Origin of the sequence: Vibrio sp. 10N.247.310.23 (assembly GCF_041467155.1) — a bacterium.
GTDB classification, from domain to species: Bacteria; Pseudomonadota; Gammaproteobacteria; order Enterobacterales; family Vibrionaceae; genus Vibrio; species Vibrio crassostreae_C.
Map to the genome: position 1 here is coordinate 60931 of NZ_JBFSTZ010000018.1, position 57671 is coordinate 118601.

The window sequence follows — 57671 nt, forward strand, 5'->3', positions numbered from 1 at the left end:
TGTCGCCGCTGTCGCTCGACGCCACCAGATCGATGGTCGGTTTGCTGATATCGGTGTCTAAATCATAAGTTCTAGAAATCGAACTACTAAATTCATTCCCAACCCAATCTTGTCCGGTAACAGTAGCTGTCACTGAATTATCAGCTACAAGATCACTGCCCTGAACATCTACACTCCATGTTTTATCACTTTGGACAACAGTCAGATAAGTCACACCATTTACTACGACTGATACCTGGTCACCAGTATCCGCATCTCTTCCAACAGTACCTTTAACTGAAACGGTACTTTCGCTTTCACTTTGATTGATAACATTGTCGTCAGTGATGGATTCAATAAAGATCGTTCCTCTAGCAGCTAAATCAACTAGATAGAACTCTGTCGAAGTAGCCGAGCCAACATTTCCAGCTTCATTTACGACATCTACCTTCGCGTCGACGATGTTATCGCTATCGGAGTTTAGGTCAGACCCATTGACGTCAATGCTATATTTCCCGTCGATTACTTGGCCTGTATACACAACGCCATTGATGGTCAGTGTTACTGTTCCAGAAACGTAATCCTCACCAGTAATAGAACCTGTAATCGTAACCGTCCCTTGAGCTTCAGTTGCGTTAATGACTGAGTCTTCAGTAATCGGATCAATATCTATGTTTACATTAACCGGAGTCGAGTCATAAATATGAGTAGAAGTTCCTGAGCTTGAAACACTGTTTCCTGCGCTATCGGTTGAACTAACAGAAACAGTGAACTCGGTGTCTTCTGCTAGGTCCTCACCATTAACACTTAGTTCCCAAATACCATTCTCTTTTACAACACTAGTATATGTCGCTCCATTGATGACAGCAGTTACGACGTCGTTAGGTTGTATGTCTCCACCGGTAGCAGTACCTGTAACAAAAATTGTTTGCTCTTTTTCAGTCTCAGTAACAACATCATCTGATGTAATGCTATCTACGATCACATTTCCTGATTCTGCCTGTGTATCAAGAGTGAACGTCAGCGTTGAGCTGCCTGAAGTATTACCTGCTGCGTCGGTTTGACGAACGGTGATCGTGTTGTCACCTTCCGTTGGTACTGGAGCCGTTGTCGTCCAGTTTCCGTCAACAAGGTATTCGACTGTCGCGCCATCTTCGGTGCCATCGACTGTGAAGCTGCCGTCGTTGGTTAAGAAGTCATCCGCTGCTGAGCCAGAGTCCGTATCCAGTGTCAGTGTTGGCGCATCTGGCGCTGTTGTGTCTAGAGTGAACGTCAGCTCGCTGCTGCCTGATGTATTTCCCGCTGCGTCGGTTTGACGAACGGTAATCGTGTTGTCGCCTTCCGTTGGCACGGGTGCGGTTGTCGTCCAGTTTCCGTCAACGAGGTATTCGACTGTCGCACCCTCTTCGGTGCCGCCGACTGTGAAGCTGCTGTCGTTGGTTAAGAAGTCATCCGCCGCTGAGCCAGAGTCGGTATCCAATGTCAGTGTTGGCGCATCTGGCGCTGTGGTATCAAGAGTGAACGTCAGCGTTGAGCTGCCTGAGGTATTACCCGCAGCGTCGGTTTGACGAACGGTGATCGTGTTGTCACCTTCCGTTGGTACTGGAGCCGTTGTCGTCCAGTTTCCGTCAACAAGGTATTCGACTGTCGCGCCATCTTCGGTGCCATCGACTGTGAAGCTGCCGTCGTTGGTTAAGAAGTCATCCGCTGCTGAGCCAGAGTCCGTATCCAGTGTCAGTGTTGGCGCATCTGGCGCTGTTGTGTCACCGATGGTCTCGCTGTCTGTGCCTTGGCTACCAGATTGCTCAATCGAGCGGAAAGCATCTAGCAGACTCAAGCTTTGAGTTCGAGACATGCCTAGCGCTTCAAAACCCGTAGTGATGAACTCAGTACCAGGGATTGTTTCTTCGCCATCACGCTCAATAGTTCCGCTAGTCCCTAAACTCGAGCCATTTTGACCGGCAGCTGTCGCAAACTCTTCACCGAGTTCAGCTGGGTCTTGGCCTTCTTCTAATGCAGCAAAAATATCAGCGATATCTTGGTCAAGTTCGATCTCCCCAGCTTCGGGTGAAAAACGCTTCGCTGATACTTCCGGAGTATTAGGGGCATTTAGGGATTCAAGAATGACATCCCCCGCTTGCAATGGCTGGCCGTCTTCTAGGACTTTAATTGTACCATCTACCGAAACAACAATGCGTTGACCAAGTGCCAATGCACCGCTCGCATTCAATACTGTCATGTCCATATAAACCCCTAAAACTCATTTTTCAATCAAAACGTCAAAATAGTGACATTGTATTTATAATATTAGGTAAAATATAACACCTAACACCATATAATTCATAGTTATGAATGCATATTTTAACAAGGTCGTATACACCATGATGACAATGGTCACACTCATCAATACTTAAAGCGCTCTTAAATTTGATATAAGTTATTGTGCTAACGAAAAATAATTGACATATTAATAGGTGTTCTAAGTGCATTAAAACATCACAATACGCACAGTGATCGGTTAACAAATTTACAACCATTTGCGAGCGCCAGTTGTAGCGATCGTAATTTTTTTGGCGGTTCATCTGAATTTTGTATATCATCGTGCAAAATTAAGACTCAGGTGTGACTCATTTTGGAGAGATGCAAATTGAATAGGATTCAAACGACGACCTTAGGGCTAGCTATAGCAATGACCTTTCCAGCTGCGGCACAAACTCTTGAGCAAGCCGTCGCTTTTACGTTGGAAAGCAATCCTGAAATTAAAAGTGCTTATAATGAGTACGTAAGTAAACGTTACGTTAACGATGCTTCTGGCGGTGCTTATCGTCCAAGTATAGATCTAGATGGTGGGATTGGTTATGAGCATACCGATCTAGTGACCAATACAAATTCAACAGATCTGACGCGTAAAGAAGCGACGATTACTTTGACTCAGTTAATTTGGGATGGAGCAAATACTTCCAACGATATTGATCGTACCGCGGCTGATGCAGAATCTGTTCGTTACCAATTACTCTCCAACGCCCAAGATATCGCTCTCGAGGTCACCAAAGTATACCTTGATGCAGTGAAAGCTTATGAAGTCCTCACCCTGTCTGAAAACAACCTGGCAACACACAAGGATATCTATAGAGATATTCGAAAACGTGTCGAATCTGGCATTGGCTCTACAGCAGATATGTCCCAAGTAGAAGCTCGTATTGCGAAAGCTCATGGTAACTTGCTCGCAGCACAAAATAATTTGTTTGATACGCATACTCAATTTAAACGTATTGTTGGACAGTCACCTTTGGGGTTAGTGTTTCCGCGAGCAGACACTGGAGCAATTCCTTACACCGTAGATGGCGCTCTTGCGAAAGCTTTCAACCAACATCCTGTTATTAAAATTGCACAAGCCGATGTGGACTCCGCTAAATTCCAATATAAACAGTCTAAAAGTTCAAATTATCCGACTGTTTCTTTCGAAGCCGCGCAAACCTGGCGTGATGACGCAGGTGGCAACGAAGGGAGTAGTGACGAATTTTCCGCAATGGTCCGCTTGAGATATAACTTGTATAACGGCGGCGCTGATCAAGACCGCGCTGAAAGTGCTGCTTACCAATTAAATAAGGCCAAAGATCTGCGTGAAAGTACATATCGTAATGTAGAAGAGAGCCTACGCTTGTCATGGAGCGCACTTGATTTAACCGTACAACAGAAAGAGTTCTTATCAGATCACGTAGACTCAGCATCAGATACGGTTATCTCTTACGAGAAGCAATACCGCATCGGTAAACGAACACTTCTCGATTTACTTAACACTGAAAATGAGCTCTTTGAAGCTCGTAAAGGCTATTTAGATGCCAAGTACGATGAACAATATGCTAAATACCGGGTCATGAACGCAACCGGTAATTTACTGACAGGTTTACGTGTCGATATCCCCCAAGAATGGAATGAAAAGGTAGAATATTAATGAAGCTGCTAAAAGCTGTATTTCCACTCTGTCTATTGGTTGCTTCTGCCAACATTTTAGCTGAAACAAACGATGAAGAGTTCGAGTATCGAGCGCTCCCAGAGAGCGTACAAAGTTACGATCTAGAAGACGACGACAATGATGGTGTTATCAACGCCCGTGATTTATGTGTTGATACACAGATTGGCGCTGAAATCGATAATGACGGCTGCGGCTCTTATTTCGAGTCAACGGAACAGAAAGAACTTCACATCTTATTTGCCAACAATTCAACAGAAATCAATCCTGTTTTTCTTGGCCAAATTCGTCAAATGGCCGCGTTTTTAAAGCGGTATGAAAGCACAACCATTCGTCTACAAGGCTACGCGAGTAAAGTCGGAAACGCGGCTCACAACTTAGACTTATCGAAAGAACGAGCATCAAATGTAAGGCGAGCCCTAATAAGTAATGGTATACAACCATCTAGAGTGACAATCGTTGGCTACGGGGATACCGTTTCTAATGAAGAGGGAACCAAAATCAACCATGCGCTCAATAGAAAAGTTGTCGCTTCTGTCGCCGGATTCAAAGGCAACATCAAAGAAGAATGGCATATTTTTACAAAAATTGGAAAGTAACCACTCTTAGTTATGCCTCATCTGAAACGTTATCTTTAGGTAGCGTTTCAGTACGCTTATAATTCCTTAAATAGCATATACCTAAGCCGTCTATAATGTTAATCTTGTCACGTTATCAACATAGAGAATTAATCCATGAGCAAACTAACCGCTGATACTCAAGCAAATCTAGAACTTTTCGTTTCTGAAACACAAGAAACTAAACTTGTATGGGGCCTTCGTAACGAAGAAGGTTGGCTAGCATGTGACTCAAGTGAATTCGAAAGCAGCGAAGTGATGCCATTTTGGTCTTCAAAAGAAGATGCTCAGACTCACAACGTTGAAGAGTGGGCTGATTTTGAAGTATTAGAAATCCCACTAGATATCTTTGTAGAAGACTGGCTACTGACTCTTGCTGAAGACGGCGTTCTTGTTGGTACTAACTGGAATGCAACATTAGAAGGCAAAGAACTTGAGCCTTCTGACCTAGCGAAATTATACATCTAATTTCCGATATCGGTCGCACGATTCGCGCGACCGATATACCTCTGATTAGTATCAATAAATTAGAGACCTATCTCGCATAACCACGTAGTCGCACCATTCAAAATTTGAAGCAACATCAAACTAATAATAGAATATCGTTCTTTATCTGATTGATCGTCTCTTGTGAATCACTTCGTTTTTGTTACCTTTCTACTATTCATTAGCTTTTGTTCTTATAGCCAAGTATCAACATCAGATCGTGACCACAATTCACCAGTCTATACCTCCAATCTAAGCTCTACTCCAAATGCTGATTGGAACGCGCTTTATCTCTCTACTTTAAACCACTCTCCTGAGCGCGCATTAAACATGCTGCAAACACGCTACATCGGCTCAACGGTTTATGGAGATAAGCTTTACCTTGCGTCTCTTCTGTATCAATACATGAGCCACCGAGATCAGCCGTTCTACGGAATCGCTTCAAACGACAATGACTACCAAGCGATAGAAACAGCGTTTATTTCTGCTCTGAGGAAAGACGGCAAAGGCCAATATGAACAAGCACAACAAGGCTTTCTAACACTTTTGGCGAAAATGCAATCTCGCAGTGATTTAACTGGTAAAGCCTTACTAAAGTACCAGCTATGCCGATCGCTTAACGAGCAAGCTAAATACCATCAAGCGAACTATTACTGCTCTGCCCTTCAGTCAGATTTACATGACATCGCTGACCCTGTATTACCAAAATTCGGGACTTATCGAGTCATCGCGAACAATCATCATTTCCGCAGTGACTATCAAGCTGCACTAGACACCTACCTATCACTAATAAACGTGTTTCCACAAGGGCATGATATTTCAGGGGTTTACAACGATGTGGGTAACTTGCTCAAAGAATTAAAGCAATATGAAAAATCGGCGGAGTATCTAGAGCAAGCTCTCATTCTCAGAGTAAACGCTTCAGATTTAATGAAAGCACAAGTGCATCACAGCCTTGCGGATCTCTACCTTAACCAAGAGCAAAGTGAACTAGCAATTCACCACTTTCAGACAGCAAGAACACTGCTGAGCTCAACGTCGCATAGCTACGGTATTGCACTCACAAGTCTTGGCTTAGGAAAAGCGTACACTCAAACGAAAAACTATGATGTGGCGAGAACCTACCTAATTGAGTCTCTTTCAGCTTCGAGCGAACTGAGCAATGATGTCATTCGCATCAATGCTTACTTGGCAATCAGCGATATGTTCGAAGAACAGAAATTGCCAACGGAAGCACTCAACTATGCTCAACAAGCGCTAGAATTAGCTGAACAAGTCACAAGGCATAAATACATCGCGCAGTCACTTCTTCAGCTTTCTGATATTCATCAATCACTCAGCGATTACCAACAAGCTTTCTATTTCTACCAGCGATACTCGTCAATACAAATGGAAGCTAGAGATATCGACAATCGACTCGCACTCGAAGCGCTCGGCCTGACGCACGCCAAATATGAACAAGAACTAGAAAGCTCTTTCCTGACACATCAGACGAAACTCGACCGCGTTCAAATTGAAAAAATGGAACATCAAAGATGGATGTACAACATCGTTGTTATTCTGTTGCTTTGCGCTGCAAGCTTCACGGTATTGATAAACAAAACGGTTCGCGCAAAAGCAGCAATTGATGGCTTAACGAAAGCATATAGCCGAACTGAGATAATTCGAAGAATCAAAAGAGTGAAACGCTGTAAAGGGACGGACAAACAGCATGTGCTCGTGCTGCTCGATCTAGATAAGTTTAAGAAGATTAATGATGAGCATGGGCACCCTACTGGTGATCGGGCACTGGTCCATATTAGTGATCAAATTAGAAAACACTTAGTGAATGGTGAATTGTTTGGTCGCTTAGGGGGTGAAGAATTTGTCATCATGTTAACCGATACCCCACCAGCAGAGGTACGAGAACGCGTTGAAGAGTTGCACTACGCCATTTCAAGCACTGTCTTTTTATCAGAAAGCAAAAAGTCACTTAATGTGACCGCGAGTTTTGCTTATCTAGCAACCTCAAACGCATTAAGTGACTTTGATGACTTGTATTCAGTGCTCGACCAAGCACTCTATCAAGCCAAAAGCAACGGCCGAAACTGCATTATTGATGCATATAACGAACCGATTGATTTACCTGAAATTATTTATTCTCAGCCTGTTTGCGAACCAACTCAGCCATGATGCTTTCGCGATCACCGAGGTAATCGTTAAGGCCAACTTTACGCAGTTCACATGCCGGACAATCGCCACAGCCATCACCAACAATGCCGTTGTAACAAGTCAGTGTTTTGTTTCTAACAAGTTCAAGTGCTGAGTACTGGTCTGCTAGCGCCCATGTCTCAGCCTTGTTTAACCACATTAGCGGTGTTTTGATATCAAGCTGCTTGTCCATACCTTGTACAAGTGCAGAGTTCATCGCCTTCACAAAGTCATTACGACAATCAGGGTAACCAGAAAAGTCTGTTTCACACACACCTGTAATCACGGTTTCAGCACCGATTTGGTAAGCGTAAATACCCGCTAGAGTCAGAAATAGAATATTACGACCAGGAACGAATGAATTCGGCAGCCCATTCTCTTGCAGCTCATGAGACACAGGAATATCGTCACGAGTCAAAGAGCTGATAGCCAGTTCATTCAACAGAGTCACATCCATCACTTTGTGCGCTTTCACACCAAGCTCTTTCGACAATGACTCAGCAACTTCAATCTCGAGTCTATGGCGCTGACCATAATCAAACGTAATCGCATGAACTTCATCATACTCTTTTAATGCTTGAACAAGACACGTTGTTGAGTCTTGACCACCACTGAATACTACCACTGCTTTTTTCATCTTAAATCCTTACGAGAACCTTCTACTAGCGACTTATCTTGCCCAGTAAAAATACAACCTATGCGATGCTCAAATATTTGTGAGTTTGTATTGATAAGCGCCAATTGCGCTCAATGCAGGTATCAATACAAAGCTGAGTAGCGCGGTCTTTTTGGCTGATTGGTTGCAGAGCGATAACAGTGTCGTTAGGAACTGCTGCTCGCTCCAATAAACCGTCAAGTTGTTCGATGTCTTTGCTTGTACCTACTGGATGCTTAATTTCGTTAGCACGTTGCAAGGCGCTATCTAAGATTTCCAGTTTCGCTTTCATCGCCACTTTCGGTGACACCGTAACCCAAGTGTCCGGTGTGGCTTTAACTTCTGATGTTCCGCTAGTCTCAATCTGACAGCGACAACCGTGCTGCTCAAACGCTTCAGTAAGAGGAACAAGATCATAAATGCATGGCTCACCACCAGTAATCACAATGTGCTTAGCAGTGTAACCTTGCTTGATATATTCATTCACGATTCCTTGAGCATCGATTGCTGACCAAGTAGGTGAATCTTCTGTCTTAACCATAATATAGCCAAGGCTGGTTTCCTCTTCTGGCAACGCTTCCCAGGTCTGCTTGGTATCACACCAAGAACAGCCCACTGGGCAAATTTGCAGACGAACAAAAACAGCGGGAACGCCAGTAAACACGCCCTCACCCTGAATGGTTTCAAACATTTCATTAATCTTGTACAACTTTCCCTCAGCTCAATCATTTGATGAAATTAATCAACCGCAGACCTTAAAGCACTTCCCCCTTTTGGTCAAACAAATGAGTACTGATAAATGAGTTGATCAAAGCCCTAGCCTGAACTTTCAAGTTCCCTTATCCTTTCGCCCATAGATTTCGTTAGCTTTTAATTTTTTAGTAAGGAACAACATGTACAAACTGATTGCTCTTGATATGGATGGCACACTACTCAACAGTGAAAAAGTGATTTCTCAAGAGAACAAAGACGCAATCGCCAAAGCACGAGCTGCAGGTGTGAAAGTAGTTCTCGCTTCTGGTCGCCCTTTAGAAGGCATGCAAAGCAAATTAGATGAGCTTTCGATTGACGGCGAAGATGACTTTGTACTCTTCTACAACGGCTCTATGGTTCAGAACGTATCGACAAAAGAGATCATTCACAGTGAGATCAGCAACGGTAAAGCCGCAAAAGAGATTGCAGCCCTCGCTGAACAGCTTGGTGGTTATGTCCATGCTTTCAGCAAGATCCACGGCTTAATCACACCTGAGAACAATGAGTACACTGGTATTGAAGCGCGTATTAATTGCTTAGATATAACCGAGTTCGACTTTTCTCAACTAGAAGATGACCACGAAATCATCAAAACTATGATTGTCGCTGAACCAAGCAAGCTGACTGAAATCATCGGTAAGTTGCCACAAGAGCTTAAGACTCAGTTTACTATCGTACAAAGTGCACCATTCTTCTTAGAGTTCCTAAACCCGAAATCAAACAAGGGTGTCGGTATTGAAGCGATAGCGAAACACTTAGGCATTAAAGCGGAAGAAGTCATCTGCATGGGTGATGCTGAAAACGATCACCATATGCTTGAATACGCAGGCCTTGGCATTGCAATGGAAAACGCAATGGAAGAAACCAAGAAACTGGCGGATCACATCACAGCTAGCAACGACGACCATGGTGTAGCGGTCGCGATTGAGAAGTTTATCTTCAACTCATAAACGCTCAACAGGTTCTAATAAGAATTACTTTTTGCTTGTTTCAGAAATGACAAAGGCTGTGCACTGCACAGCCTTTTTGATTTTGTGTTAGTCGAGTCGCTTACTCTCTTTTCCATGGCAGACGAAATGCCACCACACCAAACAGAATCAAGATTGGGAAACGTAACGTTTCAACAATAAATGAAGCAATACCGCTGAAAGAGACAAAGCTTCCAGCCCAGCTAATCAGCAGATTTCCCGCTAACAACATCGCCATCACTCCAAGAACGATCTTGAATGAGAACTGACCAACCAAAGGTTTCGAGTCTGTTAACGTCACTAGGCATGCAATCGTCATCAAAATCGCCACCCAGAATGAGAATGTTGGCAGTGGCCATATCACCGTCAGAACAATCGACAGTAAGCACAATGCCCACCAAACACCTTTAGAACTCAATAAGGCGCTAATATCAACATCCGGTTTCGCGTCTAATCTCACGATATGCCACGTCGTTAAAGCGCCTAATACGCCACCCATTAATACATCACTAAAAAACGCACTACCTGAATAAGACTTAAATAGCATGATCCACAGCAGGCCAGCGAGCACTACCAGAATGGCTTTTTGCTCCAAGAGGCGCTTTAGTTTCCAAAAGACTAACAAGGTTAAACTGACCCACAAGGCAGCCAACAGACTTGGAAAACTATACCCACTGCTCATCACCAGTTTCAATGTTGGCAAGTAAGCGTGTGGACGTGGAAAACCAAAACCTTGGTGCGCGATTAAAGTAAGTAGTGTCACCGAGATCAAAGTAAAGCCAAACTTCAACGCGAAGTTACGGCCAAAGTACCAAGCAATTAACGGCAATATCACAATGAAGACCCATGGCTTGGCCAACAAGTCAGTCAAAAGCACAGTATTCGCAAATACGCTTGGCATCTTATCGAACGTGTTTTGAAGTGACACAATCCAATTTAATTCAACTTGATGGACTTTGGGTGCCGCGCCCACCAGCTCAGTCACATACGTCACCGGTTGATCTGTCGCAGATAAAAACAGCTCGTTAATCTCAGACCACTGTTCTGGGTAGCGGTATTGGTGATCTTGCAATTCAGTAGGAGGAAGTAACATCGCTCGGCTGACTTCCACGCCATAATGAGGAGCAAACCAAATCGGCAGCTCAAAGCCACCTAACTCATTTCGAGCCTTGTAACTGATCACTTCAGAGTCAGAAATACAATCAAACACGACGGCACTGTCGGTATAACCTAGCACATCACCGACCGTTACCGACAAACCAGCCTCTTCCCACGTTTCACGTTGCGCCGCGACGGCTGGCGGCTCACCTGAAACAACAGTGCCTCCCGGTAGAGACAATTGACCGGTGATCAACTCATCAACCAACACGATTTGGTTATCAGCACGTACTACACACAAGGCGCCCGCGATATGATCGGGCAAAGTGTCGTTTGCCCAAGCGGAAGTAGTACTCAAAAGAGACAGTATGAAAACTAATAAATATCGAATAACCAACGAGTTTACCTAAAAAATAATAGAAGAATATTGAAGACTGCTGTTGCAGTTGAACTATTGTAATCAAAGCCACACAAAATCGCTGTCTACGTTTTGTGCAAAGCCTTCCTCATCCATTGAATGTGAGGTGTGAACCCCATTTTTTGATAGAAGTCCTTGGCAGGCGAGTTAAAGTCCCAAACTTCTACAAAGACTTGTTCAACCCCATAATCATCAAAAGTACTTTCAACTTTGTTAAACAACTTTTCAGCAATCGATTCTTTTCGATAATCAGGCAAGACAAACAGTTCATCGACACTTCCCATCGGCACTGGTTTGCTGACCGTTGAGATAAGCTCACAAAAATGCCCAGAGATAAAGCCAACAATGAGCTCTCCTTTTAATGCCACATAAACCAAACATTCAGGGTCATCCAAGTATCGTGCAATGCTTTTTTCCTGCTCAATCTCTTCTGCCGTTTTAAAGTGCTCTGGGCTAGCAAGGTGGTGGTGATGGTGGAGATCGAACATTAACTCGTTAAGTTGTTCTAAATCCGCGTGCTTTGCGGCCCTTAAGGTGACATTCATGACTATTGCGCTTCTCAAACCAAATTAATATCTAAACTGAGTCTAGTTTACTTGGCGTGAGTATCTATACAAGTTATTGAATTAATTCATTGTTTGAAGTGTGTATTTTAGATACAAAAACGGCCACATTACGTGGCCATTCTGTTTGAATGATTTTGAATTAAACGAATATCGAAGCTATGGTTTTTGCTGTAGCTTTAGCTTTAGCTTTATGCACCGTTATCTTCTTTCTCTTCTTTGAGATCAGCAAGCTGTTGTTCCAGTTCAATAAGCTTAATTTCCGCCTCTACTTCCGCAACTCGCTTTTCTGCATCAGTGCGATTGTCTTGCGCTAGACCATCAGCAGTAACTTGAGTTCGTTGTGCGTTTCTTGCATCGTCCGTATCTTTCATTGAACCCGCAACACCACCGGTCACACCACCTAATGCAGCGCCCTTAACGGCTAAACTCGCATCTCCAGTTAGAGCGCCGGCTGTTGCTCCTAATAAAGCACCACCTACCGCACCACGATTACGTGCGGCATTCTCATTTTCGTTATCCATTGCTGGCGATGCGCAACCAGAAAGAGTCACAATCAGTGTCGCTAAAAGAAAAGGTTTAGTGAATTTCATAGGAGTCTCGCTTAGTTCTTCGTTTTGAGTAGAACCATCTTAAGCAGAGCCGTTAATAAGATAAATAAAGCCACGTTTAGACGATACATCATGTTCAGCTATGTATTATTCAGCCATCGCATAACTGATTAATGATATATAGCTTTGAGCTCGCTTTATCCTCACCAACAAAAAAGGCGACCAATAAGGTCGCCTCAATCGCGCTTTCTCTATAATTCTTGCCTTTCACATATCTCTTAGCCTTTAGACCAAAAGTTTTGCACGTTTTCTGCGCTAGGTGGTGGCCTAACACCGCAATCTCGATAATGATTTTTATCGCCGATCCCCAGTATCTTGCCATTTTCGTCATCAATCATAGCCGCAACTTTAACACCGTCTCCCACATGGCGAGTTAACACGACAATTTCACCAGCTCTTTCAGACCTTACTGCGCCTAAGATTTGATATTCGTAGCGGCCTTTCCTTGAATTAACGATCATCTTCGAGTTAATAGGGTCGGCTTCATATCCCACACCAATATCAAAAACCGCTTGATAGAGATCGACGCCAGTCTTTGATACACATTTAAATACCTTGGAATGACTCAAAGGTTCTAACAACGCTCTACTCGCTTCATCCTTTGAAATACTGGCACTAGCAGCACCACTGACCAATAAAGCAATCAACAAAAAGTAAGCTCGCATAAAAAGACCTCAATATGTGGGATTCATAATGAGGTCATAGTAAACGCAATGGATAAGCGGATGAATAAAGTAGCGTTTAGGTAAACCATCACGCCGGATTATGTATAAATCAACAAGCCGAAGGTGAGATTACCTAAACTGCGACGTCTATTTGCCGAGCTTTTCAGCAATTTCAGTTAAGCTGGTAGGGTCGTCAATAGTTGAAGGCACCACATATTGTTCACCTTCTGCGATCTGCCGGATCGTTCTACGTAAGATCTTACCTGAGCGTGTCTTAGGTAACCTCTCAACAACCAAGGCTTGCTTAAAACAAGCTACCGCGCCGATCTCATTACGAACCTTGCCAACCAATTCCCTTTGCAACTCAATGCCATCGACTTTTACGCCATCTTTTAACACAACTAGACCTAAAGGAAGTTGTCCTTTCAAGTCATCGTGAATCCCGACTACCGCACATTCTGCAATGGCTGGGTGACCACCCACGATCTCTTCCATTTCTCCAGTCGACAGACGGTGTCCCGCTACGTTTATCACATCGTCGATACGACCCATAATAAATAGATACCCATCTTCATCGAGATAGCCACCGTCCCCAGAAACATAATAGCCTGGGAATTGGCTCAGATAGCCAGATTCAAATCGATCATGATTACGCCAAACCGTTGGCAGACAACCGGGTGGTAGTGGACGTTTGAGTGCAACAAAGCCTTGCTGATTAGGCTGTGCCGTTTCACCCAATTCATTAAGAATCTCGACTTGGTAACCGGGCATAGGCTTAGTTGAAGAACCTGCTTTCACTGGCAAAGATTCCAGCCCTGTCGGATTGGCAGAAATAGCCCAACCCGTTTCGGTTTGCCACCAGTGGTCAATAACCGGTTTATTGGTATGAGACTCAACCCAATCCAATGTTGGCGGGTCCAAACGCTCTCCCGCCATAAAAATCGACTTGAGCGATGATAAGTCATACTTGGTGAGTAACTCGCCTTCAGGATCTTCTTTCTTGATAGCTCTAAATGCCGTTGGCGCAGAAAATAACACATCGACGTTGTACTCTTCACACACACGCCAGAATGCCCCCGGATCTGGCGTTCTAACTGGCTTTCCTTCAAACAAGATGGTTGTGCAACCATGAATCAATGGCGCATACACAATATAGGAATGCCCCACTACCCAGCCGACATCAGAAGCCGCCCAAAACACACCATCTTGCGGCATATCGTAGATAGTGCTCATCGAGTATTTCATCGCGACCGCATGACCACCATTATCGCGCACCACGCCTTTTGGCTTACCCGTCGTCCCTGATGTATACAAGATATATAGTGGGTCAGTCGCTAGAACAGGCACACATACGTGAGGCAAAGCATCCTCAACAGCTTGCTGCCAAAGTACATCGCGTTCGTTGTTCAACTCGGCTAGAGACTGCTCTCTTTGGAATACCACCACTTTCTCAGGCTTCCAGCGGCTGTCCATGATCGCGCGATCGACCATAGGCTTATATGGCAAGACTTTGTTTATCTCGACACCGCAGGAGGCAGTAATCAACACCTTGGGCTCGGCATCTTCAATTCGAACGGCAAGCTCATGAGGAGCAAAACCACCAAACACCACCGAATGCACCGCGCCTAGCCGTGCACAGGCCAACATTGCCATCGCCGCTTCAGGAATCATTGGCATGTAGATCACCACACGATCACCTTTGGTAACGCCTTGCGTGGCTAACATACCAGCGACTTTAGCCACTTGGTTACGCAATTGATTGTAAGTGTACGAGGATTGAGTTCCTGTAACTGGAGAGTCGTAAATCAGTACGGTATTGTCACCTCGCCCATTTTCACAATGATAATCCAGCGCGAGCCAGCAGGTGTTCATCACCCCATCAGGAAACCAACGCTCAATTCCGTTATCGTCAGTTTGTAATATCGTTTTTGGTGGTTCAAACCAATCTATCGCTTGTGATTGTGTTTCCCAAAACGAATTTGGGTCTTCCCTCGCCCATTGATACTCGGTGATGTAATCTGTTTTTCTAGTCATTCGATTCGTAGCAGACATAGTGCCTCCTCCATGATTTATCCATTAGTCCAAGCGACTAGCTTTTAACAGTTTCACTTGGGTGCACTCTTTTCTCAGCGTTGTATTCGTGAACATTTAACCGTTCACGACAATCGCTTTACTTGGGAAAAGGCACACGAATGGCACCTTCCATGATCACTCGGGCACTACGACTCATAATCGCCCTCTCAATTCTCCACCCACTTTCGCCTTGTATCGCTTTAGCACCCACTTTTAAGGTTCCTGATGGATGACCAAAAGTCACAAAATCTCGGGAACCCTCACCGACTGCCAAGTTAACTAACGTACCCGGAACACTGGCCGCTGAAGCAATGGCGACCGCAGCCGTACCCATCATAGCGTGATGAAGTTGCCCCATAGACAAAGCACGCACAAGAAGGTCAGTATCTTCAACAGCAACCGATTTACCACTTGAGGCTTGGTACGCTTGAGGCTTAGCAACAAACGCAACTTTAGGTGTATGTTGGCGTGATTCTGCTTGCTCTAGGGAATCGATAAGGCGCATCGCGACTGCACCATGTGCTCGAATGGATTCAAACAGAGCCAAGGCTTTGGTATCACTGTTAATATCCGATTGAAGCTCTGTGCCTTGATAGCCCACAGCTTCAGCATCAACAAAAATGGTTGGTATCCCTGCATCGATATATGTCGCTTTGATGCAACCCAGATCTGGAACATCTAAAAAATCGACAACATTCCCTGTTGGGAACATAGAGCCACTCGCATCGGCGGGGTCTAGGAAATCAACTTGGATCTCAGCGGCGGGGAAAGTCACACCGTCGAGTTCAAAATCACCTAACTCTTGAACTTCGCCACCAGCGATAGGTACATGAACAATAATGGTTTTCTCTATGTTCACTTGCCATACTCGCACCTCGACCACACCGTTTTCTGGAATACGATTCGAGTCGACTAGGCCACTATGAATAGCAAATGGGCCCACTGCAGCAGACAGATTGCCGCAGTTACCACTCCAGTCCACAAACGGCTTATCAATGGCAACTTGGCCGAATAGGTAGTCAACATCGTGATCGGCTTTACTACTTTTCGAAACAATCACGGTTTTACTGGTACTGGATGTTGCACCACCCATACCATCGGTTTGTTTGCCATAAGGATCTGGACTACCAATCACGCGCAGAAGTAATGCGTCTCGAGCTTCTCCGGCAACTTGCGCAGCTTCAGGTAAGTCACTTAAGTTGAAAAAAACGCCTTTGCTTGTTCCGCCCCGCATGTAGGTAGCAGGTACTTTTATCTGTTTGATGTTCATAACTAGCTCCTACTGTGAAAGAAAGTCTTTAGCGAAACGTTGCAATACGCCACCAGCGCTGTACACATTCACTTCGTCTGCCGTGTCTAGTCGGCAGGTCACAGGAACATCCAGCTTGTCACCGTTTTTACGAGTGATGACTAGAGCCAAATCAGACCCTGCTTCAATGTCGCCGTACACGTCGTAAAGCTCGGTGCCGTCCAGTTCTAAGGTATTGCGATTGGTTCCCGCTTTAAACTGCAAAGGCAACACACCCATTCCAACTAAGTTGGTTCTGTGGATTCGTTCAAAGCCTTCGGCAACAATCACTTCAACACCCGCCAAGCGCACCCCTTTGGCTGCCCAGTCACGTGATGAACCTTGTCCATAATCGGCACCCGCCACGACAATCAAAGGCTGTTTACGGTTCATGTAGGTTTCTATCGCTTCCCACATTCGCGTAACTTGACCTTCTGGTTCAACTCTTGCTAGTGAACCTTGCACAACTTCTCCAGTGTCCTTAACCATTTCGTTATACAGCTTAGGGTTGGCGAATGTTGCTCGTTGCGCGGTTAAGTGATCGCCTCGATGGGTCGCGTAAGAGTTAAAGTCCTCTTCCGGCACTTCCATTTTGGTGAGATATTCCCCCGCAGCGCTCGAAGCGAGAATCGCATTTGAAGGGGATAAGTGATCTGTAGTGATATTGTCACCCAGAATCGCTAAAGGTCTCATACCAGATAGGCTTCGTTCCCCCGCAAGAGCCCCTTCCCAATAAGGTGGTCTTCGGATATAGGTACTTTGAGGTCGCCAGTCATAAAGCGGTTCAGTAGTCACCTGCTCCTCGTCTGGCTGGAACATTTTTACGTAGATTTGTTGGAATTGCTGAGGCTTAACATGCTCACCGACAACAGCATCGATCTCTGCATCACTCGGCCATAAATCGCTTAAGTAGATTGGCTTACCATAGTTGTCAGTGCCTAAGCTGTCTTTCTCGATATCAAAGCGAATCGTACCCGCCAAGGCATAAGCAACCACTAATGGCGGTGAGGCTAAAAACGCTTGTTTGGCATAGGGATGGATTCGACCATCGAAATTTCGATTCCCTGACAACACAGCGGTTGAGTACAGGTCGCGGTCGATGATCTCTTGTTGGATTGTAGGATCCAATGCCCCACTCATTCCGTTACAGGTAGTACATGCATAGCCGACGATACCGAAACCTAATTGTTCCAGCTCAGGAAGCAAACCCGCCGACTCGAGATAGAGCTTGGCAACTTTAGAACCTGGCGCAAATGATGTTTTCACCCACGGCTTGCGAACTAATCCAAGCTGATTGGCTTTCTTAGCAACCAATGCCGCGGCGACCACGTTTCTTGGGTTACTGGTGTTAGTACAAGAAGTAATTGCTGCAATGATTACGGCACCATCGGGCATCTGATCATCGCTGTACTGCTTAGCATGCTGCTCTTTCCAAGATGCTTGACTGATACCTTGTTCAGCCAGCTCTCTGGTTGGCAAACGGCGATGAGGATTTGAAGGCCCCGCAAGGTTACGCTCAACCTTCGATAAATCAAACTCAAGTACACGCTCATATTGAGCAGAATCGAGATCGTCAGCCCATAGCCCAGTTTGCTTGGCGTAGCGTTCAACTAGTTCAACCTGCTCAGGCTCTCGACCAGTGAGTTTCAGGTATTGAATAGTCTGCTCATCGATATAGAACATACCCGCTGTCGCACCATATTCTGGCGTCATGTTAGATATCGTTGCGCGGTCACCAATAGTCAGAGCACGAGCCCCTTCACCGAAGAATTCCAAATAGCTTGAGACCACTCTCTCATTGCGAAGGAACTCAGTAATCGCAAGCACAATATCCGTTGCGGTGATCCCTTCTTGTCGTTGACCCGTTAGTTTAACGCCGACAATATCAGGCAAACGCATCATTGACGGACGACCGAGCATCACTGTCTCAGCTTCCAAGCCGCCCACACCAATCGCAATAACGCCCAGAGCATCGACATGAGGAGTATGGCTGTCTGTGCCGACACAGGTATCAGGAAACGCGACGCCTTCTTTAGATTGAATAACTGGAGACATTTTCTCCAAGTTAATCTGGTGCATGATCCCGTTACCCGCAGGGATCACACTCACGTTTTTAAACGCGGTTTTACACCATTCAATAAAATGAAAACGGTCTTCGTTTCTGCGCTCCTCAATCGCGCGGTTTTTATCAAAGGCTTGGCTATCAAAACCTGCGTGTTCCACTGCCAAAGAGTGGTCAACAATCAGCTGGGTTTCGACCACAGGATTCACCTTGGCAGGGTCTCCGCCTTGGTCGGCAATCGCATCTCTTAATCCCGCTAAATCAACCAAAGCGGTTTGACCAAGAATATCATGACACACCACGCGAGCAGGATACCAAGGGAAATCTAGGTCGCTCTTACGGTCAATGATCTGTTTTAAGCTGTCTTCAAGGGTTTCAGGATCACAGCGTCTTACTAATTGCTCTGCCAATACTCTCGAAGTATAAGGCAAGGTTTTGTAAGCACCTGGGGATATTGCTTCTACCGCTTCGCAAGCATCGAAATATTCTAAACCCGTTCCCGGTAGAACCTTTCGATACTTGTTTTCATCAAGATCTTGGTTGCTTTTAAGTTTTACATCAGACATACATCCACCATTATCTGTTAAATTCTATTCGTTGGTTCTCGAGGCCTTATCACATGAAGATAAAAGTCACCTCGAGATATAAGTCGGCTCGATATAGAGGACTAACGTAAATGGATTGGCAGCCAGTCTTGATGCTCTGGCCCAGTGTAGTCTGCGCTTGGGCGAATGATGCGATTGTTTTCTCTTTGTTCGAACACATGCGCCGTCCAACCTGTAAGGCGGCTCATCACAAAGATCGGAGTAAACAATTTGGTTGGGATGTCCATGAAGTGATATGCCGATGCATGGAAGAAGTCAGCATTACAGAACAAGCCTTTCTCGCGCTTCATAACCGCTTCAACACGTTCTGAAACGGCGTAAAGCTGTTTATCACCGACCTCTTGAGCTAGCTCTTTTGACCAACGCTTGATTAGAGCATTTCGTGGGTCGCTTTCACGATAAATGGCATGACCGAAGCCCATGATTTTGTCTTTGTTAGCAAGCATCTGCATGATGTTAGTTTCTGCTTCATCAGCGGATTTCCAATCTTGGATCATTTCCATTGCCGCTTCATTCGCACCGCCATGTAAAGGACCTCTTAGTGTGCCAATTGCTGCTGTAACGCACGAATGAATATCTGACAGTGTTGATGCACAGACACGGGCAGCAAAAGTAGATGCGTTAAACTCATGCTCTGCGTAAAGCGTTAGTGAACAGTGCATTACCTGCTTATGCAGTTCACTCGGCGCTTTATCTGTTAGCATTTTCAAGAAGTAGCCACCCAGACAGGCTTCACTTTGATCTTCAGTATCAATTCGCACGCCATCATGGCTAAAGCGGTACCAATAACAAATAATGGCAGGGAAAAGCGCGAGCATTCGTTCAGTCGCAGGCAGTTGCTCGGAGAAGTCAGACTCTTGCTCTAGATTACCTAGCATTGAACAGCCCGTTCTCATCACATCCATTGGATGAGCGTCTGCTGGGATAAGCTCTAGTGCTGCTTTCAAAGGTTGAGGCAAGCCGCGCAGACCAACCAACAATATTTTATAATCATCGAGCTCTTTTTCAGTGGGTAAGTGACCCCTTAGTAGCAGATGCGCCACTTCTTCGAACTGAGCATGATTAGCAAGGTCGGTAATATCGTAACCACGATAAGTTAAACCCGTTCCTGACTGGCCTACGGTACATAGCGCGGTGGTTCCCGCACTTTGGCCACGTAGACCAGCACCACCGATTGCAGGTGCGCTAGCTGGTTTGATTTCGGGTTTTTCGCTTTGTTGTTGGTTTTCTGTTGAAGCCTTTTCGACAGCTGCTTTATCACTCAAAGATACAGACATGGTGAACTCCTTTTCTGTGTTAGCCGTCTGCACTCTTTGGTGCTGCCTGTTTATATGTCCGATGATCTTTATGATCGGTACTGGATTTGGCGACTAACCATTTCACGTTATTGGATTAAGTTGATTTTTGATTAATTGAAACTGGTTTACCCTTCGCTTGAAAACAACTGATCAAGCTTGTTCTCGTAGTCGTGGTAATTAAGGTGTTCGTAAAGCTCCTTACGGGTTTGCATTGAATCCAACAGAGCTTCTTGATTGCCTTCAACTAGCAAGTGCTTGTAAACATTCTCCGCCGCTTTGTTCATCGCACGGAACGCACTCAATGGATAAAGCACCATGTCGACACTTGATTGGGCTAACTCGTTACAGCTGTAGAGTGGTGTTTGGCCAAATTCAGTGATGTTCGCAAGAATAGGCACGTGCTTGCCCGTTGCTGATTTCAGCGCTGCCGAGAACTTCACGTATTGATCGAGTTGATTCATCGCCTCAGGGAAGATCATGTCTGCGCCCGCTTCAACACACGCAATCGCTCGTTCAATCGCACTATCAATACCTTCAACCGCCAATGCATCCGTACGCGCCATAATCACAAAGCTCTCATCGGTTCTAGCATCTGTTGCCGCTTTGACTCTATCGACCATCTCTTGCTGGCTCACAATCGCTTTATTTGGTCGATGACCACAGCGTTTCTGGGCCACTTGATCTTCCATATGAATTGCAGCTGCGCCTGCCTTCTCCATAGCGCGAATGGTACGTGCAATATTAAATGCGCCACCAAAACCCGTATCGATATCCACCAGCAAAGGCAAATCACACGCATTGGTAATACGTTCAACATCCACCAACACATCGTTCAATGTGGTGATACCTAAATCAGGCAAACCGTAAGACGCATTGGCGATGCCTCCACCAGATAGGTAAATAGCTTGATGCCCCAAGTTCTTTGCCATCATCGCGCAGTACGGATTGACCGTGCCGACGATCTGCAATGGGTCGTTGTCTTGCACAGCTTGTCGGAACTTAGCTCCTGCTGATAACTTCATAATGACGCTCCCTGTTAATTGTTTATTTCTAGCTAACCTTTAAGACTTACGGCTTTTGGTTATCGCCAGCTCTGACCCGCTGACAGATACCAGTCGCCAGTTAATCAAGATCTTTGGATTGAATTTGTTGCTCTATAAGTAATCGGCTTCCCGAGATGTGTCTTCGCATTAGCATTTCTGCTAGCTCTTCATCACGGTTGCGAATCGCTTGTAGGATGTATTTGTGTTCATCGAGCGCCTCTTTGGGCCGAGACTGAGCCCTAGGCGATTGATAGCGGTACATGCGTAATAGGTGATAAAGCTCGTCACACAACAGAGAGATCAATTTGCTGTTACGACTCGCTTTGATAATGCGGTAATGAAAATCGAAATCCCCATGTTGATGGAAGTAAGATGAACCTTCGACTTCATCGATATGTTTAGAATGTGTCGACAATAAGCCTTCAAGCCCGATAAGCTCTTCTTGTGTGATATGTCTTGCTGCTAAGCGAGCCGCCATGCCTTCCAATGCCTCTCGCACCGCGTACAACTCGAGTAGTTTGTCTGCCGAAAAAGTAATAACTCGAGCCCCTACATGAGGAATGCGTTCAATCAAGCCAAGCCCTTCAACACGCATTATCGCTTCACGTAATGGGCCTCGGCTTACCTCAAAGCGTTTAGCCAGTTCAGGCTCCGAGATCTTACTGCCCGGTGCTAATTCACCGTTAACAATCGCCTCAACGAGGTACTCAGTGAGGTTTTCTGATTTAGTGTTCTCTTTATCGTTCACACGTGTCTTCGTGTTTGCATTTAAGCTGAGATCTTTTATCGCAGTATTCATATTCACGCTGCTCACTTCTGATTGCCGACCCTAACTGTCAACAATTTCATAACATGAACATAAAATACACGATTGAATTGTCGACAATCAAGCCAATTGTCGACAATTTAGACTAAGGTAGTATTTTTCATAGACGATTAAAACTAATCCAAAAGGACACTACAAACAACTCAACCATCTGTTATTTATCGATTTAATCAGAGTAAGAGTCACTAACCCCCTATCTACCCTAAAATCATTTGAAATCGATATGTCGACAACTTATAACCGAAACTTGTCAAAAGCAGCCCCCTTCGTATCTATCCACCAGCTCACCGATAAACAGATATAAAAAAGGCGCACTCATGTGCGCCTTTCATTCATAGACCCCGTTCTAACAAGCCACCTTTACTCAAGCAATCTGACGAGTAACATCTAGGTATTTGCTGATATCAACGAAATCAATTTGTTCCGGCTTCAGATACTCTTCTGCATAACGCAGGTGAGTGCCGCTGGTTAAGAACAATCTAAACAGTTCGATATCGAGATGCTCGTCCAACGCCATTTTGTACATGATGTCGACAGCAACACTGATTGGCTTCGCCTTCTTATAAGGCCTATCCGCAGCAGTTAACGCCTCAAAAATATCGGAGATCACCAGAATACGTTCTGGGATTGAAAGGTCATCACCAGTCAGCTTCCTTGGATACCCTGTACCTTTAAGTGTTTCATGGTGAGTTGAAGCGTAGCGAGGAACACGACTTAGCTCTTTCGGGAATGGCAGGTTCTCAAGCATCTTAATCGTGCCAAGCATGTGCTCGTTTATCTTAAATCTATCTTCAGCAGTCAATGTACCGCGTGCAATACTCAGATTGTAGACTTCGCCTAGGTTGTATAAGTGCTCAGGCACATCCATTTTAATTTGATGTTTCGGGTCAAATTCTAACGGCCTATCTCTTTTCACTATGTGCTCTGGCTTATCACTCAAAAGTGGTTCTGTGGCTGGTAAACTTGAACTCGGCTCTCGATTCATTGCCTCTATCGGTGATAGACCAAGTTGATCATCAAAGTTACGCGTCCAAGTCGTTTCAGCTATCAAGCGAATACGAGCAACTTTGTCATCACTCATGAATTCACCACCAACATTAGACGTCGCGATAAACTCAAAATCATCTTGTAGCTTCTGTTGCGCTTCAGCCAACTCTGTTTGGATTTGTTCGCTCGCTAGCTTGCCTTCAAGCTGTTTCGTTAATGCTATTATTTCAGCATCACGCCACAATACCTCAAATCGAGTTCTCACCTCGTGAATTCGGTTGTAGTTGGCCTCAAGCTTCGTACCTTTATCGACGATGTGTTCCGGCGTTGTTATTTTTCCGCAGTCATGCAACCAAGCCGCAATTCTAAACTCACGGCGCTCATCATCATTTTTAAACTCAAAATTTTTAAAATGATCAGATTGTGATTTCTCAGCCACGTCAGCTAGCATCAAACCTAGCTCTGGTACACGGTTACAGTGCCCAGCCGTATAAGGGGACTTGTCATCGATAGCTTGGGCGATAAGCTTGATAAACGACTCTACAAACGCCTCTTGCCTCTGTTCATGTCGTTTAAGCTCCATTGCCATTTCTTTTACAGCAACAGATAACTCCCACACTTCTTTAATACGAGTATTAAGCACAGCTACGTTGTCATAGTCACGCAACTTAACCTTGTGAGTCTCTTTCTCTAATTGGCGAATAGGACGTACTATCGGTGTACCAAAGACCCAAGCCACAGGCAAGGTTAAACTCATCAGTAAAATCGTTACACCAACAGAGGTTGCTAGACGCTTATTGACTGTACTGAAGACTTCAGATTCGGGAATCAATACCGCAAAATACTCAGAGTAGTGTTCGCCCGTGTCTATTTTCTTTAAATAGAGATGCTTGATCTCGCCATTCAACTCTACCCTTACCATACTGCCTTCAACCGTTGCTTCCTTAGTCAAATCATAAAGTTCAGTATAAGGAACCGTCGTATTCGTATTAAAGCCGGTATCATGCAGCCACTTTTTCGCTAAGGCATCAAGTTGTTCACCACTTAACTTACTGATAGCTTGATCAATGATTGGGAGCAATTGTTTATGCTTGCTCTGCAGCACCAAATGGAATTGGTTTGAGTAGTTCTGTTTTAGATCTTCTAGAGTCCCATTGACAACAAGGCCTGGCTGGAAAAACCTATCTAATGCAAACGAGAGTACGGGTTCTGCTTCTAAGAAAGCAAAGTTCTCTTCGCTTTCAATTGAATTAAATGCAGACTCTAGGTTTTCAAATTCAACTAAATCAATGTTCGGAAAATCCTCTCTCAACTTAGGAATAATTGACCACCCAGATAAAATGGCAACTTTTTTACCCTCAAGCTCGGCATAATTAGTGACAACCTTCGCGCCGACCCTTGTCACGATAGAAAATGGCAATTCATAAATTGGAGTCGTGTATAGGCCATCTATGCCATTATTTTTATAATGTTGAACCGATTGCAGGCCATCAATACTTCCTTCTTGAAACTTACTGACAAGTTCGCCCCAAGAGAAACCATTAACAAATTCAAACCTGATCCCTGTCATCTCACCAATCATTTTAAGAAGGTCTATCGCATAGCCGTTTGGTTTTCCCGCCACTGAAAAGTCCATCGGCCCCCAATCATTTTGATTAGACACTAACAGCGGAGGGGTATCGTTAATCAAGGCTTGCTGCTCAGACGATAGCATCAATGTTGATACATCAAACTCCGATTCCTGATTGTTAACCTTGAGGTTAGACGCAATAATATTACCCGATTTCGAATATAAGAAAGACTCAACCTTACTGTCTTCTGCTAAGCCAAGCGCCGTACCTGATAGTTTGCTAGCTAAAGAAGACAACACAATATCAATACCAATCACATGTTGAACTTCAGATTCGATTTTCGAATCAAACGCTAAAGAATAAGTTTGCCCGGTAATTTGTAAATGCTGGAAAAGATATGGCTGAGTTTTTTCGACCGACTGAACATTGGCAGAAACATACCAAGGCCTGGTTGTTGGAAGGTAGTTGCTCTGCTCCGTAGTTGAGTTTCTTAGCGTAAACTCTTGGTCAAAATATTTCGTCGTACGGACGCGCTCCTCCCCTATATTATGAATCTCAACCACAACCCAACGGTCTTTTTGTTGTGCACCGATTTTTTCTCTAACGACAGGGGCAGATTCTAGATTAATAATTTGGAAGAAGTTTTCATTAGATGAGCCAATGTAAATACTATAAAAGAGAGGGTTATCTTTAATTGCTTCTGAAAGAATACTACGCGACTCTTCTTTCGATATTTTGTTACTTATAGAACGTTTCACTGAAGAAAGTAAACGCGCCGTATTGGCTGCGTCAGAATCAACCGCGCCGATATAGTTACTCAGCTCTTGGGACACCATCGTCAACTTTGATAGGGTATTCTCAGTCGCCATTTTTTTACTGAAGTAATATTGCAGTGAAACCGCAACAACAGCGGTAAGAAATGTCGCGAGTAAAAACATTCCTCCAACAGTAAATCGTAACGAAATTTTTTTTAATGCCATTATTTCATCCTTGAATAATCGCCAACTCCAAAGTTAACAGCCTAGCGCAATCAATACCGCTTAAGTTGCATATCAACTATAGTAACTCTATTCCACATCTAAAATCTAACACCTCTATACACCTGACTCTTTTGCAGAAATAGTTATCGTAGTCACATCTAACAATATAGACCAACAACCAATGCACTCGAGTAGAAAACGCTAGTTAAATCCAACCTTTGTCAATGAATTCAATCATTCTGAGACAATAACTACGATTTTAGAATCCAGATATCATTCAACAGTAAATGGACAAAAACACGTTACCGTGAACTTTATGAACAATATTAATCCAATGTTCTTTATTCTCAATATCGCCGCATTACAGACATTTCATTAACACACCGTTAACTTTAGCTTCATCTGCTAAGCAATATCCTACTCATCTGTTTAGTAGCTGGAAATAAAACATAAGTTTCTCTCCATTGAAGAGATCCCCTACATAAGGAACGTGAACCATGTTCAAGGCACTGAAACCTACTCTTGCGGCTTCTATCATCGCAGCAACCTTTTCTTTCAACACTTTTGCTGCTGACGTAGAAAAAATCCACTTCCTAATCCCTGGCGGCGCTGGTGGTGGTTGGGATATGACAGCTCGTGGTACGGGTGATGTATTGGTGAAATCAGACATCGTAGAAAATGTCTCTTTCCAAAACCTATCTGGTGGCGGTGGCGGTAAAGCGATTGCTCACCTAATCGAAACGGCTCAACGCCAAGAAGACACGCTAATGGTGAACTCAACGCCTATCGTTGTTCGTTCACTAACGGGGATCTTCCCACAATCTTTCCGTGACCTAACTCCTGTAGCAGCAACCATTGCCGATTACGGTGCAATTGTCGCGTCTGCAGATTCTAAGTACAACACTTGGGAAGACGTCGTTAAAGAATTCGAAACCAACCCACGTAAAGTGAAAATTGCTGGTGGCTCAGCTCGTGGCAGCATGGACCACCTTGTGGTTGCGGCAGCGTTCAAAGGCGAAGGTTTTGATGCTAAAAAAGTACGTTACATTGCCTACGATGCTGGCGGTAAAGCGATGGCGGCACTGCTTTCTGGCGAAACACAGCTGCTTTCAACGGGCCTTGGTGAAGTACTAGAGATGTCTAAATCTGGCCAAGTAAAAGTGCTTGCTGTGACGGCTCCAAAGCGTCTTGACGCTGCGCCTAACATCCCAACACTGACTGAATACGGCAACGAGACAGTATTTGCTAACTGGCGTGGTTTCTTTGCGGCACCGGGTACAAGCCAAGCAAAAATCGACGAGTGGAACGAAGCTCTTGGCAAAATGTACAAAACCGATGAGTGGCAAGTGGTTCGTGACCGTAACGGTTGGATCGACAACTACAAAGCTGACAAAGATTTTTACGCCTTCCTAGAAGACCAAGAAAAACAGATGGGCGATCTAATGCGTGAGCTTGGTTTCTTGAAGTAACCAACAACCATAGAGGGCTTATGTGCCCTCTTACTCTTTCCTGTTTCGCCGTGCATGAGTTAACTTCAAACTCCTTTGTTTATTCGTAGACGTATTACTAACGCTTGCCGATTCGTTGTAAACGCAAGTGGCTGATAAACCAGTACCGTAATTCGCTTACCTTTGGTTAGTGATCCCAGACATTTCATTGACTCGCTCATGTACGGCTTTTTTACTTTTTATACCACCCCAAATGGAGTTGGATATGTCGGACTTACCAACCAAATTTCTGAGTAAGGAATCTTTGCTTTCGAAGGATCGCATCGGAGCCATGCTCTTTATGCTTGCATGTTTATGCTATGGCTACCAAACCACGCTGATTCCTTTGTTCCCCGGTGACGAGTACGAACCCTTCACAGCAAGAACCTTACCTATCCTGCTAACGTTTATCGGCATTGGCCTTTCGTTGATCCTGCTTATAACCGGACAGCCGGATAAAAAAGTTACATGCGACACTACGCCGCTGAACTGGAAACTGCTTATTGGCTTCTTGGTGTTAATGGCTCTGTACGGTGTTGGACTGACTTATCTTGGCTTTGTTTTAGCAACCAGCTTCTTCTTACTTGCAGGCTTTTACCTACTGGGTGAGCGCCGCAAAGCTGTCTTATTTGGCGCGTCGTTTCCTTTCGTTATCGCGTTCTTTCTTTTATTAACTCAAGGCTTAGATATCTACCTAGAGCCTGGTTTAATCTTCACTCTTTGGTAGGGATAACATTATGTTAGACGGAATTTTACAAGGACTTTCTACCGCCGTGATGCCAATGAACATCATGATGGTAATTGTTGGCTGTTTTGTTGGTACCTTTATTGGAATGCTACCGGGACTCGGTCCAATTTCAGCAATCGCGTTGATGATCCCGATTACATACGGCCTAGATCCTTCTTCTGGCCTAATCTTGATGGCTGGTGTGTACTACGGCGCTGTATTTGGTGGCTCGACGTCATCCATCTTAATCAATGCTCCGGGTTGTTCTTCAACGGTAGTAACCGCGTTTGACGGCTACCCGATGGCTCAAAAAGGCCAAGCAGGTAAAGCACTTGCTCTCGCGGCTTACTCTTCTTTCACAGGCGGTACGCTTTCAGCAATCATGCTTTTGATTGCCGCACCGGCTCTAGCAAGCGTGTCACTGAGCTTCCAGTCTTCAGACTACTTTGCGTTGATGCTATTAGGTTTGTCCGCTGTAGCGGCGTTTGCAGGCCCAGGTCAGGTAATCAAAGCGTGGATGATGACTATTCTTGGTTTGATGCTATCAACTGTAGGTATCGACAAAGGTGTTGGCGTTGAACGGTTCACTTTTGGCCTTACGGATCTGATGGATGGCTTTAGCTTCCTATTATTAGCGATGGCAACATTCGCACTGGGTGAAACCTTGATGGGTATTCTAAAACCAGAGCAAGACACCAGCGCGGAAGAAAGCCAAAAGATGTCGGATATTGGTAGCATGAAGGTCACCAAAGAAGAGTTCAAAGAAGTGGCACCAGTTTCAATTCGATCTTCTATTCTCGGTTTCTTTACCGGTGTTCTACCGGGCGCAGGTGCCACTATTGCGGCATTCCTAAGCTACGGTATGGAGCGTAGCCTCGCGCCAAAAGACAAGCAGAAAGAGTTCGGTAAAGGCAGTATCCGTGGTCTTGTTGCTCCTGAATCAGCAAACAACGCCGCTTCAAGTGGTTCATTCGTTCCGCTACTAACGCTGGGTATTCCGGGCTCTGGTACAACTGCGATTATGCTTGGTGCATTGATTGCCTACGGTATTCAGCCTGGTCCTCGCTTGTTCGTTGAACACCCAGATGTATTTTGGTCGGTGATTATCTCGATGTACTTTGGCAACATCGTACTGGTTATCTTAAACCTGCCTTTAATCCCTTATATTTCTAAACTGCTAGCGGTACCTAGAACGGTTCTACTGCCAATGATTATCTTCTTCTCAATCACTGGCGTGTACTTGGTGTCATTCAACACGATGGACGTATTTGTGATGCTACTGGTAGCGATGGCTGCGATAGCATTAAGGCTAGCCAACTTCCCATTGGCACCATTACTGTTAGGCTTCATATTGGGCGGCTTGATGGAAGAGAACTTAAGACGAGCATTGATGATCAGCGATGGTGAGTTGAACTTCTTATGGGAACGCCCTATTACGATGACCTTCACTATTCTGGCGGTATTGGTGCTGTCTAGCCCGATTCTAGTGAAACTATTTAAGAGTTTTAGAGCGAAGCCAGTAGAAGTGTAAAGCTTTATCGAATCAACTAAACCTCAACGAAAGGAGCCATTGGCTCCTTTTTTCATTTAAAGCCTCAATTAAAACCAGCGGTTAAAGATGGTAGCAAACTCACAAACCTATCTTTACAACACACATGGCGCTGATATTCATAACAAATTCAAGTAAGGTAACCAGTTAGTTAACGTATTGGATTCTAAAACTATGGATTGGTTGATTCTATTCTTATCAGGGGTGGTTGGCGGTGTGCTTAACTCCATTGCGGGTGGCGGCAGCTTCATCACTTTCCCTGCTTTGTTATTTGCTGGCGTTCCACCAATAGCAGCCAACGCGACCAACACCTTTGCTTCATGCGCTGGTTACATCAGTGGTGCTTACGCACTGCGCCACGAAATTCAATCTGGTACCAAACAACTCAAGCTCGTTGTTGGGCTATGCGTAATTGGCGGCGGCATTGGTGCATTTTTACTACTACACACGCCAGAAGCGCTATTTACCCAATCCGTACCTTGGTTATTACTGTTCGCCGCTCTGCTTTTTACCTTTGGTGGCACTCTCAACAAATGGCTAAAGAAAGTAACCGCTAAACATAAGCACGCCACCAGCGCAGGGGCGTTCTTTTCCGCTGTATTGCTTTTGATCGTGTGTGTTTATGGTGGTTATTTTAATGCAGGCTTAGGCATTGTGACATTGAGCTACTTGGCGCTGGCTGGTTACACCAACATCAACGTGATGAATGGCATCAAACTGCTCGTGTCCGCGTGTGCTTCCCTCGCAGCGATCGTATTTTTTATCGTCAATGGTTCGATTGATTGGCCGTCTGGCATGGCTGTATTATTGGGTACATTGGTTGGTGGTTATTATTCAGCAAAAATCTCTCGCCGCATCCCTCAACACTATGTTCGAACCACAGTGATCATCGCGAGCTTTTTGATCACCGCTTACTTTTTCTATGCTAATTAGACGTTCGGTTTAATAAGACTTGCAACTGAAAAGATAAAGCCAAAAGACTCCACCCTGCTCATACCGATTTGGCTATTTTATTACTTATAAAATAGCCAAGCCAAAATGTGTGAGACGAGTCCTTCAATTAGCAAATTTGATAACAATTTAGACTGTTTTTTAGCCTTTATTTTGCCAAAGGTAGGATAATTCTCCTGTCGAAAGTGAGACTTCATTAGGAGGCGTTATGAACACTAAACTCGGTCATGTCATGTCATCAAGTCGACTCATTTGCTTTGTCGCTTTTCTTGCTGTCACATTCGCGTGGATCTTAAAAATGCCCGCTCTGTTTTCTGTGTCAGCGCTATTCTTACTGGTCAGTGCGATCGTTTATGTCACCGATCTTTGGAAGAATCAAAGAAAGAACCGCGAAGCTTAGCCAATTACGGTTTAATCGAACGAATTAAAAAAGGAGCTCATAGGCTCCTTTTGTGTTTTTCGCTTATCTAATTAGCCGTGCTAATCGCCGACGCCTTATTTAGCGACGGTTCTTTCTAGCGACGCCTTCTTATTAACGACGGAAGTTACGACCGTTACCGCCGCGGCGCTCTTTAAATGCAGACGCAGCTTTAGCTTGAGAAGCGTGGATAGACTCAACCGTTAGTTCCATTGGCTCACGAGGCTCTAGCCCATGGCGGAATGTACGTGAACGCGGAGGCATCTGATATTCGATGTCCGATGCTTTAGGCATGCGCTTGAAACGGTAAAGGTAGAAGTTTTCAACCTTCTCACGAGCCCATTCGGTTTTCTTCAGGTATTTAACTGCGCTTGCCACTGTAGGCTTAGTGTTAAAGCAGTTCATACGCATTGCCGCATCTAAAATTTCCCAACCATAGTGATCCACTAATTCAGTGATCATGGTTTCAAGCTTTAAGCCGTGTAGCGGGTTATTTTGTTGCAGTTCGATTCTTTCTTCTTCAGTCATAACATTACCTTTTTCAAGGCAACTAAAGGCCTTGAATTTACTCTAGAACACCGTCATCACTGACCATTTCTAGCTCAATCACTTGGGCATTACATCCATTGCCCTTATTTATGCCTTTATGATGGCATAAAGCATACTCGTTATCCTATTTATCTTTGAAATTAATTTTAAAATGGTTATTTAACGTCCAGATCATCATTAACAACACTTTAGTTAAGCAATAGCGCATACGCTATTAACTGGCAGACGTATTCGATGCGTTAATGAGTAAAAGAGCCTATAAACACGCTTGGTCACTGAATGAGGTGATGGCCTATATAGAAGCAAACACTGGTTCAATGTTTGACCCAGAGTGGGTTGAAGCGCCTAAACAAAACCTAGACAGCTCTATGGCCATTCGAGATCAATACAACGACGATGTACAACCACATATCATGACCGCCTAAGCGATAATTAGTTGTGTGTTTGAAGTGACCATCTAAAAATACGCAAACCAACAAAAAAGGATGCCAGTTGGCATCCTTTTGTTTTCTAGTTTACAGCTAATAAGAACAACAAGGTTCTTAACTGATTCTAACTAACGATTATACGTCGTAAGTTGTAGAAGCAGTATCGCCGCCTGTACCAGTCCAGTTTGTGTGGAAGAATTCACCACGTGGACGGTCAGTACGCTCGTAAGTGTGAGCACCGAAGTAGTCACGTTGAGCTTGAAGCAGGTTCGCTGGTAGACGTGCAGTTGTGTAACCGTCTAGGAAAGATAGCGCAGAAATCGTACATGGCATTGGGATACCAGACTCTAGAGATTTCGCTGCTACTTTACGCCATGCCACTAGGCTGCCTTGTAGGATGTTTTTGAAGTACTCGTCAGAACCTAGGAACGCGATGTCTGGGTTTGCTTCGTACGCATCACGTATGTTGCCTAGGAATGCAGAACGGATGATACAACCACCACGCCACATTAGCGCTACGTTACCGTAGTTTAGGTCCCAGCCGTTTTCGTTCGACGCTTCACGCATTAGCATGAAACCTTGAGCGTAAGAGATGATCTTAGAAGCCAGTAGAGCTTGACGTAGTGCATCAACCCACTCTTGCTTGTCGCCTTCAACTGGAGTGATTGTCTTCTCAAACAAAGCTTCAGCTTCAACACGTTGGTCTTTAAGAGCAGACAGGCAACGAGAGAATACAGACTCAGAGATCAGTGTTAGTGGGATACCTAGGTCTAGTGCGTTGATACCAGTCCACTTACCCGTACCTTTTTGGCCTGCAGTGTCTAGGATCTTCTCAACTAGCGCTTCACCGTCTTCATCTTTGTAGCCAAGGATGTCAGCAGTGATTTCAACTAGGTAGCTGTCTAGCTCAGTCTTGTTCCAGTCAGCGAATACTGCTTGCATCTCGTCAGCAGACATACCTAGGCCATCTTTCATGAACTGGTATGCTTCAGTGATAAGCTGCATGTCACCGTATTCGATGCCGTTGTGTACCATCTTAACGAAGTGACCAGCACCGTCGTTACCAACCCAGTCACAGCAAGGCTCACCAGCGTCAGTTTTTGCCGAGATACCTTGGAAGATTGGCTTAACCGCTTCCCAAGCTTCAGCCGCACCACCTGGCATGATTGAAGGACCGAAACGAGCACCTTCTTCACCACCAGATACACCAGTACCGATGAAGTGGATGCCTTTCTCACGACAATGCGCTACACGACGGTTAGTGTCTGGGTAGTTAGTGTTACCACCATCAATGATGATGTCGCCTTCGTCTAGAAGTGGGATTAGGTTTTCGATGAACGTGTCTACAACGTCACCAGCACGAACCATAAGCATCACTTTACGTGGCGCTTCTAGCTTCTCAACTAGCTCTTCTAGAGAGTAAGCACCAACAATGTTAGTACCTTTAGCTGGGCCTTCTAGGAACTCGTCTACTTTAGCAGCAGTACGGTTATGAGCCACAACTTTGAAGCCGTGGTCGTTCATGTTTAGGATAAGGTTCTGACCCATTACTGCTAGGCCAATTACACCGATATCACCTTTCATTATTTTATCTCCTTGCGGCTATTCGCACTTATGCGATAGCACTTGCTGCATTTGAATCTAGGAACCACTCTGTTTCGCCAGTTTTAGACTGGATTTTCGCTGCCGGGTAAGGCAGTTCTGAAGCAGGAGTTGTATGAATTTCTTTAACGATCTCAACTTTACCTGCACCCAGTACTAGGTAGCTGATTCGTTTTGCTGCTTCTAAAACTTTCGCTGTTTTAGAAACACGGATTTGACCAGACTCAGGGTGAGAAGCTAATACAGATAGGTTCTCATCTTGGTAGTTGGTTGCACCTGGGAATAGTGAAGCTGTGTGGCCGTCTGCGCCAACACCAAGCAGAATCCAATCGAATACAGGCGTGCCGTTTTCTGTTGGGATTACGTCTGCCATCTCTTTTGCGAAACGCTCTGCTTCTGCTTTTGGTTCATCTTCACCACGGATGCGGTGGATGTTTTCAGCAGGAAGGTTTACTTGAGTAAACTCTTTTAGTTTTGAAAATAAGAGCGCGTTTGCTTCACCGAAATTGCTTTCAGCGTCGTCTGGTACAACGCAACGTTCGTCGCCCCACCAGAAGTGAAGGTTATTCCATTGAATACCTTCCGCGTATGGCGCCTGTGCTAAAAGTTTGAAAAGCATTTTTGGCGTGCTGCCACCAGACAGTGAAATGTGAACAGGTTTGCCCTGCTCGCTGTATGCTTTCATTTCATTTGCTAGGTTTTCAACAACCAGTTCAGGCGTTGCAAAGATCTTGTGATTGATCATAGTTCGCAGTAATCCGTGTCTGTTAAGTTTTTGCATGGGAAACGCCATGCGCGGCCATCACGTTGCAGAAGTTCATCTGCTTCCTGTGGGCCCCAAGTACCACAAGCATAGCCAAACAGTGCTTGAGGATCTTGCTTGAAGTCTAAGATTGGTTGAACGTACTTCCAACATGCTTCTACCGCATCGGTACGTGCAAACAGAGTCGCATCACCGTTCAGTGCATCAAGAAGAAGACGCTCATAAGCCGTCAGCATCTGAGTTTCAGGCAAGTCAGAGTAAGAGAAGTTCATTTTCACTTCTTTTGCTTTGAAGCCTGCGCCTGGCTCTTTCAAACCAAAGCTCATCTGAATACCTTCATCCGGTTGGATGCGGATAATCAGCTTGTTCTCTGGTGCATCTTGACCAAATACTGGGTGTGGCGTGTTCTTAAAGTGAATCACGATTTCAGTCACACGTGTTGGTAAGCGTTTACCTGTACGTACGTAGAAAGGAACACCATTCCAACGCCAGTTATTGATGTGAGCTTTCAAGCCGATGTAAGTCTCGGTACGAGAATCATCCGCTACACCATGCTCTTCACGGTAACCTAGTAGGTGCTGACCACGAACATCTGATGCTGTGTACTGACCTAATACTAAGTCTTTACGCAGATCATCTTCTTCTAATGGTTTCAGACACTGAAGCACTTTAACCACTTCATCACGAATAGAATCAGCGTTAATTTGTGCAGGCGGCTCCATACCTACCATCGCTAGCACTTGCAGCAGGTGGTTTTGGAACATGTCGCGAACTGCGCCAGAACCGTCGTAGTATCCGCCACGCTCTTCAACGCCAAGGAACTCAGCACCTGTGATTTCAACGTATTCAATGAAGTTACGGTTCCACAGTGGTTCAAACATCGCGTTTGAGAAACGAAGCACTAGAAGGTTTTGAACCGTCTCTTTACCAAGGTAATGGTCGATACGGTAGATCTGGTGTTCTTGGAAGTGATGATGGATCTCTTCATCCAACGCTTGAGCTGATGCTAAGTCGTAACCAAATGGTTTTTCGATGATCAGACGACGCCAGCCGTTCGATTCATCGTTAAGGCCATGCGCAGCAAGGTTTGCTGGAATCACACCGTATAGGCTTGGCGGGGTTGCCAAGTAGAACAATGTGTTATGGTTTTCGAATTGGTAGTCTTGCTCAAGCTTGTCTAGACGTTGTGCTAAACGAGCATAGTCGTCTACATCTGAAGTATTGATCGCTTGGTAATGCAGATGTTCAATAAATGCATTCAGCGTCTCTGGTTCAGTTTTTTCCATTTCCTGAAGAGACTTCTTCAGCTTCTCACGGTAAGACTCATCGCTGTACTCAGTACGGCTCACTCCAAGAATCGCAAAGGATTCTGGTAGTTGATTGCTAGCATACAGGTGGTATAGAGCAGGAATTAACTTGCGGTAAGTTAGATCTCCCGACGCACCAAAAATAACGATGCTGCTGTTTTCAGGTATTACCATCATCTTTCCTATAAAAACAAGGTTTTTAGTATTCGCCAAAGGTATCAGCGACATACGAAAATAGATAATAGGTCTTAACTATTACATCAATAGTAAGCGCCTATTAAATTTGAGAATGCGTTTGGTAAACGAGGGTGAAAGCTATCACCTCTATTCGGGACAGTATTGTCTATGACTATTTGATTTACATCAACCACTGTGAAAGCAATCGATTAAATATTGACTCATTTCGAACAAATTCTAATCGATAGTTCCGTTCATTTAACCCACGGGTGAAGCAAATCGGCATTCTCAAACAGTGTAGTCAAGAAAGAACGGTATCTGGTCGGTGGAGTGAGCAATAGGAAAGGGAGAAAAAGGTAAAACCAGCTTATTCAACTGGCTTTATATTTATTTTGATGGTGTCGTGTTTATCTTTGCGCTTTGTTGTAGCAGCGCTCCGGGCGACCTACGGTACCGTAATTTAAGTCTGCGACTAACTCACCAGTGGTAATCAAAAATTCTAAATAGCGTCTGGCGGTGGTTCGGCTAGCACCAATTCGTTCTCCGGCTTCATCGGCGGTAATATTAACGGCATCAGCTTGCTGAAAAATGGCTCTGATCTTATCCAACGTTACGCCATCAATTCCTTTGGGCAAGGTTGATACTTTTCCTGAGTCCGCTTTGGCATTGGCTTGCAGCATCTTATCAACCAAACCTTGGTTCAAATCAGACACGCTTTCGAACTCTTGTAACTGTGACTGATACTTCTTCAGTGCTGCTTCCAAACGAGGAAACATGACTGGTTTTAATAGGTAATCCACCACTCCCCCGCGCATTGCCTGCTGCAGCGTATCCACATCCCGAGCAGCAGTAATCAAGATAACGTCGCAGCCTTGATTGCTCCCTCTTACGTGATTAAGAATATCGAGCCCACACCCGTCCGGCAGGTACACGTCCAATAACACCAAATCAGGTTTTAAGATGTCCAGTTGCATGAGCGCTTCAGACTGTGTGGTGGCAATGCCGACCACGTCAAAGCCACCCATCTGTTCTAAATAACGATGGTGTAGCTCTGCAATCGCAATATCATCTTCAATGACCATGACTCTCGTGATTGCGTTCATTTATGTTCTTCCTTTAACCATGCTTTTTCCGTCACGATGATCTTCGCAAGATCGTTTCGTGCTTAATTATTGTTCTTCTTTTGGCAGATAAACCGTCATTCGCGTGCCAAAATCGTGGTTGTCGACCATTTCAAGCTGCCCTTGATATCGGTCTGCCAGCTGCTTTATCAGATACAAACCCACACCACGATTTTGCTTCGCTTTGCTCGATACGCCTTTTTCGGTGAGTGCTTTGGTCGCCAACTCTTTCGGCAAACCGCACCCTTTGTCTTCTACTTCTACGATAATTTCATTACCAAAATCACTGATTGAAACTTCAATAACCCGACGCGCTGGCGCAATTTGACCCTCTTGCTTAATCGCCGTCATGGTGGCGTCAAAGGCGTTATCAATCAGGTTGCCAAGAATTGTGACAACGTCATCCGCGTTTAACCAGCTAGGCAGAGCTTCAAGCCTTGATCCCTCTTCCACTTTAAGCTCTAACCCAATCTCTCGAGCTCGCTCTGTTTTGCCTAAAAGCATGCCTGCAATAAGAGGGTCTTTCACCGTCTCTCTTAAGAACTCAATTAAGCTCTGGTAATGAGCGGTTTCTTGACCAATCAATTGTTGAACAGAATCCAACTCGCCCATCTGAATCAAGCCACTAATAGTGTTAAGCTTGTTTTGATGCTCGTGGGTTTGTGAACGCAGTAGATCAGCATATTCTTTGGTTTGTGAGAGCTGGTCTGTTAAATCGTTGATTTCATCTCGTAATCGGAAACTCGATACCGCCCCGACCACCTCACCTGCCACTATAATCGGGCTTCGGTTAGCAATGATTCGCTTATTGTTTAAATACAACTCAACATCGTGGTCGGTGTCGCCGGTTGATAGCAGTTGTTCTAAATCACTGCCTGGCAATACATCAGAAAGGCGCTGTTGATTGAGTGCTTTATCCCTGTCTATCGATAAAATATCGCAGGCACTCTTATTAATTGAACGTAAAATGCCGTGCTTATCGATGCTCAGAATGCCCTCTTTCACGGTACTCATGGTTACATCTAGCTCAACATACAACCGGCCTATCTCTTCAGGCTCAAAGCCCAAAATAGCGCGTTGAAAACGGCGAGATACATAACTCGAAATCAAAGCGTTGACCGCAACCACCAGCAACGCCATCACAATCAAAAAGGCTAAGTAAGGTTCAATTCGATCTTGCAACGAATCCAATAAGTAACCAACTGACACCACACCAATAACGGTACCTTGGGTGTCTTTTACCGCGGATTTACCACGAACTGAAAAACCCAGCGATCCTTTGGCTGTCGACACATAAGACTCGCCCAATACCAATGCTTTTTGGTTATCGCCACCACGCATGGGTTTACCGAGCCTGTCATCATAAGGGTGAATCAGGCGGATACCTTTATCATCTCCAACAACGATAAACGCCGCGCCAATGAGCTGAGTAAGGTTACGAAATTTAACTTGGGTTTCTTCAGACAAAACGTAGGGAACGCCATTAGGGTCCAACGTTCCATTTTCTTGAATAATGCTGGTGACAAGCGGCGATTCAGATAGAAATTCAGCAACACCTAACGCTTTCAAACCCATCTCTTGTTCTTGAGATTGTTTGATGTAGTAAAAACCAGCAGCTGCAAGAATCAAAAGTTCAACGAGGCCAGTGACCGTCATGATAATCAGTAACCTTTTACGGAAACTGATACTGCTCCATTTCATATTCCACCGTCCCTAGTGTTAGACGATCAATGTTAACACCAAGTTAATCGCATGACCTTTCTAGGGGCGTGAATTTGTGACTGCTACTCAACTAAATAATTGAGCAGATTGTTAATTGATAATCCTTTACGTTGTTCATCTCGATTAATCGTTCATTTTTAGGACTGATTAGCTTAAAAACCAAAATAAACGAATAAATATTGAGCTAGATCACTAAGCTTTTAGGTGTTTTTTAGGTTGTTTAAAATAAATACAATTATAATGGTTGCATATGAAGAAGTTTATTGTTGCTAAGCCATAGGTCATGATTTTCAGACCGCGCTTTGAATCGAAACTTCGATTAACAAAATAGCAACAACCCTTCGCTCGCTGGACGTATCTATAACTAAAAGTTGCACGCTCGCCGTTACGAATGATGAACAAACGGATTAAGTATTCTCCCCTATTCATCCATCGCTATTTCAAACTCGGCTAGCCAGACAACGAAGAGGTGACTGATAAAAGCATCACCCAATAATAAAACATTGATGAGCAGGAAGTATCGATCAGTGGCCAGTGGCAACGTCCAATAGAAACAGGATAACAAACATAACGTATAAACATTGTTGAAAAGGAAACAAGGCAATGAAACGCGATAACTTTGGAATTTGTCTTACTAAGACTATGCTGTTCAAACACTTACAATCGACTTTTACTCACGTAAGAGCCTATGAGAAAGATGGCACCTCCCCACTCGATCTCAAGGTATTGTTAGCATTCCCGCAAATGTCAGGTAGAGATTTATTACAAACAATGCAAGGTTCAAGACAATTGGTATGGCGCGCCGATCACCATTGTCCTAGCTTTAAATAAGCCACTTCATTTTGTAAAAACACTTCTATACTGAACTTAAAGAGCATGCTTATGCGTGCTTTTTAAGTTTCATTTATCTTTGATATTCACGTCACTCAATCTTATTTACACTTGATTAACGAGTTATGAGAATTTCTATTCATATGAGACAATCTATTCAAGACAAATGACTATCGCCCTGTTAACATTAGAGTTAATACTCTAATTGGTATTTAATGCAGATGACCAAACCAAAATTCCGATACCTTGCGATCGCCAGTATGCTTCTCGGCACTATGGCTTCGCCAGGCTATGCAGCTCCGCTCACTTTTTCTGAAGCGTGGCAAATATTGCAAGAAAACAACAACTCTCTTGCGGCTCAACAAGCCAACGTTGAACGTTATCAACACCTTCAGAACTCAACAAGTAGCCTCAATCTTCCTTCTATTACCTTAGGGGCTAACTACACGCACCTTGATAGTGATGTGACGATTAATGGTGAACAGTTTTCAGATAGCTTGAGTGGAGTAAACCCTGCTATATCCGCGATTTTGCGTCCTCTAGTTGGTGGCGTTACCTCAACGATTACCGAACAAGACATCTTTAGCTCTTCCATTCGTGCTGTGTGGCCTATCTTCACTGGTGGTCGAATAACCGCTGCGCAAAATGCGGCTGAAGGTAAAAGCGAAGAAGCGCAAAGCCAACTGTTGATGGAGAAACAAGCTCGCTACGAAGACTTAAGTAAGTATTACTTCTCGGTGATCTTAGCGGAAGACGTGGTGAGAACGCGTCAAGCCGTTGAAGCAGGCTTAACTCAGCATCGTGATTTCGCCATCAAGCTTGAACAGCAAGGACAAATCGCCCGAGTAGAACGCCTACAAGCCGATGCTTCTTTAGATAAAGCGATTGTAGAGCGCACGAAAGCTCAGAACGATCTTAAAATTGCGCAATTGGCGTTGACCCAAATCCTTGGTCAAAATGAAAGTGTAGAACCCTCTGAACAACTGTTTATCAATAAGAACCTGCCTCATATGGACGTGTTCATTGACCAGACACTCATGACCTACCCCGGCCTTAAGATTCTTGATGCAAAAGAGAAACAAGCAAGCAGCTTAATTAAAGCCGAGAAAGGTAAATACTACCCAGAGGTTTACCTTTATGGTGATTACAGCCTGTATGAAGATGACTCTCTAGCCAGTGAAATGAAACCCGATTGGTTGGTTGGCATTGGTGTGAATGTGCCACTGCTTGATACCTCTGGCCGTTCCGACAAAGTCGCTGCGGCTCACAGTGCCGTATCACAGGTTCAATTCCTTAAGTCACAAGCTAAGCAAGACTTAACCGTGTTGGTACAAAAGACTTACCTTGAAGCAAACCAAGCGATTGAAGAGGTTCAAGGCCTAAACTCGAGCTTGTCTTTAGCTCAGGAAAACCTATTACTTCGTAAAAAAGCCTTCACACAAGGGTTATCTAACTCATTAGAAGTGGTTGATGCCGAGCTTTATCTTGCGAGCATTAAAACCCAGCAATCTGCTGCTCGCTTCAAATACCTAATCTCTCTCAACAAGCTGTTAGCGCTAACCAGCGAAATGAATGCTTACTCCAGTTACTTAACCTCCTCTGTTCCGTCTGATTTCGACTCAAAAACAGACACCGTTAGCCAGTCAAAAGGATAATTCATGAAACCTATTAAGCCCCTTCTTCTATCTTTAGTTGGTATCGGCGTTATTGGCTGGGTCGGATACAGTTTCTATCAAGCTTATCAACCTCAGCCGGTTAAGCTTCAAGGTCAAATCGATGCGCAGCAATACAGCATCTCATCGAAAGTACCTGGCAGAATTGATGAAATATTCGTGCGCAAAGGCGATTCGGTTGAAAAAGGCGAATTGATCTTCTCTCTACTAAGCCCTGAGATTGATGCGAAGCTAGAGCAAGCAAAAGCTGGTCAGAAAGCCGCTGGTGCATTAGCACAAGAAGCAGAGAATGGCGCGCGTACTCAACAGATCCAAGCGGCTAAAGACCAATGGTTGAAAGCCAAAGCAGCTGCCGATCTGATGGACAAAACCTACCAACGTGTAAACAACCTTTACAACGATGGTGTGGTTGCCGAGCAGAAGCGTGATGAAGCCAAAACACAGTGGCAAGCGGCGAAGTACACCGAAAGCGCTGCATTCCAAATGTATCAATTAGCGCAAGAAGGTGCGCGTGACGAAACCAAAGTGGCCGCCACTCAAAAAGCGTTAATGGCAGCGGGTGCGGTAGCGGAAGTTGAAGCTTACGCAAAAGACACACAGATCCACAGCTGGTTTAATGGCGAAGTCTCTCAGGTTCTATTGAGCAGTGGAGAACTTGCACCACAAGGCTTCCCTGTTGTGACTGTTATCGACACCAAGGATGCTTGGGCTGTGCTCAATGTTCGTGAAGACATGCTTAAGCATTTCGAGAAAGGCAGCCAGTTTGAGGCGTACCTACCGGCTCTGGATAAATCATTAACTTTCCAAGTAACTCACATCGCCGTAATGGGTGATTTCGCAACTTGGCGCTCAACAGACGCAGCACAAGGCTTCGATTTACGTACTTTTGAAGTAGAAGCGCACCCTGTCGATACGAGCGAAACACTGCGTATGGGCATGAGCCTAGTGGTTGAGCTTTAGGTGACTTATGTCTGCTAACTCTCAATATACTGGATCGCAATCTAGAGGCTCGCAATCAACTGAGCATCATAGAGCGAAGAATACCTTGCTTCGGCAGTGGGCGATTGTCCGCAAAGACAAATGGTTGTTGTCTTGCCTAACTTGGATTCCTTTGCTGCTTGCTGCCAGTATCTGGCTGATTTTTTCACAAGGGATCGCTCGTGACTTACCGGTCGCAGTTGTCGACCTTGAGCACAGTCAAATCTCGCAACAGTTCACACGCCTTGTTGATGCGTCACCAACGCTGCAAGTCACTCAGAAATACAGCTCTGCGAGTGATGCGGCGAAAGCGATGATCGAACGTGATATCTATGGTTATGTTGTGATACCAAGGCACTTCGACCGAGACCTTCTGCTCGGCTTGAATCCGCAAGTGTCTGTATTCTATAACAGCCAATTTATCTTAATCGGTAAGCTGGTGAACTCTGCCTTGCTGCAGGCTCAAGGGACTTTTAACGCGCAACTTGAAGTCGTGAAACAGCTGTCACACGGTGATACCACGGTGCAATCCGCATTAGGCCAAGCAGTAACGGTACAAAGCCAGATCACGCCGCTGTTCAACAAGAACACCAGTTATGCACAGTTCTTGGTGTCTGCGGTTATTCCTGCACTGTGGCAGATCATGATTGTGGTGGGCACGATATTGGTTTTGACGGCGAACGTTAGAGCTCGTGGGCTTCACGCTTGGTTATCCAACGCCCCTATGAAGTCACTCGCATCAACATTAACGCCCTACCTTGTCTTGTTTTTGATGTTTGGTATCGCGTTTAGTTTTTGGTTCTATGTGCTCTTAGACTGGCCATTTAACGGCAGCTTTGTGGCATTGACTATTGTCCAACTGCTAACCGTGATCAGTTGTATCATTATGGGTTGTTTGTTTTTCTTCTTAACACTTGATCCAGCAAGGGCGATGAGTTTCGCTGGCGCATTTACGGCACCAAGCTTTGCGTTCATGGGTATTACCTTTCCAGTAACAGACATGAATACAGCTGCTCAAATTTGGAGAAGCTTATTGCCCGTGAGTCATTACATCGAAGTACAAACGGCGCAGTCTAGTTATGGTGTGAGCGCAGCACAGTCTTTGATCAGCCTCTCTTCTATGTTGTGGTATGCAGTTCCTGCTTTCGTGGTAATGTTGCTAATTAAGAAACACTTGGCGCAATCAACTCTAACTGCACAAGCAGATCCATCTACAAAAGCAGCTATATCTGCAAAAACAACGCCGTCAACACAGCCAGAAGCATCAGCACAACAAGGAGTAAAACGATGAGCTTTACTCAACTGCTCAAGCAAGAACTCTTAGCGGTATTGCGCAACCCTGTCGTGCTTCTTACGGTATTTGGTGGTGTGGTCTTCTATTCCTTCTTGTATCCATTGCCTTACGCGAACCAAGTTCCTCAACAACTGAAAGCTTCGGTTGTGAACTTGGATAAGAGTCAAAGCAGCTATCAATTAGAGCGTATGGTGGATGCCACCTCTCAAATCGAATTGGTTCGTCGAGACTCCACCATCGCCGATGCGAAACAAGCCGTACTTAACCAAGAGATTGGTGGGTTCCTTGTCATTCCAGAAAACTTCTATAAAGACTTGCTGCTCGGTAAGAGCCCGACACTTTCTTACGCTGGTGATGCTTCTTACTTCTTGGTCTACGGAACCATTGTTGAAGGGCTTGCCAAGGCCGGTGGTACGTTAGCTGCGCAAGTTAAGGTCAGCCATTTGTTAGTCGAAGGTGTGCCTTTAGAATCGGCAGCCAAAGGTTACAGTGCATTCAGCTTGAACCTGAAACCAACGTTTAATAGTCACATGGGATACATCGATTACGTGGTTCCAGCCGTCTTTGTGTTGATCCTGCAACAAACCTTAGCCATGGCTTCTGGTTTAGTGGGTGCAACCCAAAACGCTCAATCGACATTTGGCTACTGGAGTAAGACCTCTCCAGCGAAACTGATGCTTGCTCGCTGTTGTACCTTAGTCGGCATTTATTACTTGTTGTCGATGTACTATTTCGGCGCTAGCTTTTCGATGTATGGGATAAACCAGCTCGCCTCAACAACACAGATCTTAACCTTACTTCTGCCCTTCTTACTGGCCAGTTGTTTGATAGGGATTTTGATTGGTGAGTTAGTACCACGAAGAGAACTCGTCACGGTAGTAGTGTTAATCAGTTCAATGCCACTGATCTTCTCTTCAGGTTTTATCTGGCCAGTTGAAATGATGCCTGAATGGTTAGTTCTGTTATCACAGCTATTCCCAAGCACACCGGCTATCCAAGGCTTCTTAGCACTTAATCAGATGGGTGCATCTTGGCAAGAAGTGGCGTCTCAATGGACATTACTATGGGGACAGGTTTTATTGTGGGGTTCGTTATTGGCACTTAAGCTCTACCACAAATCCAGCAAAAGCACAGTTGGCAATAGCAATAGTCATCGAACCGTTTAGTTTTATGTGCTAGCGGAAAGTATTCATGCTTCCCGCTCATCAAAAAGCTCTGATAAAGGGCTTTTAATATCCTCAGATCCGAACACACCTTTAGCCTTCGTATGTTTAAACACCTCGAAAACATATCGAATACTCGAACTCTCCTACGTTCCCTCTATGTCCCCCCTATTCCCCTACAGCCCATCACTCTGAATTCTCCTTCACCCGTCCCTAAAACAACTACTGCATATACTTTTCTCAGCCTACAAAGCACCGACTTATTCCCAAATGATGACAAAACCCGAACAATTGTAAATTTATTGTAAAAATTTCTTTGTTGGCATTATTTTTATGTATAGGATTATCAGTAGGACTTGGTAGCCCGAATACCATAGTCTTATTGGTGCACATACCAAAAGGATATCCATACAAAGCAAGATCAGTACTTATATTTATTTCGTTTTTCGACCTAGCTACAGCCGTTTATGTTGCCGTCGAATGAAGTAGATAAACCACTGAGATATACAAATCAAATAGAAAACAAACACAACAGCAACAAACATAATTTATTAAAAAGACAGGGAAAACCATGAAAAACATACGTGAATTATTTTTTGGGTTTATATTATTGTTTAGTTCCAGTGCATTTGCAGAAGAAGGATCATTTAACCAAGCTATCAGCAACTTAAGTCAAAGTGTTGATGGGTTTTTCAACGACTACACAGGATGGTTCGTTGGACTCATATTTAAAAGTGTACCGGTTGGCGAAGCCAACTTCCCTATTATTGTTGGCTGGTTATTACTCGCTGCGTTGATCTTTACTGTTTACTTTGGCTTCGTTCAATTTAAGCGAGTCGGTATGGCTGTAGATATCATTAGAGGCAAGTACACAGACCCTAACTCAATAGAAGACGGCGAAGTTTCCCATTTTCAAGCTTTAGCTACTGCCCTTTCTGGAACCGTCGGGCTTGGTAACATTGCCGGTGTGGGTGCTGCACTTGCGATTGGTGGCCCTGGCGCGACATTCTGGATGATCTTGTGTGGCCTTCTGGGTATGGCTTCTAAGTTCTGTGAGTGTACCTTAGGTGTGAAATACCGAACTATCCTACCTTCAGGTGTTGTTTCGGGTGGTCCAATGTACTACCTAAGCCAAGGTCTGGGTGAAAGAGGTTTAGGCGGACTAGGTAAAGTGCTCGCTATTGGTTTCGCATTAATGTGTATTTTGGGCGCATTGGGCGGCGGTAACATGTTCCAAGCTAACCAAGCACACGCCATGTTAACTTACGCATTTGATGTACCAAGTGAATACGGTGTGATCACTGGCCTTGTACTTGCTTCTTTAGTTTTCTCTGTGATTGTTGGTGGTATGCCTTCTATCGCATCGGTAACGGAAAAAGTTGTTCCTTGGATGGCTGCTCTGTATATCGGTATGGCTCTGATTGTTATCGGTTCTAACCTTGATCAAGTCGGCCCTGCATTCAGCGCAATCTTTACAGGTGCATTTACTGGTGAAGGTGTTGTTGGTGGATTTATTGGTGCGTTAATTCAAGGCTTGAAACGTGCAACGTTCTCGAACGAAGCAGGTGTAGGTTCAGCAGCTATCGCTCACTCAGCGGTTAAAACAAAAGAACCAATCACCGAAGGTCTAGTATCACTATTAGAACCGTTCGTTGATACGGTAATCATTTGTACAATGACCGCATTGGTTATCACTATTGCTGGCTTAAACGTAGGTCCATTCGATGGTTCTGGTTTAACGGGCGTAACGCTGACTGCTGCATCGTTTACTGAAACGGCAGAAGTATTCAAATACACACTCGCTCTCGCGGTAATTATGTTTGCGTTTTCTACCATGATCTCTTGGTCGTACTACGGTCTTAAGGCTTGGACTTACCTATTTGGTGAAGGTAAAACAACGGAACTGATTTTCAAAGTGATGTTCTGTGTGTTTGTTGTTATTGGTGCCACGATTCAATTTGGTGCGGTAATCGACTTCTCTGATGCGGCTATCTTTGCGATGTCTATCTTCAACATTCTTGGTCTGTACTTCTTGATGCCAGTTGTGAAGAAAGAACTGCAATCGTTTGTTGCTCGTGTGAAATCAGGCGAAATCAAAACGTATGAGAAATAACGTTTAGTGGAATGAGGTTTTGCTCTAGTAGCTAACTGCATTCTAAGAAACGACACAGCTCTAAAAACGAAACTGTTCTAAAAATTTTTGTAAGACCCTTTGCTTGAGAAAGCGAGAACAGGACTGCAACTTATCCAAAATCCCTACCAGCTTGGCTTGTGGGGATTTTTTATGTCTGAACGATTAGGCGAATAACTACCTTCAATGCCCTGCTCACTCTTTTCACCCTTTTCACTCTGTTCATCATCGTGTTCAACATCGTGTTCAACATCGACACGACGAACCAACTCTTCTACTTTGATCATCTCTTTTTGCGCTAATGGCGAGCGACAATCATCGAAACAATAAGCTATGGTGCAGTTCTCACAAAGATACTCTGGCATCACTCCATCCCTTGTCGTCAAAGCAGCCAAATGCGAGCTAGCAATCGACTGCGTGTTCATCCTGAACAACACTATTATGCAGCGACTCTGAGCTGAAAATATGTATGCAAAGTCATTTAATAGACAACAAGTAACATATCATTGTGGATATACGTAACTATTCACAAATATCTAAGCAAACAATGAAAACACGCAAATAATCAATAATGAGAAAGCACCGGATCTATGCTCTCGACAAACGCAAAACGCCCACATCACGTGTGTGATGTGGGCGTTTCAATATTTAGTGAAAAACTAACGTTAGGTTGGTAAGCCTTCGGCTTATAGACCCATCTCTTCAGTGAGAGTTTTGATCTGTTTGAGGTCCATGGTGTGGACTTCAATCATTTGTCTTATATCACTCAGTCGAGAGTTAGCGTTATCTTGCTTCTCACACGCGTCAGATTTCGCATCCCATGATGTGCCATCTAAGTAAACATCACACGCTTTCTTAAGAGAACCAAGATTCTGCTCGAGTTGATCTCTTTCTTTCTCAAGTTTTTCAAGTTCTTGAGAAATCTGTAATTCTTTTCGGAAAACTTCACGCGCACGCTCAAACAAAGTCGATTGCATGTCAGCCTGACGATTAAGTTTCTGGTTGTCTTGCTGAGTTTGCTCTAACGTTTGCTTCTGTTCATTTAGCTGTTGCTCTAACGAGTAGTTCGCCTTCTCTAAAACCGAAGACTGCTTCGCTAATTCCTGGAGCTCTTTTTGATGCTCTTCCGTTTGTTTCACTAGAGCGGCTTCTACTTTCGCATCGATTTCGGTATCAACTTTTGCCACTTTAGTTTCAACGGATGTCATCAACTGTGCTCTGCTGTCATGCAGTTCTTGATAACGAGTTTCGAGTACCTGATAAGTGGACTCCCACTTAGAAGCCGTAACTGTAGAACCAATTAAGCCACCCAGTGCTAAACCTATAACCGCAGCAATGCCGATATAGAGCTGACTGCGCTTATCGCGTTCTTCTATAACAACCACTTCATCTTGTTCGCTTTGTCCAGATTGCTGGTTCACTAGCGGGTACTCCCAAAAATTTATTTAACGTTACGCGGTCACTGACACGAATGCCAATACTGATTGTGAAGGCTCAGTTAAACCTATCGCTCAAGCCAGAAGCACTTAAGCTTTACTAACACATTCATCCCACCTGTTTACAGGCAGGCTTAACGAGTTAACTCCGAAATCATCAAGCTGGCAGTATACAAAAGGAAACTGCTAACGATAACTATCACTACCCATTTTTGCAGTTTTTCGTTTGTCCGGTAACGAAATAGTACAAATGCCAAAGCCAATAAAAAAACAATCGCTATTAGTCGAGTCATAACTCCTCCTTGTTTCTCTATTTTATACCATTTAAATAAGCAAGTTACGTCAGAGACTCGTTGTTTGATCATTTAGTTGAACAACATTTGTGCAAACAGATATTTTGTAGCTGACATCACATTTTATATGATCTAGGATACGCCTACAGATTACCTAATTATTTAGGTAATTGTTCCGATGAAGACTGCAGGAGAGTGGTTTTTAACTAAACATTAACATTTAGTTAGATTGACCCGCCGAAGAAGTAAATCTTTCAGGTGCTTTATGCTGGAGAAATCCAGAAAAGTGAGGACTGTCGTTGGAGGAACCTCTGGAGAGAACCGTTAGATCGGTCGCCGAAGGAGCAAGCTTAGTGCCCGTTACTTATCTATAAGTGATTCGCTAAGTGAAACTCTCAGGCAAAAGGACAGAGGAGTGGAAAGCAACAGCCTTAATTAACACAAGAATTCTATCTAGAAATCCGTATGTATTAAGTAGTGCCCCCGATCCCTGAGATCTGCACTGCCTTCCCTCTTCTCCTTAAATTTTTAATTTATTAAGGGGAATCTATGAACCACCTACAAGCTACACTACAAACCATCAACCAATTCGTTTGGGGACCACCACTGCTTATTCTGCTAGTGGGTACAGGTATCTACTTTACTTTTCGCTTAGGCTTACTCCAGTTTAGACACCTCCCAACTGCACTGAAAATGGTGTTCAGCAAAGACAAATCTGGTACGGGTGACGTATCGAGTTTCGCGGCTTTGTGTACTGCACTTTCAGCAACCATTGGTACAGGTAACATCGTTGGTGTAGCGACCGCAATCAAGATTGGTGGCCCTGGTGCCCTATTCTGGATGTGGCTTGCCGCTGTATTTGGTATGGCGACCAAGTACGCAGAATGTCTACTCGCCGTTAAATACCGCAGAACCGATAGCAATGGCGAAATGGTTGGCGGCCCAATGTACTACCTGCAATACGGTGTCGGCTCACGAATCTTAGCGGTAATGTTCGCTGTCTTCGCGCTCGGCGTTGCTTGCTTCGGTATCGGTACCTTCCCACAAGTCAACGCTATCTTGGACGCAACTCAAATCTCATTTGGCGCTTCGCGTGAGATGTCTGCTGTCGTTCTTACGATATTAGTGGCAGTGGTTACCCTTGGTGGTATCCAATCTATCGCTAAAGTGGCAGGGAAAGTTGTTCCTACTATGGCGGTTATGTACGTCGTCGCGTGTTTAAGCGTTCTGATTTCAAATGCCGACCAACTACTGAATGCCATTACCCTTGTTGTGACTTCTGCGTTTACCAACACAGCAGCAACCGGTGGTTTCTTTGGCGCGAGCATCATGCTTGCTATCCAATCAGGTATCGCTCGTGGTGTGTTCTCGAACGAATCTGGCCTAGGTAGCGCACCAATGGCTGCAGCAGCGGCTAAAACAGACTCATGTGTGAAACAAGGACTTGTCTCTATGACAGGTACCTTCTTCGACACCATCATCATCTGTACGATGACAGGTTTGGCGCTTATCTTAACGGGTGCTTGGCAGACTGATCTTTCAGGCGCTGCGATGACCACTCACGCATTCGCTGTTGGTCTGAATGCAGATACCCTTGGCCCTATGTTGGTTTCTGTTGGCTTAATCTTCTTTGCGTTTACAACAATTTTAGGTTGGAACTACTACGGTGAGCGCTGTGTTGTGTTCTTGCTAGGTACCAAAGCTGTATTGCCTTACAAGATCATCTTCATTGCGTTGGTGGCTTCTGGTGCATTCTTAAAGCTCGACATGATCTGGATAATGGCTGATATCGTGAACGGCCTAATGGCAATTCCGAACCTAATCGGGCTTATCTTGCTGCGCCACGTTGTTATCGAAGAAACCAAGCTATTCTTCAAACCGTTGACGTCTTCAAATGATTGTGAAGCAGTTAAAGCGTAAACTGAAGTGATTGAATACCAAGCCCGCATTCAACTGCGGGCTTTTTTATTTTCATCACATAGCGAAACGTCTTAAATTATTATGCAGCACATATGCCCTTATAAACAACAAGAATATTAAATCGACCACTATGCGATTTAATAAAGAAGATAGAAGACTACTAAAAAGAACACTAATAAAACCAACACTTAATTAGATATTACTTATATTTAACAGATTGTGCGTAGGTGTCAGGCGTTTTGTAACAAACATATTAAATTTCTTTTCGTTTCAACGACACAAAAAACCAGAAGAATAAAACATGTGACTTTAATTCATATATTAGTCAGTTTATAGTCATCTACATTGTAGAGAGAATTATAATAAAAATAAAACGTTGGCTATATGATCAGATTCGACCCGATTAAAAACCGTATTTATAACGATGAACGTTCTATTAAAGTAGGATACCGTGAAACTCGGGTCCTGGAGTTATTACATAAAAACTCACCCGATATTGTTAACAAACAAGATATTATTAGCTTCGCTTGGGGAAACGAGTTCATAGGGGATACGTCACTAGCGAAAAGTATAAGTTTACTGCGCCAAGGGTTCGTTAGATTAGGCATCAAAGAAACCCCAATCGTCACCGTTCCTAAGGTGGGCTATCGCCTTATCGATGAGTGCGTGGTAATCGACTCCCCCATCAATAATGCAGCCACAACTCCCCTTGCTGATGCGAGCAACCTGATACCCGTCGGCAATAACGGTATTGCTATCGGTGCAGCTGTTGCAGTCGAACCTAAGCCTAACCCTAAACAAAGTTCGTCGGCTTACTTTCCCACTGCTGAAAACCGAAACAAGTTGTGCTACTTCACCACTGGCTGCTTACTGTTGGCATCAGCGTTATTGGCTTTTGCTAAGGTTAATGAGAGAAACCTCAGCGATATCAAACCCGTTAACCGGCTCAGCGAGCAATGGATAGGTCAAATACAAGTTTTCCAAGCCCCTGAAATGGCGATGACGCCAGAGCTAGAAAGCATTCTCTATCAGTATCAATGTGATTGCGTGGCGTACATTAGCGAAGAAGCGGAATATTCTGAGCTATCTATTCTGAACAAAGCCACACGCCAGTCCGTCAACATCTTTTACACGCCAACCCAACTAGATCAAGTCAGTACCGAACTGGCCCTATTCCTAGAAAGAGGTCAATTATGATGCCAATCGTTGCGCTCATTTCTGCATTCGTTTTATTGGTTGGCATATGGAGTATCCCTTCGCCCCAACCAAAAGAAGAGCATCGCTACCAACATAGCGTGGTGGACCTGATAGTGAATGACAATGTATTACGTACCGACGGATTAACGAAAATAAGTAACAACAAGGTGCTGCACCTGATGTCCGTTCAAGACGACAACATGCCCGACCCACTTGTTCTGCGATTCAGAGGAACAGCCCGTCCTTCTCAATCACTTTTCTTTTCTATTTCTGGCACCATTGACTTAGTCTCTGTGCAAAAAATAAATAAAACAATGAATGACAGCCGATTGGCGCCTTACCTGTTAATCAACAATGACCCATTAACGGTAAAGATTGATATCTTAAGTTCGAATGATTTATTTGCCATCATTAAAACGTGTAATACAGGCCGAACGCAACTTCTGGCCAAACGATAATTAGAGATAGTTTAACCACTAGCAAAAAGTGCCCTATTATCAAGTAGCAAGCTTTTCCGATATTACACATAAAAAACGGATGGTTATTTTCATTATTTTATCAGTAATACAATTATTACAGTCTTCCTTACTTTAAGTGTTTGCATTTTAAAACCGATAGCAAAGCAAAATATTCAAGTTAGATTTTTACTCTTTGTCACTCACTACCTGCCCACCTTAAAACTACGAGTATTGTGAATGGTTATACCTGTTCTTCTAATTAACCATTCATACAAACGCCAAAAATAACGTCAAATAATTTTGACGTCTAAGCCCGAATAATGGGCCTTCATTTTTCTAAAAACGGTTTGAGCCCCATCAAACAATTTACGTTCAGTTGCATACTCTTTCACCGTAAAAACACTAATGACAATACAAGCCATTGAATTAACTGGGTAATTTAATTCAACCCTTTTCAGTATCTATCTATTTATCAACATGAAAAAGTGAACTTGTCTTGTTAACTGCACGGCACACAAAACATTATCAAAATAGAAAAATTACAAATGAGGGAATTGTTAATGATCACAGTAAACAGAAGTCTCTTAGCAACCGCAGTGTTGTCTGTTCTATCAACCGGTGTAAATGCGAAGATTTACCCAGACCAAATAGTGTTTGACCAACTTGGTGAAGATGTCTGTCGCTCTGGTTATCGTCCTATAGACCGTTATGAAGCAGAAGAGCAGAAGAGTACTTTGGTCGCTCGCATGGGCACTTGGCAGATCACCGGGTTAAAAGGAAACTGGGTAATCATGGGGCCGGGTTATCATGGCGAAATTAAGCAATCAAGCAGTGGGTCAACGTTCTGTTACCCAAACAACGACCAATCTGAAATCCCTAACTATTCCGCCAAATCGGTTCAGGAAGGCAGCGAAATCGATGTTCAGTATGAATTAGTGAACAACCGTAACGACTTTGTACGCCCATTAAGCTACTTAGCCCACAACCTAGGTTACGCTTGGGTTGGCGGTAATAACAGTCAGTACGTGGGCGAAGACATGACGATAAAGCGCTCTGGCAACAGTTGGGTAATACAAGGAAATAACAATGGCTCTTGTAGCGGCTATCGCTGTGATGAAAAAACCAAAATCACCGTCGACAATTTTGCCTACACCGTTAACGACGACAACTTTTGGCATGGTGATGTTGTCGAGTCGGATCGTGAACTAGTGAAAACGGTTTACGCGACGGCAAGAAACAACAGCAACATCGCGCAACAAGTGGTGGTAGACCTAAAAGTAGACGAATCAACAAACTGGTCGAAAACGAACAGCTACGGATTCTCACAGAGCGTTCAAACAGAGAACACCTTCAAGTGGCCTTTGGTTGGCGAAACTAAGCTCACCGTTAAGTTCGAGGCTAACCAAAGCTTCGCTGAAACAAATGGCAACTCCACTAGCGAACAAGTAACACTTCAAGCTCGTCCTATGGTTCCTGCGAATTCGGAGCTACCGATTCGAGTTGAGCTGTATCGTTCAAGCATCTCTTACCCGTACCGATTCAACGCCGATATTAGCTACGATGTTGAATTCAACGGCTTCCTTCGTTGGGGTGGCAACGCATGGCATACCCATCCAGATAACCGTCCATACAAGGCTCATACCTTCACCATGGGCCGTGGCAGCAGTGAATCTGCCGACATTCGCTACCAATGGGATCACCGTTACATCCCAGGTGAAACTAAATGGTGGGATTGGGGCTGGGCGATTAAAGAAGCTGGCTTATCAAGCATGCAATACGCGACTGGCGGAAGCTTACGCCCCTTCCACTCTTACGTGTCTGGAGATTTCTACGCTGAATCTCAATTTGCAGGTACTATCGAAATTGGACAAGCAACACCAATTACTAACAATCTACGCAGCAAAAGAAGTACTGATTCCGTCAACGAATCTACTGAGCGCATTGGCGACATCGAAGTTACCACCAACTTTAACGCCGATGAGTTGAGTGACTTAGGTTTCGAAGGTGCTGAGATGAACATTAGCGTCGTTGAATAACTGCGCTGTAGAATAAGATCGGTACAAAGATCTACCAGTAATAAAGCACAAAGCCCACGACACATCGTGGGCTTTCATATATTCATGTTCAACTGAAAACGGTGAACTACACAGGCTCTTCCATCAGAAGCTTAACACCCAGCCCAACCAGCACCATGCCCGTCACGCCTTCCATCCACTTCATAAAACTCGCATTTTTGAGCAAATTTTTAGCCGAGTTAAGCGCGCCAGCCAAACCACATTGCCATACCATCGCAATCATAAAGTGTACCGAAGCCATCAACATAGATTGCAATAAAGGCGAACCTTCAGGGTTTACAAATTGAGGTAAAAAGGCCAGATAGAAAACTGCTGTTTTTGGGTTAAGAACGTTAGACAGAAAGCCTTCACGCAAAGAACGCTTTGCACTGTATGCCTGCTGAGCTTGTTCTCCGACCTTCAAACCGCCACCGTTTTTCATCAATGCTCGCAAACTGCTTAAGCCAAGCCAGATGAGGTAAACCGCACCTACCATCTTAACGGCTTGAAAGAGTTCAGCGGATTGGGCGAGGATTGCAGATATACCCACAGCAGAGAAAAACGCGTGTACATACAAGCCGCTACAAATACCAAAGCTCGTCATACAACCGTCAGCTAAGCCAGAGCGGCTAGTATTGCGAATCACCAAAGCCGTATCTAAGCCCGGCGTTAGCGTTAAAATAGTGATGGCAATTAGAAATGCCTCAAAGTTCAAAATATCCATATCATTGTCATTTTTGTTCAGAGATCTATCATCAATACCGTGTATCTGAACAATTCGCAAGCAACAATTGCCACCAGCTATACAACTCACTGATTTTGTGCACAATAGAACAGTTTGATTTGTTAAGAAATAGTAAATTCAAGGCATCGTACCGCCTCATGCTTTTCTCGCTATATCTTCGACTGCGAAGGTCGGCGTCATTAAAAAGCAAAGCCATAATCAAAGTACACGAGATGAACCTTAACGCTGACGCAGCCCTAAGGATCATTTAAAGAAACCAAATTAAGAGTAGTCAAATGAGCGCATTCAAAAAACTAGTCGAACACTCTCAAAAATGTTCACGCTTTCAACACCTAGCTTCTATTTGTGGTTGGGACCAAGCTTCAATGATGCCAGCAGGTGGTAACCAAGCTCGTAGTGAAGCGATGGCCGAGCTTTCTGTTCATATTCACGGCTTAATGACTCAACCACAGCTTGGCGATTGGATTGCAGACGCTGAAAATGAAGCGCTGAACACTGAGCAACAATCGTCACTTCGTGAAATAAAACGCCAGTGGCAACAAGCAAACCTACTTCCAAAAAAATTGGTTGAAGCGAAATCTCTATCGGGTTCAAAATGTGAACATGCGTGGCGTAGCCAACGCGGTAACAACGACTGGGTTGGATTCGAAAAGAACTGGCGTGAAGTGGTTGAGCTTTCTCGTGAAGAAGCGCAGATTCGCGCAGACGCAGCCAACCTAACGCCTTATGATGCGATGCTGGATATTTATGAACCGGGCACCAGCTCTACTTCACTTGATACCCTATTTGCAGACGTTAAAACTTGGCTTCCAGGTTTAATTGATGAAGTGATCGAAAAACAATCGAGCGAGCAATTTAACGCACCATCAGGTATCTATTCGACCGAGAAACAGAAAGCACTGGGTTTAGAAGTCATGAAGCTGCTTCAGTTCGATTTTGAACACGGCCGATTGGATGAAAGTGTTCACCCATTCTGTGGCGGCGTCCCTTCAGACGTGCGTATCACAACACGCTATGACGAAGCGGAATTCGTTCAAAGCTTAATGGGTATTGTGCATGAAACAGGCCACGCACGTTACGAACAAGGCTTACCAAAACACCTAGCAGGACAACCAGCGGGGGAAGCTCGTTCTATGGGCATTCATGAATCTCAATCTTTATTCTTCGAGATGCAAGTCGGCCGCAGCGACCCGTTCATTGGACACTTAGCGAACTTGGCTGGTCAGCAATTCTCAGGCTCAGAATTTGAGAAAGAAAACTTCCAGAAGATCTACACGCGCGTGAAGAAAGACTTCATCCGTGTCGATGCTGATGAACTCACCTACCCTGTACACGTTATCCTGCGTTACGAGATTGAGCGTGACTTGATCAACGGCAAGATCAAACACACTGACGTGCCAGAGTTATGGAATACCAAGATGCAGTCTTACCTTGGTTTAAGCACTCAAGGCAACTTCACTAACGGCTGTATGCAAGACATCCACTGGACAGACGGCGCATTTGGTTACTTCCCATCGTACACATTAGGTGCGATGTATGCGGCGCAGTTCATGGCTTCAATGAAGAAAACGGTAGATATAAACTCTGTGATTGAAAGCGGTGACCTATCCCCTATCTTCACTTGGTTAGAATCAAACATTTGGAGCAAAGGCAGCCTGCTGACCACTGATGACTTGGTGAAAGGTGCAACGGGCGAAACCTTGAATGCGCAATACTTCAAAGACCATTTGAGAAGTCGTTATCTGTAGATAAAACGCCCAACTACATTGAAGGTTTCTACTTGCAGAGCTTGCTGTGTAAGTAGAACCAAGCTGAAAAAAGCATAGTACAAGTATTGTAAGTCAAAAGTCACAATTATGGCTGAAGGGTAGCTTTGGTTCTAACTAGAAAAGGGGCACTTCTGAGTTACGAAGTGCCATCTGTGAAGGTTCTGGACATTTCCGAGTTGCGTTTTATCTAATTTAGTAAGTCATGAATTAACAGAAGTAGGGCAACTCGCTTAGTCGAATGTCCAGTATCACTGGTGCAGATCAGTTATCATATTTTAAGTAAATCACTCTAGAAAGGAAGCGAAACCTATGAATTTTAGTTTTGAACAACTTCTCGCGTTCGTGACCGTTTATGAACAACTCTCGTTTAGCAAAGCCGCGGTCAAACTCAATAAGCACCGAACTACGATAGGGCAGGTGATTACCAACCTTGAAGACCAACTAGCGGTCAGTTTGTTTGAACGAGTGGGGCGTTCGGTAGAGCCAACTGAAGATGGTCACCTTCTTTATCACAATGCTAAATTAACCATCGAGCAAGCGCGTACTTTCGATAAATTGGCGCTAAGCCTCTCTTATGGTGGATTAGAAAGCGTCAACATCGCTTATTCTAGTGTGATTCCTCATCGCGCTTTGGTTGAAATCCGCCAGCAATTTCTTCGCGATTTTCCGCTAATGCGCGTGAACTTTTTTGTTAGGAATAAACAGGACATCAAAAGAGGCATAGATAGTGGCGAATACCATTTTGGTATCGTCAATGTGCATGACCGTCAGGCGATGTATAGCTTTGATGCTACTTTCCTTGGGCATTTCGAATTTCTCCCTTTTGTTCAAAAAGGTGGAGATCTATCTAGGTTGGAGAAAAGTGCAGTCTTGGTGGCTCTGAAAAACAGCAAACAATTTGTCTTACGATCTTTTATTGAAGAAGGTATGTCAGAGAAGATTATTTACAGCTCAGACAATGAAGCAATCGATCAACTTGCCCTAGTGATAAAGATGGTCGAAGCGGGGTTGGGTTGGGCGTTACTGCCTAAAACCTTTTCTAATACTGAGTTTGCCAATCATGCTATTGAGCCAGTTGAAGCCGATGAGATGCTAGAGGGCTTCAAGTTTGGCTTCGCGCTTTGGTGTCCACATTCCAAACAAATTGTTGATATTAAAAAGTCGTTAATCACCGTGATAAACAATTATCGCAAGCGATTTGAAGATGGTCTCCGTCGTT

The 57671-nt window shown here is 44.4% G+C and carries 45 protein-coding genes, 1 pseudogene and 1 riboswitch (1 of these 47 running past the window's edge); of the genes and pseudogenes, 23 read left to right on the forward strand and 23 right to left on the reverse strand.

The features are described 5' to 3' along the window. Nucleotides 1-2224: Ig-like domain-containing protein (locus AB6D93_RS14790; RefSeq protein WP_372127224.1), on the reverse strand; the 2224-nt coding region annotated here is incomplete at its 3' end. A gap of 444 nt (nt 2225-2668) precedes the next feature. On the opposite strand from AB6D93_RS14790, the gene AB6D93_RS14795 reads away from it, so the two are divergent. The 4 genes from AB6D93_RS14795 (at nt 2669) to AB6D93_RS14810 (ending at nt 7227) form a co-directional block, all read left to right on the forward strand. Next, nucleotides 2669-3934: a TolC family outer membrane protein gene (locus tag AB6D93_RS14795; RefSeq protein ID WP_010438562.1), complete on the forward strand. Its 1266-nt coding sequence runs from the start codon at nt 2669-2671 to the stop codon at nt 3932-3934. Then, nucleotides 3934-4551, forward strand: a complete 618-nt coding sequence (locus tag AB6D93_RS14800; RefSeq protein ID WP_010438560.1) for an OmpA family protein — start codon at nt 3934-3936, stop codon at nt 4549-4551. Before AB6D93_RS14795 ends, AB6D93_RS14800 begins: the two co-directional genes overlap by 1 nt. 135 nt (nt 4552-4686) lie before the next feature. Further along, on the forward strand, nt 4687-5037 hold the full coding sequence (locus tag AB6D93_RS14805) for a DUF2750 domain-containing protein (RefSeq protein ID WP_010438559.1): 351 nt from the start codon (nt 4687-4689) through the stop codon (nt 5035-5037). 162 nt (nt 5038-5199) lie between these two features. Beyond that, a complete protein-coding gene (locus AB6D93_RS14810; protein ID WP_017062304.1) occupies nt 5200-7227 on the forward strand; it encodes a diguanylate cyclase in 2028 nt (675 codons plus the stop codon). Here the strand turns inward: AB6D93_RS14810 and queC are convergent. Both queC and queE read right to left on the reverse strand, forming a co-directional pair. Next, nucleotides 7187-7882 (reverse strand): 7-cyano-7-deazaguanine synthase QueC, encoded by a 696-nt coding sequence (gene queC / locus AB6D93_RS14815; protein WP_017063822.1) that lies wholly within the window; start codon nt 7880-7882, stop codon nt 7187-7189. The two genes, AB6D93_RS14810 and queC, sit on opposite strands and share 41 nt — an antisense overlap. A gap of 58 nt (nt 7883-7940) precedes the next feature. After that, nucleotides 7941-8609, reverse strand: a complete 669-nt coding sequence (gene queE, locus AB6D93_RS14820) for a 7-carboxy-7-deazaguanine synthase QueE (RefSeq protein WP_346763708.1) — start codon at nt 8607-8609, stop codon at nt 7941-7943. A gap of 184 nt (nt 8610-8793) precedes the next feature. On the opposite strand from queE, the gene AB6D93_RS14825 reads away from it, so the two are divergent. After that, the gene (locus tag AB6D93_RS14825) at nt 8794-9603 is read left to right on the forward strand and encodes a Cof-type HAD-IIB family hydrolase (protein ID WP_017062301.1); all 810 of its coding nucleotides are present in this window, start codon (nt 8794-8796) and stop codon (nt 9601-9603) included. A gap of 100 nt (nt 9604-9703) precedes the next feature. Here AB6D93_RS14825 and AB6D93_RS14830 read toward each other — a convergent pair whose 3' ends face one another. The 11 genes from AB6D93_RS14830 to AB6D93_RS14880 all read right to left on the reverse strand — a co-directional run bounded on the left by AB6D93_RS14830 (nt 9704) and on the right by AB6D93_RS14880 (nt 25709). Next, complete coding sequence (locus AB6D93_RS14830; RefSeq protein WP_029235162.1) at nt 9704-11116, reverse strand: NUDIX domain-containing protein; 1413 nt, start codon at nt 11114-11116, stop codon at nt 9704-9706. Nucleotides 11117-11202: 86 nt separating this feature from the next. Further along, on the reverse strand, nt 11203-11682 hold the full coding sequence (locus AB6D93_RS14835) for a GNAT family N-acetyltransferase (protein WP_009846623.1): 480 nt from the start codon (nt 11680-11682) through the stop codon (nt 11203-11205). A 209-nt stretch (nt 11683-11891) separates the two neighbouring features. Beyond that, nucleotides 11892-12293, reverse strand: coding sequence for a glycine zipper domain-containing protein (locus AB6D93_RS14840; RefSeq protein ID WP_017062298.1), 402 nt, complete (start codon nt 12291-12293; stop codon nt 11892-11894). 236 nt (nt 12294-12529) lie between these two features. Next, nucleotides 12530-12976 (reverse strand): hypothetical protein, encoded by a 447-nt coding sequence (locus AB6D93_RS14845; RefSeq protein ID WP_102333362.1) that lies wholly within the window; start codon nt 12974-12976, stop codon nt 12530-12532. A gap of 147 nt (nt 12977-13123) precedes the next feature. Next, nucleotides 13124-15028, reverse strand: coding sequence for a propionyl-CoA synthetase (locus AB6D93_RS14850; RefSeq protein ID WP_102333363.1), 1905 nt, complete (start codon nt 15026-15028; stop codon nt 13124-13126). 118 nt (nt 15029-15146) lie between these two features. Continuing rightward, nucleotides 15147-16319 (reverse strand): 2-methylaconitate cis-trans isomerase PrpF, encoded by a 1173-nt coding sequence (gene prpF, locus AB6D93_RS14855; protein WP_102333364.1) that lies wholly within the window; start codon nt 16317-16319, stop codon nt 15147-15149. Between the two features lie 9 nt (nt 16320-16328). Next, entirely contained in the window at nt 16329-18965 is a 2637-nt protein-coding gene (gene acnD, locus AB6D93_RS14860) for a Fe/S-dependent 2-methylisocitrate dehydratase AcnD (RefSeq protein WP_102333365.1), read from the reverse strand. A 101-nt stretch (nt 18966-19066) separates the two neighbouring features. Further along, nucleotides 19067-20281, reverse strand: a complete 1215-nt coding sequence (prpC, locus tag AB6D93_RS14865; protein WP_102333366.1) for a 2-methylcitrate synthase — start codon at nt 20279-20281, stop codon at nt 19067-19069. Nucleotides 20282-20427: 146 nt separating this feature from the next. Then, nucleotides 20428-21324 (reverse strand): methylisocitrate lyase, encoded by an 897-nt coding sequence (prpB, locus tag AB6D93_RS14870; protein ID WP_017062292.1) that lies wholly within the window; start codon nt 21322-21324, stop codon nt 20428-20430. 100 nt (nt 21325-21424) lie between these two features. Continuing rightward, nucleotides 21425-22144: a GntR family transcriptional regulator gene (locus tag AB6D93_RS14875; RefSeq protein ID WP_102333367.1), complete on the reverse strand. Its 720-nt coding sequence runs from the start codon at nt 22142-22144 to the stop codon at nt 21425-21427. A 391-nt stretch (nt 22145-22535) separates the two neighbouring features. Then, nucleotides 22536-25709 (reverse strand): HD domain-containing phosphohydrolase, encoded by a 3174-nt coding sequence (locus AB6D93_RS14880; protein WP_102333368.1) that lies wholly within the window; start codon nt 25707-25709, stop codon nt 22536-22538. A 497-nt stretch (nt 25710-26206) separates the two neighbouring features. Here AB6D93_RS14880 and AB6D93_RS14885 point away from each other — a divergent pair, with 497 nt between their 5' ends. The 5 genes from AB6D93_RS14885 (at nt 26207) to AB6D93_RS14905 (ending at nt 30823) form a co-directional block, all read left to right on the forward strand. After that, the gene (locus tag AB6D93_RS14885) at nt 26207-27178 is read left to right on the forward strand and encodes a tripartite tricarboxylate transporter substrate binding protein (protein WP_017055247.1); all 972 of its coding nucleotides are present in this window, start codon (nt 26207-26209) and stop codon (nt 27176-27178) included. A 244-nt stretch (nt 27179-27422) separates the two neighbouring features. Beyond that, nucleotides 27423-27923, forward strand: coding sequence for a tripartite tricarboxylate transporter TctB family protein (locus AB6D93_RS14890; RefSeq protein WP_004733594.1), 501 nt, complete (start codon nt 27423-27425; stop codon nt 27921-27923). 10 nt (nt 27924-27933) lie between these two features. Next, nucleotides 27934-29454, forward strand: coding sequence for a tripartite tricarboxylate transporter permease (locus tag AB6D93_RS14895; protein WP_012603793.1), 1521 nt, complete (start codon nt 27934-27936; stop codon nt 29452-29454). Nucleotides 29455-29646: 192 nt separating this feature from the next. Then, nucleotides 29647-30405, forward strand: a complete 759-nt coding sequence (locus AB6D93_RS14900; protein WP_102333369.1) for a sulfite exporter TauE/SafE family protein — start codon at nt 29647-29649, stop codon at nt 30403-30405. Between the two features lie 226 nt (nt 30406-30631). Continuing rightward, entirely contained in the window at nt 30632-30823 is a 192-nt protein-coding gene (locus tag AB6D93_RS14905; RefSeq protein ID WP_102333370.1) for a hypothetical protein, read from the forward strand. 132 nt (nt 30824-30955) lie between these two features. Here AB6D93_RS14905 and AB6D93_RS14910 read toward each other — a convergent pair whose 3' ends face one another. Further along, nucleotides 30956-31369, reverse strand: a complete 414-nt coding sequence (locus tag AB6D93_RS14910; RefSeq protein ID WP_010438513.1) for a VF530 family DNA-binding protein — start codon at nt 31367-31369, stop codon at nt 30956-30958. A gap of 239 nt (nt 31370-31608) precedes the next feature. Here AB6D93_RS14910 and AB6D93_RS14915 point away from each other — a divergent pair. Continuing rightward, nucleotides 31609-31815, forward strand: a pseudogene (locus tag AB6D93_RS14915) (metal-dependent phosphohydrolase); the annotation flags it as partial. A 138-nt stretch (nt 31816-31953) separates the two neighbouring features. Here AB6D93_RS14915 and gnd read toward each other — a convergent pair. From gnd to AB6D93_RS14940, 5 genes are all read right to left on the reverse strand, one after another. After that, on the reverse strand, nt 31954-33402 hold the full coding sequence (gene gnd / locus AB6D93_RS14920; protein WP_017059712.1) for a decarboxylating NADP(+)-dependent phosphogluconate dehydrogenase: 1449 nt from the start codon (nt 33400-33402) through the stop codon (nt 31954-31956). Nucleotides 33403-33430: 28 nt separating this feature from the next. Then, a complete protein-coding gene (gene pgl / locus AB6D93_RS14925) occupies nt 33431-34165 on the reverse strand; it encodes a 6-phosphogluconolactonase (RefSeq protein WP_017066266.1) in 735 nt (244 codons plus the stop codon). Next, nucleotides 34162-35664, reverse strand: coding sequence for a glucose-6-phosphate dehydrogenase (gene zwf, locus AB6D93_RS14930; RefSeq protein ID WP_017059714.1), 1503 nt, complete (start codon nt 35662-35664; stop codon nt 34162-34164). The genes pgl and zwf overlap by 4 nt, the downstream gene beginning before the upstream one ends. Nucleotides 35665-36074: 410 nt before the next feature. Beyond that, nucleotides 36075-36770 carry a response regulator gene (locus AB6D93_RS14935; RefSeq protein ID WP_017059715.1) on the reverse strand — a complete coding sequence of 232 codons (696 nt, stop codon included), beginning with the start codon at nt 36768-36770 and terminating at the stop codon, nt 36075-36077. Nucleotides 36771-36836: 66 nt separating this feature from the next. Continuing rightward, complete coding sequence (locus AB6D93_RS14940) at nt 36837-38489, reverse strand: sensor histidine kinase (RefSeq protein WP_032545674.1); 1653 nt, start codon at nt 38487-38489, stop codon at nt 36837-36839. A gap of 624 nt (nt 38490-39113) precedes the next feature. On the opposite strand from AB6D93_RS14940, the gene AB6D93_RS14945 reads away from it, so the two are divergent. The 6 genes from AB6D93_RS14945 (at nt 39114) to AB6D93_RS14970 (ending at nt 46562) form a co-directional block, all read left to right on the forward strand. After that, nucleotides 39114-39341, forward strand: a complete 228-nt coding sequence (locus AB6D93_RS14945; RefSeq protein WP_009846577.1) for a hypothetical protein — start codon at nt 39114-39116, stop codon at nt 39339-39341. Between the two features lie 215 nt (nt 39342-39556). Then, nucleotides 39557-40996, forward strand: coding sequence for a TolC family protein (locus AB6D93_RS14950; RefSeq protein WP_017063805.1), 1440 nt, complete (start codon nt 39557-39559; stop codon nt 40994-40996). A gap of 3 nt (nt 40997-40999) precedes the next feature. After that, nucleotides 41000-41974, forward strand: a complete 975-nt coding sequence (locus tag AB6D93_RS14955; RefSeq protein ID WP_102333372.1) for an HlyD family secretion protein — start codon at nt 41000-41002, stop codon at nt 41972-41974. A gap of 7 nt (nt 41975-41981) precedes the next feature. After that, entirely contained in the window at nt 41982-43283 is a 1302-nt protein-coding gene (locus tag AB6D93_RS14960) for an ABC transporter permease (protein WP_102333373.1), read from the forward strand. Continuing rightward, nucleotides 43280-44452: an ABC transporter permease gene (locus AB6D93_RS14965; RefSeq protein ID WP_102333374.1), complete on the forward strand. Its 1173-nt coding sequence runs from the start codon at nt 43280-43282 to the stop codon at nt 44450-44452. Before AB6D93_RS14960 ends, AB6D93_RS14965 begins: the two co-directional genes overlap by 4 nt. 568 nt (nt 44453-45020) lie before the next feature. After that, nucleotides 45021-46562, forward strand: coding sequence for a sodium:alanine symporter family protein (locus tag AB6D93_RS14970; protein WP_017063800.1), 1542 nt, complete (start codon nt 45021-45023; stop codon nt 46560-46562). A gap of 143 nt (nt 46563-46705) precedes the next feature. Here AB6D93_RS14970 and AB6D93_RS14975 read toward each other — a convergent pair whose 3' ends face one another. Both AB6D93_RS14975 and AB6D93_RS14980 read right to left on the reverse strand, forming a co-directional pair. After that, nucleotides 46706-46945 (reverse strand): hypothetical protein, encoded by a 240-nt coding sequence (locus tag AB6D93_RS14975; RefSeq protein WP_017063799.1) that lies wholly within the window; start codon nt 46943-46945, stop codon nt 46706-46708. A 321-nt stretch (nt 46946-47266) separates the two neighbouring features. Next, nucleotides 47267-48001, reverse strand: coding sequence for a chromosome segregation ATPase (locus AB6D93_RS14980; RefSeq protein ID WP_017059725.1), 735 nt, complete (start codon nt 47999-48001; stop codon nt 47267-47269). 609 nt (nt 48002-48610) lie between these two features. Beyond that, nucleotides 48611-48730: riboswitch (glycine riboswitch) on the forward strand. A 128-nt stretch (nt 48731-48858) separates the two neighbouring features. Between AB6D93_RS14980 and AB6D93_RS14985 the strand changes: the two genes are divergently transcribed. From AB6D93_RS14985 to AB6D93_RS15000, 4 genes are all read left to right on the forward strand, one after another. Beyond that, nucleotides 48859-50229, forward strand: coding sequence for a sodium:alanine symporter family protein (locus tag AB6D93_RS14985; RefSeq protein WP_017059726.1), 1371 nt, complete (start codon nt 48859-48861; stop codon nt 50227-50229). A gap of 384 nt (nt 50230-50613) precedes the next feature. Next, on the forward strand, nt 50614-51426 hold the full coding sequence (locus tag AB6D93_RS14990; RefSeq protein ID WP_102333375.1) for a winged helix-turn-helix domain-containing protein: 813 nt from the start codon (nt 50614-50616) through the stop codon (nt 51424-51426). Next, nucleotides 51423-51884 carry a hypothetical protein gene (locus AB6D93_RS14995; RefSeq protein WP_017059728.1) on the forward strand — a complete coding sequence of 154 codons (462 nt, stop codon included), beginning with the start codon at nt 51423-51425 and terminating at the stop codon, nt 51882-51884. The genes AB6D93_RS14990 and AB6D93_RS14995 overlap by 4 nt, the downstream gene beginning before the upstream one ends. Before the next feature lie 560 nt (nt 51885-52444). Further along, on the forward strand, nt 52445-53920 hold the full coding sequence (locus AB6D93_RS15000; protein WP_017069347.1) for an aerolysin family beta-barrel pore-forming toxin: 1476 nt from the start codon (nt 52445-52447) through the stop codon (nt 53918-53920). Between the two features lie 106 nt (nt 53921-54026). On the opposite strand, the gene AB6D93_RS15005 is transcribed toward AB6D93_RS15000, so the two are convergent. Beyond that, nucleotides 54027-54662: a LysE family translocator gene (locus AB6D93_RS15005; protein ID WP_017058961.1), complete on the reverse strand. Its 636-nt coding sequence runs from the start codon at nt 54660-54662 to the stop codon at nt 54027-54029. 296 nt (nt 54663-54958) lie between these two features. Here AB6D93_RS15005 and AB6D93_RS15010 point away from each other — a divergent pair, with 296 nt between their 5' ends. Together AB6D93_RS15010 and AB6D93_RS15015 are read left to right on the forward strand one after the other, a co-directional pair. Beyond that, on the forward strand, nt 54959-56431 hold the full coding sequence (locus AB6D93_RS15010) for a carboxypeptidase M32 (protein ID WP_372050082.1): 1473 nt from the start codon (nt 54959-54961) through the stop codon (nt 56429-56431). Nucleotides 56432-56761: 330 nt separating this feature from the next. Then, nucleotides 56762-57671 carry the 5' portion of a LysR family transcriptional regulator gene (locus AB6D93_RS15015; protein WP_102333401.1) on the forward strand. The gene runs 2 nt beyond the window's last position, so the window shows 910 of its 912 coding nt (coding positions 1-910); the start codon lies at nt 56762-56764; the stop codon is cut by the window's right edge — 1 of its three bases falls inside, at nt 57671.

What these genes read in the sequence shown, in the direction of transcription:
- AB6D93_RS14850 (WP_102333363.1), bottom strand. Translation starts at nt 15,028, where the DNA reads ATGTCTGCTACGAATCGAATGACTAGAAAAACAGATTACATCACCGAG.
- AB6D93_RS14885 (WP_017055247.1), top strand. Translation starts at nt 26,207, where the DNA reads ATGTTCAAGGCACTGAAACCTACTCTTGCGGCTTCTATCATCGCAGCA.
- AB6D93_RS14965 (WP_102333374.1), top strand. Translation starts at nt 43,280, where the DNA reads ATGAGCTTTACTCAACTGCTCAAGCAAGAACTCTTAGCGGTATTGCGC.
- AB6D93_RS15005 (WP_017058961.1), bottom strand. Translation starts at nt 54,662, where the DNA reads ATGGATATTTTGAACTTTGAGGCATTTCTAATTGCCATCACTATTTTA.
- AB6D93_RS14805 (WP_010438559.1), top strand. Translation starts at nt 4,687, where the DNA reads ATGAGCAAACTAACCGCTGATACTCAAGCAAATCTAGAACTTTTCGTT.
- AB6D93_RS14795 (WP_010438562.1), top strand. Translation starts at nt 2,669, where the DNA reads ATGACCTTTCCAGCTGCGGCACAAACTCTTGAGCAAGCCGTCGCTTTT.
- AB6D93_RS14995 (WP_017059728.1), top strand. Translation starts at nt 51,423, where the DNA reads ATGATGCCAATCGTTGCGCTCATTTCTGCATTCGTTTTATTGGTTGGC.
- AB6D93_RS14985 (WP_017059726.1), top strand. Translation starts at nt 48,859, where the DNA reads ATGAACCACCTACAAGCTACACTACAAACCATCAACCAATTCGTTTGG.
- prpF (WP_102333364.1), bottom strand. Translation starts at nt 16,319, where the DNA reads ATGAACATCAAACAGATAAAAGTACCTGCTACCTACATGCGGGGCGGA.
- prpC (WP_102333366.1), bottom strand. Translation starts at nt 20,281, where the DNA reads ATGTCTGTATCTTTGAGTGATAAAGCAGCTGTCGAAAAGGCTTCAACA.
- AB6D93_RS14890 (WP_004733594.1), top strand. Translation starts at nt 27,423, where the DNA reads ATGTCGGACTTACCAACCAAATTTCTGAGTAAGGAATCTTTGCTTTCG.
- AB6D93_RS14900 (WP_102333369.1), top strand. Translation starts at nt 29,647, where the DNA reads ATGGATTGGTTGATTCTATTCTTATCAGGGGTGGTTGGCGGTGTGCTT.
- AB6D93_RS14895 (WP_012603793.1), top strand. Translation starts at nt 27,934, where the DNA reads ATGTTAGACGGAATTTTACAAGGACTTTCTACCGCCGTGATGCCAATG.
- gnd (WP_017059712.1), bottom strand. Translation starts at nt 33,402, where the DNA reads ATGAAAGGTGATATCGGTGTAATTGGCCTAGCAGTAATGGGTCAGAAC.
- AB6D93_RS14825 (WP_017062301.1), top strand. Translation starts at nt 8,794, where the DNA reads ATGTACAAACTGATTGCTCTTGATATGGATGGCACACTACTCAACAGT.
- AB6D93_RS14835 (WP_009846623.1), bottom strand. Translation starts at nt 11,682, where the DNA reads ATGAATGTCACCTTAAGGGCCGCAAAGCACGCGGATTTAGAACAACTT.
- AB6D93_RS14905 (WP_102333370.1), top strand. Translation starts at nt 30,632, where the DNA reads ATGAACACTAAACTCGGTCATGTCATGTCATCAAGTCGACTCATTTGC.
- AB6D93_RS15010 (WP_372050082.1), top strand. Translation starts at nt 54,959, where the DNA reads ATGAGCGCATTCAAAAAACTAGTCGAACACTCTCAAAAATGTTCACGC.
- AB6D93_RS14945 (WP_009846577.1), top strand. Translation starts at nt 39,114, where the DNA reads ATGAAACGCGATAACTTTGGAATTTGTCTTACTAAGACTATGCTGTTC.
- AB6D93_RS14950 (WP_017063805.1), top strand. Translation starts at nt 39,557, where the DNA reads ATGCAGATGACCAAACCAAAATTCCGATACCTTGCGATCGCCAGTATG.
- AB6D93_RS14800 (WP_010438560.1), top strand. Translation starts at nt 3,934, where the DNA reads ATGAAGCTGCTAAAAGCTGTATTTCCACTCTGTCTATTGGTTGCTTCT.
- AB6D93_RS14845 (WP_102333362.1), bottom strand. Translation starts at nt 12,976, where the DNA reads ATGCGAGCTTACTTTTTGTTGATTGCTTTATTGGTCAGTGGTGCTGCT.
- AB6D93_RS14875 (WP_102333367.1), bottom strand. Translation starts at nt 22,144, where the DNA reads ATGAATACTGCGATAAAAGATCTCAGCTTAAATGCAAACACGAAGACA.
- AB6D93_RS14975 (WP_017063799.1), bottom strand. Translation starts at nt 46,945, where the DNA reads ATGCCAGAGTATCTTTGTGAGAACTGCACCATAGCTTATTGTTTCGAT.
- AB6D93_RS14880 (WP_102333368.1), bottom strand. Translation starts at nt 25,709, where the DNA reads ATGGCATTAAAAAAAATTTCGTTACGATTTACTGTTGGAGGAATGTTT.
- prpB (WP_017062292.1), bottom strand. Translation starts at nt 21,324, where the DNA reads ATGAAGTTATCAGCAGGAGCTAAGTTCCGACAAGCTGTGCAAGACAAC.
- AB6D93_RS14940 (WP_032545674.1), bottom strand. Translation starts at nt 38,489, where the DNA reads ATGAAATGGAGCAGTATCAGTTTCCGTAAAAGGTTACTGATTATCATG.
- AB6D93_RS14935 (WP_017059715.1), bottom strand. Translation starts at nt 36,770, where the DNA reads ATGAACGCAATCACGAGAGTCATGGTCATTGAAGATGATATTGCGATT.
- AB6D93_RS14955 (WP_102333372.1), top strand. Translation starts at nt 41,000, where the DNA reads ATGAAACCTATTAAGCCCCTTCTTCTATCTTTAGTTGGTATCGGCGTT.
- AB6D93_RS14970 (WP_017063800.1), top strand. Translation starts at nt 45,021, where the DNA reads ATGAAAAACATACGTGAATTATTTTTTGGGTTTATATTATTGTTTAGT.
- AB6D93_RS14990 (WP_102333375.1), top strand. Translation starts at nt 50,614, where the DNA reads ATGATCAGATTCGACCCGATTAAAAACCGTATTTATAACGATGAACGT.
- pgl (WP_017066266.1), bottom strand. Translation starts at nt 34,165, where the DNA reads ATGATCAATCACAAGATCTTTGCAACGCCTGAACTGGTTGTTGAAAAC.
- AB6D93_RS15000 (WP_017069347.1), top strand. Translation starts at nt 52,445, where the DNA reads ATGATCACAGTAAACAGAAGTCTCTTAGCAACCGCAGTGTTGTCTGTT.
- zwf (WP_017059714.1), bottom strand. Translation starts at nt 35,664, where the DNA reads ATGGTAATACCTGAAAACAGCAGCATCGTTATTTTTGGTGCGTCGGGA.
- AB6D93_RS14960 (WP_102333373.1), top strand. Translation starts at nt 41,982, where the DNA reads ATGTCTGCTAACTCTCAATATACTGGATCGCAATCTAGAGGCTCGCAA.
- AB6D93_RS14910 (WP_010438513.1), bottom strand. Translation starts at nt 31,369, where the DNA reads ATGACTGAAGAAGAAAGAATCGAACTGCAACAAAATAACCCGCTACAC.
- acnD (WP_102333365.1), bottom strand. Translation starts at nt 18,965, where the DNA reads ATGTCTGATGTAAAACTTAAAAGCAACCAAGATCTTGATGAAAACAAG.
- AB6D93_RS14840 (WP_017062298.1), bottom strand. Translation starts at nt 12,293, where the DNA reads ATGAAATTCACTAAACCTTTTCTTTTAGCGACACTGATTGTGACTCTT.
- queC (WP_017063822.1), bottom strand. Translation starts at nt 7,882, where the DNA reads ATGAAAAAAGCAGTGGTAGTATTCAGTGGTGGTCAAGACTCAACAACG.